Here is a 41,436-nt window from a genome sequence, read left to right as displayed (position 1 = left end):
GTCGGAAAGCCGTGTGAGGGAGAACCTCATGCACGGTTTGATGAGGGGCGGATGAAAATTTCATCCGCCTACTCTACCATTAAGGTACGTGAGAGGAAGGTGGTGTCGGCTAGGAGCGATGCCAAAATGGGCGTTTGACTGCGTCGCCTATTGTCCCTAAGAATTGCAAACTCGCCCTTGCAGGGCTCAGACAGTGCAATTCTTAGGGACGCTATACTCGTCAAACGCCCATTTTGGCAAAGCCCCCAGCCGACACCACCTTCCTCTCACTGTGTACTGGCGAAGGGGAAAACAGGACGGCGGCTGCAGGTGGGAGTAGTTGAAGGAGGGGAGGAAGTGACGCAGCGCCTGGGAAGAGAGGCGGATGGTAATTACGTTTGCTTAGCGTTGTGTACTGGTAGGAAACGTTGGCTGATTCCTTTTGGGGAGATTTTCGTGTTTACTATATTCTATTCTTTTGTATATTTTTAGTCAGCTTTCTTCTTGAGTTCTGTCAAAAATCATTTCTGTTATGTGTATTCTTTGAGTGGAGTATATTTCGACTGAATTTGGTTGTTGCGGCATATTCTTTTGGTGGAGTTCACAGTTTCTTACCAGGTTGACCATGGAATGAACACAGTTTTCCCATTAATTGCACACACTTGGTCTGTATATTATTAGCCATAAGGAACACAAAACAAAATGATCCGGATGGAGAGAATGAGGACTTTGGAAGGGTTGAATGAATACAGAAAGGAAATGAATGGGTATGAAACGTAGATATTTAGCAGTTTTAATGGGAATTATGGTAGCAACAACTTCTGTTCCGGCTATGGTTTATGCGGAGGATAGTAAGACGGAGACGGCTGCGGATGCGGCGAATGATGAAAGTGGTGAGGCAGATGCTTCGGGTGAGAGTAGTGACGAGAGTCAGGAGAATATGGTACTTGGTGAGGTTAAGTCGGTTTCTGATTCGGAGATTACCATTGCAGTTGGGACTATGAAAGAGATGGGTCAGCCTGGTGGAGATGGACAGAATGGCGGAGCACCGGATGGAAATGGCCAGGGCGGTGAGGCGCCTTCTATGTTGGATCTGACTGGCGAGGAGCAGACGATTACAATTACTGCGGATACAGTGATCACAAAGCAGGCAAGCGGTATGCAGCCTGGCGGAGATGGACAGAATGGCGGTGCGTCAGAGAAGCCGGAAGGTGATGGACAGAATTCTGATTCTTCTGATGGAGCAAGTGACAGTCAGGACGCAGCTGACGATAACCAGGAAAGTGAGAATACAGATAGCCAGGACGGAGAAGAGCCGGAAAAACCAGACGGTAACGGACAGTCCGCAGAGGCTGAGGAGATTTCACTTTCTGACATTCAAGAGGGCGATATCGTTTCTATCACTTTAGATGAGGATGGAAATGCTGCTTCCATTACTGTAATGTCCATGGAAATGGGCGGTCAGGGCCAGCCTGGCGGTGATGGACAAGGCGCTTCAGGACAGGGAGGTCCTGATGGCCAGTCTCAGGGTGTGGACAGTTATACTGCGGTAAATGAGTATATAGAAGATACAACTGTATCAAATGAGCCAATTGAGTCAACAGGAACTGACGAGAATGCAGCATTGATTTCTTCCGGAGCAAACGTGATAATGATACCATTACAAGAACTTCTGCAGACAGCCAGGGCGGAGACAATTCCAGCTTCTATGGTGTAGGAGCTGCTGTTCTGGCAACAGATGGTACTGCTTATGTGAAAGATGGCAGCGTGACTACAGATGCAGCAGGTGGAGCAGGGCTTTTTGCATATGGTGATGGAACTGTATATGCTTCTGGTACAATTGTGAAAACGACTCAGGATACCTCTGGTGGTGTTCATGTAGCTGGTGGTGGTACTCTTTACGGATGGGACTTGGATGTAGAAACGAACGGTGAGTCTTCTGCTGCAATCCGAAGTGACAGAGGCGGCGGAACAATGGTGATCGATGGTGGAAATTATGTTTCCAACGGCGTTGGTTCCCCGGCTATTTACAGCACAGCTGATATTGCGGTAAGCAATGCAACTCTGACAGCAAATGGTTCTGAGGCTATTTGTATTGAAGGTCTGAATTCTATTCACCTTTATGATTGTGACTTGACAGGAAATATGAGTGATCTGGATCAGAATGATAATACCTGGACTGTAATCCTTTACCAGAGCATGTCTGGTGATTCTGAGGTCGGCAACAGTACTTTTCAAATGGATGGAGGCAGCCTGACTTCTGAGAACGGCGGTGTATTCTATACAACCAATACAGAGAGTACAATTACTTTAAATAATGTAGATATTAACTATAACGATGAGAATGAGTTTTTCCTGCAGTGTACAGGTAATACCAACCAGAGAGGATGGGGACAGTCTGGAGCAAACGGAGCTGACTGCCACTTTACCGGTATTAGTCAGGATATGCAAGGAAATGTGATCTGGGATTCTATCAGTGATCTGGATTTTTATCTCACAGATGGCAGCAGCCTGACAGGTGCAGTTGTAGATGATGAGAGTTATGCAGGCGAAGGCGGAGAGGGATACTGCAACGTTTATGTAAGCGCAGATTCCACCTGGACTGTAACTGGCGACAGCGAGTACACCATTACAACTGGTTCCTACAGCGACACAGCAGATATGTCTGGAGCAACGGCAATCCAGGATCAGAGTGTTTATACAGTTGAGAAACCGGATCAGCTTTAAAATTGGATAAAGAAACTCTCCAATTTGAAGATTATGGGCTTGATGAGTTATAAGAAAAAACACTGGGCTACACTTTATTGTGGCTCAGTGTTTTTTCGTTAAAAGAAGAGTGAACCTGAATTATAAAAATCCCGGTCAGAAAAGAAATATCAAGACAGTTCTTTTCTAAAGACCGGGATTTTTTATGTTAAATCTAAAATCAAATTCGACTTCTCCGACATAAGCAACTTCTGAAAATCCTCCTAAAAAGAAGGAGGGCCGGACCTTTTGGCCCGGCAAGTATGAAAAAGAAAAAGTATATTTATAATCTATGTAAAAAAGCTTTCGCTTTATTTGTTTATTAATATACGCGGAATTTGTGATGAATCTGTGAGGATAAATTGAAAAATATATGAGGAAAATCTAAAGAACTTATAAACTGGAATGCACCTGAAGTGACCGGCTTAGGAATATACAGTATGAAAAAGCTGTGCATTCAAACTCAACTTCATGGTGATAAAATCTATCTGCGATATATTGAAAATTTTATTCAGCTAAGAAAATTAGTCGTTGTAAAAGTTGTAATACTCATTTATAATGGAAAGAAGATTCAAGGTTATTGTTTACCGGAGATTTTCCAGCGTGAACAGTAACGATTCCAATGAGAATTTATAGGGAAAAACAGGAGGAAAACCTTGAAGAAAGAATTAGTTATTGTAATTGATTTTGGTGGTCAGTACAATCAGCTGGTTGCAAGACGTGTCAGAGAATGTAATGTATATTGTGAAATCTATTCTTACAAGACCGATCTTGAGAAGATCAAAGCCATGAATCCAAAGGGAATCATTCTTACCGGTGGACCGAACAGTTGTTACGAAGCTGATTCACCGACTTACCAGAAAGAATTATTCGAACTTGGTATTCCGGTGCTTGGGCTTTGCTATGGTGCACAGCTTATGATGCATGTTCTCGGCGGTAAAGTTGAGAAAGCAGATGTAAGTGAATACGGCAAAACAGAGCTACTGGTTGACAAAAAAGACTCCAGAATTTTTGAAGGAGTATCAGAGAAAACAATTGTCTGGATGAGTCATACAGACTATATCTCCCAAGCAGCACCAGGATTTGAGATTTCTGCACATACAGCAGACTGTCCAGTGGCTACAGCCGAGAATGCGGAGAAGAAACTGTATGCGATCCAGTTTCATCCGGAAGTTCTCCATACAGTAGAAGGAAAGAAGATGTTATCCAATTTCGTACTTGGTGTATGCGAATGTGCCGGAGACTGGAAGATGGATGCATTTGTTGAGCATACAATTAAAGAAATCCGTGAGAAAGTGGGCGACGGCAAAGTCCTTCTGGCACTGTCTGGCGGTGTTGATTCTTCTGTAGCAGCAGGACTTCTTTCCAGAGCTATTGGCAAGCAGCTGACATGTGTGTTTGTAGATCATGGCCTTCTTCGTAAAGACGAGGGCGATGAGGTTGAGGGTGTATTTGGTCCTAATGGACAGTTTGACCTGAATTTTATCCGTGTGAATGCACAGCAGAGATATTATGATAAACTTGCGGGAGTTACTGAGCCGGAAGCGAAGCGTAAGATCATTGGTGAGGAATTTATCCGTATCTTTGAAGAAGAGGCTAAGAAGATCGGTGCTGTTGATTTTCTTGCACAGGGAACCATCTATCCAGATGTGGTAGAGAGTGGTCTTGGCGGAGAGTCCGCAGTGATCAAGTCTCATCACAATGTAGGCGGACTTCCTGATTTCGTAGACTTCAAGGAGATTATTGAGCCGCTTCGTGACCTCTTCAAAGATGAAGTCCGCAAAGCAGGACTGGAGCTTGGAATTCCAGAGAAGCTGGTATTCCGTCAGCCATTTCCGGGACCGGGACTTGGAATCCGTATTATCGGCGAAGTTACTGAAGAGAAAGTTCGCATTGTGCAGGATGCTGATTTCATTTACCGTGAAGAAATTGATAAGGCAGCAGAAGCTTATAAAGTTGAGAATGGCAAAGAACCATCCTGGATGCCGAACCAGTACTTTGCAGCTCTTACCAATATGCGAAGCGTAGGCGTTATGGGCGATTTCAGAACATACGATTATGCAGTGGCACTGCGAGCAGTGAAGTCGATTGACTTTATGACAGCAGAGTCCGCAGAGATTCCGTATGAAGTACTGAACAGGGTTATGAATCGTGTTATTAATGAAGTTAAGGGAGTTAACCGCGTATTCTACGATCTGACCAGTAAGCCACCGGGAACGATTGAGTTTGAATAATCCACACAATCACGAGAAACCAGTATTCATGCGGGTTACAAACAAATTTGTTTAGTGATTGGCAACAAAATGGCAACATTTTGTGATTATTCAAGAGATAAAAATTTTATTTCATAACGTATATAAAGAAACCTTACTGATTTTCAGAAGTAAAAAACTGAATATCGGTAAGGTTTTTCTTTTCTCTTATTTTTCTTTTTTAGTCAATTCTTTTACGAGGTAATCACTTAGTTCCTGAGATGGTACCTTGGCACGTTTCTGGTAAGTATCCAGTTCCGGGTACTTATATCTCCATTCATCATATTCTTCCTTGCTGATTTCACCGTTTTCCAATTTGTCAGCCTGTTCCATCCATGAACGAAGCATTTCATCAACAGATGAGCCGGGAGCAGATATGGAAGAGTCAAGGCAGATATGAGGCTGCCCATCTACATTTCTTACTTTCAGACCATACATATCTTCCAGTGCAAATAGTGTATGCATCAGACCTATGTGAGTATCAATATCTGGAACTGTTAAAGCATGAGTATTGACATCGAAGATCTGAGACATTTGTTTTACAAGATCGATTTTAGGAACTCTGGCTTCAGATTCATACTGAGCCATGCGGACATCTGAGGTTTTTCCTTTGAATCCCAGTTGCTCTCCGAGTTGCTTTTGTGTCATGCCTTTGCGGTTGCGAAAAAATTTGATACGTTGTCCGATTGCCATTTTTGTTTGCCTCCTTATAGTGGTCATTCGTGTTGCCATAATTAATTGTGAAGAAAATAAAACAATTCTGTTTAGGTTCAGTATAGCATGAGCAATTTTAGATAGCAAGAAGAACTTAAACAAAAAAATTTAATATTCTTATAAAACTGCTTGACTTAAATTAAAATGTTTAGTATCATGCAAATGTAACGACTTAAACAAATTGCGTTAAGATAGAGAGGGGAGATGCGATGTGACGAACAGAACTTTTATGACAGTAGAAGAAGTTGCAGCGGAACTGGGAGTTTCCAAGTCTTATGCTTATAAGATTGTCAAACAATTAAATGATGAATTACAGAAGCTGGGTTATCTTACGGTAGCTGGCAGAGTAAACACCAATTATTTCCGCAAAAAAGTATGTTACAGCGAAGTGTAAGAGAGAGGAGAATTTGTATGAGTATTTACAAAGATAATGTCACTGGGAAGTGGCGAGTGGTTTATCGGTATACCGACTGGACAGGGAAAACGAAACAGACTTCAAAACGAGGATTTCCTACGAAGCGAGAAGCGCAGATGTGGGAACACGAACAAATGTTAAAGCATGATGCAAAACTGGATATGACTTTCGCAAGTTTTTATGAAATCTATGTAGAAGATAAAAAGGAACGAATCCGGGATAACACATGGGGAACTAAGAATAATATTGCCAGAACAAAAATTCTTCCATACTTTGGGGAGAGAAAGATTGCAGAAATTGAACCAAAAGATGTGATTGCATGGCAGAATCATTTGCTTGCATTTAAGAGAGCGAATGGAAAAGGGTATTCTGCTTCATATCTGCGGAAAATCCACAGCCAGTTAAGTGCCATTTTCAATCATGCAGTTGATTTTTATCATTTGCCTTCTAATCCGGCACAGAAAGCTGGAAATATAGCAATAGAGGAATATAAGGAAATGTTGTTCTGGACGAAAGAAGAGTATTTGAAATTTGCAGATGTGATGATGGATAAACCAGTTTCTTACTACGCTTTTGAAATGCTTTACTGGTGTGGTATCCGTGAAGGAGAGTTGCTTGCCCTGACACCAGCGGATTTTGACTTTACAACGCATACACTGCGAATTAACAAATCATATCAAAGATTAAACCGGGAAGATGTGATTACCCCACCAAAGACATTTAAAAGTAACAGATTTATCAAGATGCCACAATTTATATGTGATGAGATGCAGGATTATATGGAAATGCTTTACGGTCTGAAGGAAGATGAAAGAATTTTCACAATTTCCAAATCTTATCTGCATCATGAAATGAACAGAGGATCAAAAGTGTCTGGGGTGAAGCGAATCCGTGTGCATGATTTGAGACATTCCCATGTATCGTTATTGATCAATATGGGATTTACGGTATTGGCAATCGCAGACCGAATGGGACATGAGAGCATTGATATCACTTACCGATATGCGCATCTGTTTCCAAGTGAGCAGACACAGATGGCAGAACAGTTGGATATTGAAAGGATGGAAAAATTAAATGGAGAAAAATCTGGACAGTAAAGGAAGATGGAGAAACAAAATCGTAGCATTCCGGGTATCACCGGAAGAAGCAGAGCAGATTGATGCATGTGTCCGATTGTCAGGACTTAGCAAGCAGGACTATATCACAAAACGATTAACTGATCGGGAAATTGTGGTACAGGGAAATCCAAGAGTGTATAAAGCATTGCGAAATCAGATGGCAGAGATTTATGAAGAATTGAAACATCTGGAAAAATGCAGTGAGGAAAACGAAGAGTTGCTGAGTACCCTGAGATTGGTCGCAGAGACATTGTATGGATTGAAAGGGGAAAATGAATGACAGCAAAAGAAAAAATGACTGCTCCGATTGCATCTGTTGGCGCAGATGTGGAACAGTCATCAAGTAATAAATTAACCAACCAAAGTATAGCAGATTTGCCCGGTAAGGGCAATCTGCAAGCCACAAATAATGCGGAAAATACAGCAAAATCAGCAAATAAAAAGAATCTAGATGATCTGGAAACAGTTTCTATGATGGAATTATACGATACTGCATATCCACCAAAATTGCCGATTGTAGATGGACTTCTGTATAACGGAACTTATCTGTTTGTTGGTTCGCCGAAAATTGGAAAATCATTCTTTATGGCACAGATCGGGTATCACATCAGTAAAGGACTTCCATTGTGGGGCTTTTCAGTCAGACAGGGAACGGTTCTGTATCTGGCATTGGAAGATGATTATGCAAGGTTGCAAAAGCGGTTATCACAGATGTTTGGAATGGAAGGCAGTGAGAATTTTTATTTCGCTACAAAATCAAAATCGCTCAATGACGGACTGGAAAAACAGCTTGTAACGTTTGTAACAGAGCATAAAGACGCAAGATTGATTATCATTGATACTCTTCAGAAGGTTCGAGAGGTCGGTGGAGATAAATTCAGTTATGCCAGCGATTACGAAATTGTAACGAAGCTGAAAGCATTCAGCGATAAATATGGTATCTGTTTTCTGGTTGTGCATCATACAAGGAAAATGGAATCTTCAGATAGTTTTGATATGATTTCTGGCACAAATGGATTGCTTGGAGCTGCGGATGGAGCGTTCGTCATGCAGAAAGAAAAACGGACAGATAATAAGGCAGTTCTGGAAGTGGCAGGACGTGACCAGCAGGATCAGAAACTATGGTTGAACTTTAACCGGGAGAGATGTGTCTGGGAACTTATCAAGACAGAGACAGAACTTTGGAAAGAACCAGAAGATCCAGTGTTGGAAAAAATCAAAGAGCTTGTAACAGAAACTACGCCAGAGTGGGCAGGAACAGCAACAGAGCTTGTGGAAGTATTGCAGGTGGAAATGCAGCCGAACGCATTATCACGAAAATTAAATGTCAGCCTTGAACGATTGATTCTGGAATATGGAATCCAGTATAAAGCGGAACGAGGACATGATGGAAGAAAGATCAGATTAGCCTTTGTTGGAAACCAAGTGTGACGATATGTGACGGTTGTGACGGTATTTTATATAGCGTGTCAGTAGTGAAAATATCGTCACTATCGTCACGACCGTCACGGAAAGGAGAAACATGGAAAGAAAATTACAGGTGCAGATACCAAAAGATTTATTACTGGCATTGTTCCAGTATCATCTTGCCGGGAATGAGGAATATCAACCGGAGATAGAAAAAGCATTGATGGAAAAATTAGACAGTATGGTAAGACGTCAGTTATATACAACATTCAAAACAGCACCAACCGAGGAAGAACGGGAAAAGGCAAGACAAGAGTATTTGGATAAGTGTGGAATGCATGAGAACTTTCGTTGGTAAAGATTCTGCTTGATGACCTTATGACAGGAGCGTGCCACGCACCTGTAAATAGCAGACAAAGAGAAGGTTTGTAAGGTGTAGCCGGTAGTTGATTGGCGAAGAAAAAACTTTTCAAAAGGGGGCCCTGATTCAGGGCGTCCCTGCGGAAATGATAAATGAAGGGAGAATGACACCATGAGAGAAGGAAGATTAGGTTACAACAGTTATAACAAAAGATATGGATTATTGTCCTCAGACTTATGGATTGATCCAGGATTTCACTGCGGAGAATGTCTGGAAGTTCTAGTTGATAATCAGTGGGTAAAGACACGAATGGAAATGAATCTGGCGAGAGAATGGTATTTGGTTGGAACACCATATTGTGGAGATCTGGAGTATGTACGGGCAAGGATACAGGAATAAAGCAGACAGAAAGAGAAATAGCCGCTTGGTTGTTAGTGATAAAAAATAAGCCCGGATACGGGCAGAAAAAAGAGGGCGGATACGCCCAAAATGAAAGGAAAAAGCCAAGTTGTGGTAGATGTAAGAAGCATCTCACAAAGCCCTCGGCGTTTGAGAGCGAAATACACCCATCGCACAAACTTCGTTTATGCTCTGTGTATTTCGCCCTGCCGGGAGCTAATATAGCCGGAAACGGCAGTTAGTTCGTAAACGGATGCCGATTCATCCACTCACAAATGAAATGGCGGAATTTATTTTGCCGAAGACAAGGAGGGAGTGCCTATCGGAAGAAATTCATTTATTCAAATGACAAAACTAAGCAATGTAAAAGGCAGAATCACTTATATATCCAGTCATGCAAAACAGGAAAATCTCTATGCAGTTTATGAAACTACAGAACGGAAATTCTGGCGGGAACTTGCAAAATGTAATCAGGAAGAATTTGTAAAAAGCGGGACAGAAGGAAAATGCATTGAGGCAAGAGAATTGATTATTGCTTTGCCAGAGAGTTTCGCAGAATATCAGCCGGATAGATTGCTACAGCTTTTTACAAATCATTTTAAACAGAATTATGGAACAGAGTGTATTGCTGCTTTGCACCACAATAAAAGAAAGACCAATTATCACATTCATTTGATATTTGCAGAACGGAAACTACTGGATGAACCAATCATTAAGACTGCCAACAGAAATATGTTTTATGATGAAAATGGAAAACATGTCCGAACCAAGAAAGAAATATTAGGAGAAGATGGAGAAATCCGGGAAGGCTGCCACATCGTAAAGAAGGGCGAGATTTATGAGAAGAAGTTGTTTACAGTTAAAGATGAACGGTTTAAAAGCAATTCCTTCCTTGATGAAGTGAAGCGTTCCTATACTGAACTGATTAATCTTTATGTGAAAGATGAAAACCAGAAGTTGCAGGTATTTCAACGTGGCAGCGTTTATCTTGCAACAAAGAAAATCGGGAAGCGTAATCCCAAAGCACTGGAAATCGAAGCGGATAATCGGAAACGCCAGGAATGGAATCGGGCGGTGGATATGGCACTGATTAGCGGCATTCAAGAGCCGCAGATTATGGAAGTGAAACAAAAAAGAATTTCGGAGCCGATCAAGAGTGCAATTTCCCGGAAAGGAAGAAAACCAAACTTATTTGCAAAAGTTGTCGCAATGGCGATTGAGACATTGGAACTGATGATAGAAACTGTACTTGTGAAAAAGTATAAGGAATCATTGGAGCAGAAAGAGCAATTACAGAAAACAGATGCTTCTGATATGGAGTCCGTAATGCCAGAAACAGAACGAACAGAAGTAGAAATAAAAGAGCCAGTGGAAAGACAGCCAGAGCCAAAGCAGCCGGAAATGACAAGGCTAGCATCAAAATATCCGAGATTTTTTAAGATCAACAATGAACTGGAGCAGCAGAATAATGCAATTTACAAGAAAGAGAAACAGCGTGCTACTAAGAAAAAAGAATTGTCTGAGATCAAAGGCTGGTTTAAAGGAAGAAAGAAAAAAGAATTGCAGGAAGAAATCGATGATCTGACAAGCCAGATCCGGAATATGAAAGATTATCTTCCGAAGATTGTACAGAAAGTAGGCTATAGAAGTGTACAGGAATTTCTGAAAGACTTCAAAACAGCAAAGTCCGAGTACAATCAGTATCAGAAGGCAATCGCACAATGGCAACAAGAAACTGGAAAAGAGCCAGAGCCGCAGCCGCATGGTGTCAGGGCAAAGCTGGCAGCAAACAGAAAGAAAATAGAACAGGAACAGAAAAACACACAACGTACCCAAAATCAGAGCAAGGATCGAGGGGCAAGATAGGAGGACAAAATCATGGAGAAACACATTATGGGAGAAAATGGCATCAGCTATACTTTGGGAGAGGATGGTCTGTATTATCCAGACCTGTACCTTCCGGAGGATACGGAGTATCCGATTGGAAAGTATGGAATGTTACGAAAGACGTATTTAAAGGAGCATCGGAAAGGGCTGTATCTGGAGCTGGTACTTGACGGGAAACTGAATGAGCATTTGCACCAGATTGACGAGGAGTGTCATCAGATGATGGATAGGCTGGTGGAGCAGATGAAAGAACAGCAGGGCGTGACAGAAGAATTGAAGATGCAGGATCCGATGGAATGGGTTGGGAGAATGAATAATATCCGGGCTTGTGCGGAGGAGATGATATTGAAAAAAATTGAATGTTAAAAATAGGATTGCGAATAATAAAGATATATCTTTATTATTGAAGATATATATAGTATGATATAAAAAAAAGATTGGAGAATGTATATGTCAGAGCAAACTATTCAAGAGGGATTATATTCAATACCGGTACAACTTGATAAATATATTTGTAGAAGTTTAGGAGCAACTACAATTAAAGATTTAGTAAAAAATAAAGAAGTCACAGGTCTTACAATTAAAGAATGCGACAAAATAAAAGCAAATAGGCCAGATGTATTAATTCTTAATAAAGATAAACAGATTGTAGTTTTTATAGAGATGAAAGAACCAGATAAATTAAAGACGGAAAAGCTTCAGCGATTAGCAAAATACCAAGAATTAGGAGTTGCAAGACAGGTAAAGGCAAAAATATATATGTTGTCGGATGGGGAAACTTTTATATGGATTAATCCTATTACAGGTGCTCGTATTACGGATGAAAATGATAAACCAATAACACGAAAGATTAATCCAAAGAACTTGTCACCTGAGCAGAATAAGGAACTTGCTGAGTTTATAGATGATGTATGCTATTGTATAAATGATTCAAACAATAAAATAATGCCAAAGGAGTATATTGATCCAACGCCTTTGGCACAAAAAGTAGCACGTATCTTGCAGAATATGTCATTATCTTCAGCTAAAAATTCGCTATATACATTTGTAGAATTTTTTACTTTTAAATTTTTATCAGATATAAGCGTTTTAAGGGGGATTTATTCATTTGAAGGGATATATTCTGTTTATGCAGAACAGAGTTCAAAAGATGCATTTATTCAATATCTGACTACAGTAAGAAAAAAATTATTAGAGCTTTTTCCATATAATCCAGAAGATGGAACAACAATAATAAATGGAAGAATTTTTCATACAGAGACAGATGATATCGGTAATCCTGTAATACATGAAAGTTCGGCGGATTGTTTTGGTAAGCTACTCGATTGTTTTAAAGAATATGAAGATGAACATGGAAAGTTCTTATATATAAATAAAGATTTCAAATCAAAGCTTTTCGAAACTTTTATGAAAAATAGTACGGATAAAGATGGAATGGGGCAGTTTTTTACACCGCTAAAAGTAGTGCAAGAGATGGTTCGCATGGTTGATGTAAAGGAAGGAATGAGTATATGTGATCCGGCATGCGGAGTTGGTAAATTTTTGCTTGAAGCAGCATCGAAAATTTCTTCACCATTTTATTTTGAAAATGGAAAGTTAAAAGCCAAAATTGAATTAGTAGGTATGGAAAAGAAAATGGAAGATAACACATACGATTTAACAACAATACTTGCGAAATCAAACATGTTAATCTATTATTCGGACTTGTTTAAAAATAATTGTGATTCTATTGAAAAAATACAAGAATTATCAGAACAACTGTTAAATAAAGTGATTACTTCCAGTCATACTACTTTAGGAACTTTAGAAAATTTATATTTAGACAAATATGATTTAATACTTGCTAATCCACCATATTATCAGAGTGCTGCGATTAGTGAGGCGAGCAAGTCGGTTAAAATATATGGAACAGAGACTAAAGCATATACATCTGGAGGAAGAGGAATAGAGGCTCTTTTTACAGAATGGATTGTTAAGTCCATAAAGAAAGGTGGAATAGCGAATATTATATTGCCAGATGGTATCTTTACTAACATAGGAAATAATAAGTTAAAACAATTGATAATAGAAAATTGCTATATAGATAGTATTATTTCATTACCGGTGGGGACATTCTTCAATACTCCCAAAAAGACATTTATTCTTACAATCCATAAACGTACGGAAGAAGAAATGAATAAGATACAGTCATATCCGGTTTATACATATCTTTGTAGTACAATAGGCGAAACTATGGATACTTATAGATTTGATATTGATGAAAATGATCTTCATGATGCGGTTGATTTATATAATTTGTATCGTGGAAATAAAGAAAATAAAATTGCAATATCTGCGGTAAATGATAATCCAAGAGCAAAATTAATTCCGGTAGATAAATTTGGAATCGAGGAGAATTGGAATATTGAACTGTTTTGGTCGGATGAAGAAAAAATAGAATTAGGTATTAAAAAGAAAGATACAATTATGTCATTAGAAGAATTTCACGGATATATATCAGAATTAATTGATGATATAAAAAATTATCAGGAGGCTATAGAATGCCTGAAGTAAGAAAACAATCTTTTTACATTTATGAAATATGTGATGTGGCTAATAGTGATAAAACCATTACGAAAATAAAGGCCAAAAATAATGTGGGAGAATATCCAGTTTATGCAGCAACAATAAACAAGCCATTTGCATATATTAATTTTTATAATAATGAAAAACCATGCTTGGTTGTAATTAATGATGGAGCGGCAGGATGTACATATTTAGTTAATGATAATAAATATACAATAGGAAAACATGCTACGGGGCTAATTCCACATGATGGAATTGATATAAGATATTTGCAGAAAGTAGTAGAACCAATATTTACCAATATTGCTAAAGGATATGGATTAGGAAACTTGCCAAAAGCAGATATATTAAATACTAAAGTTGAAATTCCTGTTAATAAAGACGGAACTTTTAATTTAAATCTGCAGAAAGAGTTAGCAGAAAAATATTCAGTTATAGAGGAACAGAGAAATGTTCTTTTGCAAAAGAGAATGAAATTACAGAATATGTCTGTTATCCTGCCAGAGGATAAGAATATAAAATGGGCTCATCCGTTAGTTACTGATTTATTTTATCCTAAAGGCGGAAATGCTGACTTTACAAAAACATGGGTGTCAAGAAATAAAGGAGAAATACCACTGTACTCAGGTACAACTACTAGTGAATATGCTAGAGTAAATATTGCTGAATACTCAGGAGAATATTTAACATGGTGTATTGATGGATTGGCTGGTTATATTATGTATCATAATGAGAAGTTCAGTATAACGTGCCATAGAGGCATTTTGTTACCAACAGATAAATGTGTAGATATTGATTTGAGATATATAAAATATGTGTTAGAACCTATTTTTAGAAAACGGAAAAAAGGAAGGGAAGGTGATATGGGTAAGAATGAATACACATCACTAAAACCTATAGCAATAAAAAGAATGACAGATACTATACCTATTCCGGTTTCTGAGGATGGAAAATATGATTTTCAAAAACAAAAAGAATTGGCAGATAAATATGAACAAATTGAAGAAATAAAGAGAAGTATCGCTCAAAAGATCTTAACCTTATCTGAAATAATAGTATTGTAGGAGGAAATATCAAAATGGCACGAGAAAAAAAAGATGGACGACATATAAATTTGTATATTGAACGCGAAATAATAGAATCATTAGAAAAATATTGTGAAAGAATGGGACAAACGAAAACAGTTGCTATAGAGAGAGCTTTAAAGCAATATTTATCGGAATATCAAAATAACCAAGAAAAATAATGTATTGAATAATATACTGTGTTTTCTGAAAATAAAGAGAAATACGGTTTATAGTGTTATTAGATTTAAGATAAATGAATGGCATTGAAAATAATTGAAATCTCGCACCATTGGTGCGAGAAATGGAGACCAGAATATGGAAAAGAATGAAATTCGAGGGTATGAACCATTAGTTGAGGAATTAAAACAATTAATACATAAAAAACAATATCATGTGTTAAAAGTAATAAATGCAGAAACTATCAATCTTTACTGGGAAATTGGAGAAGAGATTTATAAACAGCAGCAAGAAAAAGGATGGGGGAAATCTATTGTTCAGGTTTTATCAAGAGAATTACAAAAAGAATTCCCTGGAGCAAAGGGATATTCAGCAGCAAATTTGTGGAGAATGCGGAACTTCTATTTAACATATCGTCATTCAGAAAAACTCGCACCAATGGTGCGAGAAATTAGCTGGAGCAATAATATTATTATTATGGAGAAATGCAAAGACGATTTAGAACGAGAATTTTATATACAGATGGCAAAGCGTTATGGTTGGACAAAACGGGTTTTGACAAATTTTGTTGAGGCAAGGACTTATGAAAAGTATTTGCTAAACCAGACGAATTTTGATTTAACGATTCCAGAGGATAGAAGAATACAGGCGAAATTGGCTGTAAAAGACGAATATACTTTTGATTTTGCGGAATTATCTCCAGAATATTCGGAGCATGAACTGGAATTGCAATTGGTCAATAATATCAGGGATTTTTTGATCGAGATGGGTGGAGATTTTACTTTTATAGGAAATCAATATCACTTAATGGCGGGGAATAGAGATTTATATATAGATCTTTTATTGTTTCATAGACGTTTGAGAAGTTTAGTTGCCATAGAACTAAAAATAGGAGAGTTTGAGGCAGAATATGCAGGAAAAATGCAATTATATTTGACAGCGTTGGATGAACAGATAAAGTTACCGGATGAAAATCCATCTATTGGAATTATTATATGCAAAAGCAAGGACAAGACATATGTAGAGTATGCTTTGAAAAATATTAATATGCCAATTGGTGTAGCTACATATCAGTTGAGAAATACATTGCCTGAAGAGATGAAGGAAATGTTACCAGAACCGGAAGAAATTGTAAAGAGATTAAAAGTATTTGAGAAATTGTAATGATGGATTGATGGGGAACTAAATGAACAATGACGGATTAACGATGGATTAACACAAGTGAGAAGGAGCGAGCATATGGCTTTAGCAAAGTGGTATAAGATAGATTTTCATACGCATACACCGGAAAGTAAATGTTTTCCAGATAAGAAAGTGACACCAAAAGAATGGTTAAAATCGGCTAAAGAATCGGGCATTAATGCAGTTGTAGTAAGTGATCATAATTCTGTTGGATGGATTAGTAAAATAGAGGAGGTGAAATCGGAGTTCGAGGACGAAAATTTTAAGGTATTTTATGGAATTGAACTTTGTGTATCTTCGGATTTTACACATTTTCTCATTATTTTTGATGATAAGATGTCCGTAACAGAAATTGAAGATGCAGTTGTTAGCAATTTGGGATTATTAAGAAAAGACTGGGCTGACACAACGATTAACGTATCTGAAGATAGGTTAAAAACATTATGTACGGAATTAAGGGAAAAAATATTTGTAATTCCTGCTCATTTTGCATCTAATAAAGGGCTTGGAAAAAGTGCAGAAAATGCCATAAAAAAATATCAAGAGTTTCTTTTGTTTTCGGCTGTTGAAGTAAGAAATGAAGAGGATGTTAGGGAATATAATAACAAATTAAAAAATAAGGCTATTAATAAAGCAGTATTAATAACAGGATCAGATAATCCGTCGAATAGAGATGAAGCACAGCATTCAATCGAAGGGTTCGGGAAAATGTTTACATGGATTAAGCTTTCAACATTATCTTTTGAAGGACTTCGCCAAGTATTTATTGATCCGGAACATAGATGCATTAATTGGTTATCACTTCAAAAAATAGGTGTGCAGTTTGATCCTAATGAAACTACTTATAATTACATAAGTGGCATTGCGTTTGAAGGAATCTCTCATATGACAAAAATGAATATGAGATTTTCGCCTAATTTAAATTGTATTGTAGGAGGGAGAGGAACAGGAAAATCTACTATTGTTGATGCAATAAACTATGGCGTATGTAATGAACATGATCTTTCGAAATGTAGATTGTTGGAAAAAACATTAACAAAAGATGCAAAAATTTCAACATATTTTAATTTTGGTAGCAATAAACCATATGTGATAAAAGCCTCAAGAAAAGGAAAACAAATTGTAACGGATGTTGAAGATAATAATGGTAGTGTTGAGAATCCTCCAGAATTTAAGATAGATTTTTATGGACAAAAAGAAATCTTTAATTTAATAGATGAAGATGATAATATTGCAAATCAAACAATGAGTCCATTAGTAAAGATGATTGATGATAAAGTATCGGCTGATATGTATTCATATTCTGATGAAATTGATAGTGCAATATTAAATATGCAAAAATATTCAGATGAATTCAAGAGCAATAGAAAGAAAATTAAGGAATTGCCTACAATAAAAGCGGAAATTGAAAAGGCAGATACTATCTTAAAAAAATTTAAAGCAAGTGGAATAGAAGAATCGAGAAAAGATTTTGAAAATATAGACAATAAGATAAAAAATGTGGAAAAATCGTTTGCTTCAGAATTGAACGCTGTAACTGTAGCTGTTGCTAGCTTCGAGGAACAGAATAGAGGATTGGATAATCAGATGGAAGCACTTGATATATCTGTAGAAAATGCAATTGAACTCGAAGTAATTGAAAAGTTAAAAAGCATCAATCAAAGTCTCATTGAAATTTTAAATCATAAAAAGGAATCTGTTGAAACGTTGAAGAGAGAATATGAAATATCCACTACTTATGAAAAACGTGAGGAAATCCATAGAAAATATTTAAATGCGTTAGATGAAGTGAAAAATACTGGTGGAGAAGATATTAATGCAATTCAGGATCAATTACAAAAAAATAAAAAAAGGTATGACGATTTGATGTCATTACAAAATGAACAAGGTAATATCGAAAAGAAAATTGAAGAGAGTATAGACAATTTTATTGATAAGCGGATTGAACTATCAAAAAAAAGACAGGCTGTAATTGATAACTTGAAGTTGGAAAACATATCAATTAAAGTTATTCCATTAGGTCATTTGGCACGATGGAAGGCAAATTTACAGAAGGAATTTGGAAAAGAAGGAACATTTGATAATGATTTTCAAAATTTGGCTGATAAAGTACTATCTAAAGATAATAGCTGGGAACAGTATAGAGCATTTTTGAAGTTCATGTTGATTACAGATTCTGGAAATGTTGAAAAGTTTTTGAATTGTTCTACAGATACAAGATTTGCTAAGCTTTGGACAGATAAATATAATAATGACACATTGAGTTCAATGATAAAAGTTCTTCCAGAGGACAAATTGCAAATTAAAATTATTGATGAAAATGGTGAAATTGATATTAATGAAGGATCGCCAGGACAAAAGAGTGCAGCGATTCTTGCCTTCATATTAAATAGTGGTGAGAATCCATTGATTATTGATCAGCCAGAAGATGACCTTGATAATAGTCTTATCTATTCGCTTGTTGTAAAATCTATAAGAAAGATGAAAAGTAAACGTCAAATTATTATCGTTACGCATAATCCCAATATTCCGGTATTGGGTGACGCAGAGGGGATTATTGTTTTAGAACGTAATAATCAGGGAAAAGTTACTTTCAGAAAAGGGAAAAAGGCAGGCTGCATTGAGGAAAAGCTTATTAGAGAGGGAATTTGCGAAATTATGGAAGGTGGAGAAGATGCTTTTCGTAAAAGAGAACGGAAATATCAATATAATTAAAAAATAAATGGTATGGAACTTGCAGAAGATAAGGATGAAGGTGGATTTGTGGTTTTTATCAGATCTGCCAGGCTGTATTACCTGGGCGAGAGCATAGAGAGTGCAGCAGTAAATGCATTAGATGCGAAAAAGGCATGGCTTGAAGCATATTATCAAAATAATGATTGCGAAGTAATCTTAACGTAGTTATAATGAAATGGCAACAAATTGGCAACAGAAAATCAGCGAGCCAAAATAATATATGTAACAGAGATAAAATAACGGCAGAAAAGAAATAAAAACTAAACAAATATGTTTAAAACCATCATCGGACTTGCCGAGTTTGAATAGTTGGAGCTAAGCTGTAAAGCCTTTGTTTACAAGGGTTTTACAGCTTTTCCTTTATAGGATTGCATTTTCATTGCATTATTTTTCTTCAACTGTTCTGTGATAGATTGCTGTATGTTGATTGCTGGTATAATTAGCAATGCTTTCAGTAGCAGATTGTACTTGTAATATTCCAGTCAGTTTTTTAGCAACTTCAAGATTCGTATTTGGATACAGATGACCATAAGTGCCGAGTGTTGTCTGTATTTTTTCATGTCCTAAACGTTCCTTGATAAGTAAAGGATTTTCGCCCATGCTGATAAGCAATGAAGCGTGTGAATGTCGCAAGGCATGAATTTTAATACGATGAACACCTGCTAAATTTGACAACTTTTCCAAAGCTCTGGGAAGCGTTGTTTTACTGGTTGGAGTTCCGTTATAACTTAGTACAAGTGGACAATCGGGAAGAACCTGTTGTTGAACACTTTGCCAAGCCTTTAGCTCATTGAGTGTATCTGAATCAATATAAATAGTACGGATACTTGCCTGTGTTTTCGGCTCAACGAATTTATAGTCCATCATTGTTCGGTAATATAATGTTTTGGTAATGCTAAGCAAGCCTGTTTCAAAATCTATGTCTGACCAATGTAATGCTGACGCTTCGCCAATTCGCATACCAGTCATAAATAATAACCAGAACGATATAAACAGATAATGTTCATAATAGTCTTTCTTACAGAGTAAGGAAATAACCTTTTGAAATTCTTCTAATGTCCAGAAATCAACTTTGGTTTTCTTGCTTTTGATATTGCCTATCATACGAGAAGGATTTTTCTTCGCAATTCCAAGAACAATAGCTCTGTCGAATGCGATAGAAAGCATTCCCTGTACGATACGAATGTAATTAGGGCTAAAATCTTTTGCAAGTTTCAACTGCCAGTTTTGAACATGGATAGGTTCGATTTCGTCTGTTTCCATTTTGTAGAAATAGGAAAAATGTTTCTTGATGGTAGTAGCACGATTAAGATAAGTGCTTTCTTTTACCTGTGTTTTATACCATGGCAGGTAGGTTTCTTCTATAAATTGCTGAAAAGAAACGCCATCTTTTTTTGTTGTTAATTCTTCGGTAGAAGCTAACACCAGTTTTGAATATTCTTCCTTTGCTTCTTTTTTCGTTCTGAATCCACTTCGGTATTTCTGTATCTGTTTTCCGGTAATGGGATTGTAGCCTAAATTAGCTCTGAAATAATAAGTTCCGTTATCTGCTTTCTTAATAGGGTCTTTTGCCATGATTTCACTCCTTACATGATATGCAAGAAGTACAATCAATCGTTTGTGTCTGATAATGTAATCCCTAATAATTCTTCCACGGCTTCTTTGGGTACTCTGTCCAATTTACGGGATTGGTAATAAGTATGCCCTTTTTCAATCATAAGTTTTTTTGCTTTTCTTATGATGTCTGCCGAGAAAGAAGTCCCATAACCTAGTGCTATGAGGTCTTTTTTTGTTACGGTAATCATAATCCTCCTTTCCATAGACCAGATAAGGAAATCTCAATATCTTGTCTATCAGTATATCAAATGATGAGTAAAAAAGCTCTATTAAGATGATTTTTTCTTGCAAAATCGTTGTTAGATAGTTTTACAAGCAATCAGACGGCTTCGGCAAGCTCCGCTGGTATCTCAACCATTCCCATTCCTGTGGGCTGAACCGTGTCATACGGGTGTATCATTATCCTGTGTTGCAGGTCATGGCAGAACGACTTTTCCAACGGTCGCTCCCAGATCATTGCATGAATCGCTATCTTCCGATTGGAAAAGTCACGGCGTACAACCTCTGATGGCTCACTGCAAGCACAAACGTATCTGACTGCTTTATTCACTTGTCAAAGAACTGTTAGGCTCTTGTCAGCCTGTATCAATTCATTTTTGCAAATGGACTGATACAGAATGATAAGAAAAAGCGGAACAGGAAAGAGGGGAGTCTGTTAAATCATGCTCCGCTCAAATATTACTTAATGTTCGTCTATTTCAAATTCACATATCATTTTCAAAAGGGCTTCTCTGATACGTCCCTTTAATTCCATATCAACCACAATGTATACGTTGCCGTATTCATCGTAAAACGGGCGTAAACAGCATTTTGATATGTAGGCTTCATAGAATAACAACAGCTTTTCTATGGCGTTTTCATTACCGTCCACGGCTGATGATATGAGAAAAAATGATGGAAGTGTGTGTTGCTTATTCTTCATTTGTTTTCTTCTCCTTTAACTGCTTTCTGATTTCTTCAAGTGAATTTCTTCTGTGCCTGTATGATGTGCTTCGGTTGATGTTCAGCTTTTCGCCTATCTCCGAATCGCTCATATCCAAGAAGAAAAACATCAATACAATGTTCCGACTCTGCTCCGGCAACTGTTTCAGTGCTTCTGCAAGTTCTTCATCAAGTACACGGATTTCTGTACCGCACACATCGAATGTTGTATATTCACTTTCGTAATCGTCCCATACAATCAATTTCTCAACAACAATCTCTGGAAGCTCACAAAAGGATACTTCCTTTGCCTGTCGTCTGGCTAATTCCTTGCGGTAGTTACGGACAATGCCTTTCACAACCTTTTTGAGCTTACAGTCAAACTGACACTGTATTGTCTTTTGGAAGTCTGATGGTTTCAAAATCACACCCCCTTTCGCTATGAAGTGAAAAGTATGTATCCCTCTTTCCGCACCATATCTGTACGGCAAGGTGTGATTTGTTGCAGGATTGAAAAAATTTTTTGTAAATATGAAAACAGCCTATTTGCACCAATAACAAATAGACCGTTTTTAAAACATCTGATATATGAGTTTTTAATTCATGTTCAAGGACTGATGATGTACTAAGAAAAAGACGGAATACATTCGGTTGTCGGTATAGACTGCCTGTTTTACTTAGAATCACAAATTGCTCCTTGACCAGAGCAAGCCTGTGAAAATAGAAAAAGGACAGCTCTGGTTATACCAAAACCGTCCCTATATTTTTGGACATTATAAAAGAGATTACCCACAGAACGGTTTTTTTATTTACCGAACGAGGTAATATTTTTATCGAATTTATAGTACATATAATATGAGTTTTTAACACATTCTAATCACATAACATGAAGTATAAACTCATGCTAGGTGATTAAAAATGAGAAAAAAGAAAGATACGCACAGCTTTGATTTTCGTCCTTTAGGACTGGCAATTAGAGAAGCCAGAGAGAAAGCAGGGCTTTCCAGAAATGATTTAGGCGATAAAGTCTTTTACGGAGAACGTCATATCGCAGATATTGAAAATATCGGGAAACACCCTAGCTTTCAGTTATTCCATGATTTAGTTACCATGTTCAATATATCTGTTGACGAGTATTTCTATCCAGCGAAGAATGTTGAAAAAAATACAGCCCGCCGTCAGATAGATTCGTTACTTGATTTATTGAGTGATAACGAATTAAAAATCATTCAAGGTACGATTAACGGTATCTTGAACAGCAGAGAGAATAAGAAGTGATTTGCTTCTTATTTTCTCTGTTTTTCTATACAGGTACTTTAACACCTATGAACATGAAAGGAAAAACTTACCTATTTCAAATCAAAGAGAAAAGTTTCATAGTCCTTTACATAGTACCGTATATTTTTTCGCCCTTTTTGAATAATAGTGTGTCCCTCTGATTCTAATTTTTCTTTTTGTGCCTCAATACCATTTGGATATTTAGCATTCAGTTCTCCGTTCGCTTTTAATGTTCTCCAATAAGGCGTTTCATCTTCGGAACGCTGATAACTAGCCCATGCTACAATAGAAACAAAAATTCCTGCTGTAATCGGTTCTGTAAAATCTGCACCACTCAACTCCGCAAAGTATTCTCGTATTGTCCCAACAGTAATCACTTTACCATAAGGGACTTTTTTCATTACTCTGTCATAGTCAATTGGCGGAGCAAAATACATTTTACTTCCACCATATTTTTCAATGCTTTTCTGGTCTGTAATGATTTGAAATTTTGGCATATCCTTGTTATCGTGCAACATAGCATTAAAATCTTTTTTATCTTCGTTTGCCATTTCTGCCACCTCCTGCTTTAAGAATAATCTGTTTGTCATTCCTATGCAATGAGACTGTTTGAAAAATTTGTTGATTTTCGATTTGTATATTTCTTAATTCATGCTATATCATAACTAAACACAGAATCATGGAATTAAAAAATGAGCCGACAATCTGTTAAGGAAACAATCGGAGTTGGTGTAAACGAAAAAGCAGCCTTGAGTTCTGATAAAAACTGCCCTTTCGTTTACATCAATTTCGATTTTACCTTGGTGAACAAAGTCGCGTCCCTTTAGCCGATAGCTATGGGGATTCAATCGTTGCTCTTTTCCTTAAGTTTATCATACTGGGTGTTTTGGTAAAAGTTTTTTTATTCAAGAAATCAATTTCAGGCATGACAAACAAACCTCCTATGCGGAAGCCATTTATTCTATGCAATTGTAGATTTTAACATCTCATATGTGCATGAAAAGAAGAACTGTATTTATCTTTGCGGGGTGATACCATATTCCCTCCGCAAGAAGAACATTTGCATACATCAATGTGATACAAAACCTTTATCATTTCTACTGCATTTAGATTTTTTAATGTAGAAATGTATTTCTTGCATCCAAGCAGGTTTCTGCAGAGAGTTATCTTTTTTCTCTTGTTTCTACATGATAGCAGACCATAGTGCCGGATTCTGACAAATCGTTTGGGTGGAACATGCATCATGAATCGACGGATGAATTCTTCTCCTGAAATTGTTTTCTCTTTCCAGTGGCCTTCGTTTTTATAGTCTTTTACTGCATATGTAACTGTCGTATCCGTCATGGATTTGATTCGATGATTACTGATTGCTATCCTGTGGGTATATTTTCCAAGATAATTGATAACCGACTGTGCACCATTGAAAGTTTCTTTACAGTAAGTGACCCAGTTCTTTTCATAACACTTATCAAGAAGTTCTTTAAAACGATAGCTGTTCTGATATTTCTCTGCTGTACCATGAAATTTAAGCTTAGAATCATTCCACAGGCTTTTTAACTCATCCAGATATTTTCCACGGAACACTTTTGAGATGACACCATATGGGAGAAAAAAATTTCCACCTGTGTCTTTCCATTTATTTTCATCATCAAGCCCACCTCCAAGAACAATGGTATGAATATGAGGATGATAATTCATTGCAGAGCCCCAGGTATGAAGAATGCAGATATACCCTATATCAGCTCCCAGATACTTTGCATCTTTTGACAATTCATTCAATGTGGCTGAAGCAGCATGATACAGTGCATCATATAACAGCTTCTGGTTGCTGTAAATAATGGAATTCAATTCCTCAGGAACTGTGAATACTACATGATAACAGGGTGCATCCAATACGTTCTCTTTTTGTGCATCAATCCATTTCTCTTTCGGAAACTCCTGGCACATGGGACAGCATCTGCTTCTGCAGGAGTTGTTGTGAACACTGATACATCCGCAGTCCTCACAAACACTGATGTTTACACCAAAAACTCCTGTTTTACAGTTTCTGATGTGATAAGCCGTTTTTCTGTGATGAGCAGGAGGGTTACTCCTCTTTTCATAGGAAGGATAGAACCGTTCAAATACATCCTGTATCGTACATGATTTATCCATAATCATTCACCACCCATCTCATCAAATGGGCTTTTAATACCAAGCAGAGTTTTATTGCTTACATGCAGATAAATCTCTGTTGATTTTGGATCACGATGTCCCAAAAGAGCCTGAATATATTTTATATCGCAGCCTGACTCAAACAAATGACTTGCAAAACTATGACGCAAACAATGTGTGGAGACGTGTTTTTGAATGCCTGCTCTTTCGGCGCTTTCACGAAAAAATTGAATGACACTATCTTTTGTAAGATAATCCCCTGTCCATGAACTTGGGAACAGAATCCCTCTTGGCCTGCCACATTGAAACCAGTATTCTGTCAATATTTCAAGCGTCCGGTCTGCAAGCAAAGTATAACGGTCAGATCGGCTTTTTCCATCGCGGATGTGTATGGTTTTGTTCGTGCGTGAAATATCATCATAATGAAGGTGTGTGACTTCTGAAACACGAAGTCCACCTGAATACATAGTAGCGATCATAGCTTTATGCTTCAGATTTGGTGTAGCATCAAGAATAGCTGATATTTCTGCTTTTGTAAGCACCGCTGGTAACTTTCTGTCCCTTTTCATACGAGGTATGTCATCATCATCCCAATTCATCTTCAATACTTTTTTGTAAAAGAAGCGGATTCCTGAATGGTAGTGATTGTATGTTTCTGGTGAAATCCCGGAAAGTTTCTTTTCAGTTAGGAATGTATCAACATCGTCAGTTGTTAATGCATCTATATCCTTGGCTGTGTGGTTCAAAAAATGAGCAACACTGGTACAGTATGCATGAATTGTGGAATCCTTGAGATTCCGTTTATTCGCAGCAGATCTAATCTGATTAAAAATTTCTTCGTACATAATAAAATCCTCCATGTAAAGTAAATCGTAAATGTATAAACACTGCTTACATGGAGGAGCATTAGCATAATAAAACTGCTTGCCAGAAAGGCAGCTCAATGGTATTCTTATCATAGGCAGTGGGGATGTCGATCCTGTTTGATTGTTGGTTGTGGTGACTTAACAATACTACTTGTAGGACTTGGTTTCCACTGCTTTTTATTAAAGTGTAAAGAAAAACTGCGCCATAGCCTTGGCAGGCCATCGCGCAGCGATTTTGTTCAACTATAAGTTATAATAACTTACAAATTATCGGCTCTGCGTCTTAGCGTCTGGCTCTTTGATAATTATACTTCCATGTTTCATATTGATTAAAGTTTCCTGCTTGCACTTCGGACAGAATAACGGGAAATTTATCAATTCTGTATCGCCCCGTATTTTGGTTCGTGTCTTGTTATTACAAATAGGACATAACACCCATGATTGATTACTCATAGAAGCACCACCTTTTACGATAATAGATTTTTAAAATCTATTCTTTATATTTTTGTGTGTATGACGCATTAGTTTTTTCCAAACTACTCAAATAGAATTGATATAACAAATACCCTATAGAAAATATACCAATTAACAAATATGCCACATTTTCTTTTAAAGATATTAGATATAATGAGAATACAACAAAGCTAATGGTCTTGATTATCGCTTTAATTTTTCGGTTTTCAATCTTATCAATTTTACAACAGATAAAACGTACACCAATAACAATAGGAGAAAATAAAATTGCTATCAAAACTAATATAATATTTTGTTTATTAAAAATAAGCTTTGATAATTGTTTTTTCTCATTATCATTGATATCCAAACACTGGTATAGCAATACTAGAGAGGCTTGATCAGGAACACTTTTTCCCAATTCCCATTTCGAAATTGTCTGTCGCGTAACAAAGACTGCATCAGCCAGTTGTTGTTGGGTTAATCCCTTTTCAATTCTGGCTGATTTAATCAAATCTGATATTTCCATAGTCGTACTCCATTTATTATCTTCTTTTATATATAACATCGCATAATTTCATTGCTAAATAAGTTACTATTGCAAGAAAAATAATCTGATGTTTAATAACTAAATAAAATAGGCTGATTGCCAATAACATAATGATAAAAGCAATCATACTATATTTGTATATTCTAGGATACTTTTGGGATAATGTACCTAATATTTTTACAATTCCCGCTATTATAGGAATAATTAACACCCCCATAACACCAAATAAAATCCCAGTTACAACAACACTCATTTTGTTTTTCCTTAATTCCTTCAGCATAAAAAGAACCTCCTTTATTTTTGATACTAAAATAATAAAATAGAATTCTTTTTATGTCACGCAACGCTTGTGAAAACAGACGCAACGGTAACAATTTGCATTTTAGTCATCAAAAGCAAAATAGGAATTTACAAATTCTATAAACACTGATTGGTATATTTCTTAATTCATACTATATCATAATGAAACGCAGAACAGTATAGATAAAGCAATAAAACACTATACTATTCTGCTGTAATATTCATCCTACAATCTTCCAGTTATCGTCCTTATGAAGCACAAGCTCATACTGTGAGATTTGTGTCATTTTCGACTTGTTATCCAAATACTTTACGGATACGCTGACTTTGAGGTTGTCGCCGTCTTTGGTAAAGACTGGGTTTACCAATTCTGAAAATACATAGTCGCCGGACACAGGAGCAAGCACGCCGTCCTTGACATAATAGGCAAGTTCCTTTTCCGTAGCTGTCGGGTACAGCTTAAAGAATGTTTCCAAGAAAGCGGTAGCGTCCTTGACTGTGTCGGAACTGACACTGACATCTGCTTCCTGTACTTTCGGTTCATACTTTGATTTCTGTACCGCCGGAGCAAGGGTTGGATTCTGGGTGATGACCATTGCACCGTCCTTATCCACATGAACGGTCACGGTGTAGTTTTCTGTGACTGCCTGTGTCTGTTCTCCCTCTTTTACCTGCTGATCTACTTCGTAGGCAACGGTAAAATCGTCCATTCCAGACTGTTCCACATTCCAGACCAGCACATTTGTAACCGTAACACTGGTTGGTATGTCCGTTCTGATGGTATCAGCGTTCAAGTCCTGTAATTCTTTGGTAAGGTATTTACTGATTTCTGTTGTCCTTGCTTCAATGGCTTCCTTGCTTGTATCCCATGAGTAGTAGGCTTTCGCAAAGTTCTTGACGAAATTCTCAATACCGTTGGTATCGTTCAATCTTAACTGAATGATTTCTTTTTCATGTACCGTGTGGGTGTCAATGGCGGTAAAGTTCTTATACACACCAAAGCTGGTGCTTGCCAGAAGCACCGCCCACAAAAGCAGAACAGATTTCTTATGTGTCCCGACTTTCATGGCACGCACTTTCTTATTCTTAGGTGCTTTCTCTGTTTTTTCTTTTTTCTTAAACATATTTCAAGTCCTTTCTATTGTTTGATTCTTCCGGCACAAATGATGTGCTGTTGCCAGTAGGCAGAGGTCAAATCGGTATAGCCGATTGGATTTCCGGCATGATACATCTGATGGTTTCTCACATAGATTCCTACATGGGTAACATAGTCGCTGGTATTGTAAGTGGAATGGAAAAAGACCAAATCGCCAGCCTGTGCCTGTGACAACGGGATATGCTGGGTTGCGTCATACTGTGCCTGTGCGGTTCGTGGCAGGCTGATTCCGGCTTTTCCGTAGCACCATTGAGTAAGACCAGAACAGTCAAAAGAAGTGTTTGGATTACTGCCACCATAGACATATTTCCAGCCTTGATACTTCAACGCTTCATTCATAACCGCCTGTACCGTTTTGTTGCTAAACTGCTTCACAATCAGATATTGGTTGACCAGCTCCACATAGAACATATTCCCGTAGTTATAACGCCAGCCACCATTTTTACTGACTGCTATTGGGTTCGTATAGGTCACTTTTGTACCGCCGGATTTATTCTTTGCGAAATTCTCTGCAATGTTGAAGCTGTGCTTTTTCCCATTCTTTGCTACATAGTTAGCATAGCCACCGCCATAGTTATAAGATTGAATGACCACGTTAATGTCATTTATGCCTTTGGCTTTACAGGAAGAAAGCAGGGACGCAAAATATTTACACCCCTGCTTAATGGATTCTTCTGTACTTAATGAGTTTGGCGGTAATCCCAGACTTTCGCTGGACTGCATGACATCGGTAGCTGTACCGCCACTTTCCACCTGTATGATGGAAAGCAGGACGTTCACATACTCCGAGATACCGTTTTCTCTGGCGTATTTTTCCACCATCGGCTGATGTTTGAGGACATCGGCTGCCAGGTTCATGCCGGAATAGACAGGCGAATAGCTGTTTGAACTGTCGTCATCTTCGCCGGAAGTCAATATCCCGAAAAAGAGGATGATGGAGAAAAGGACTGGAAATATCGTACCTATGATAAGGATACGTTTTAATCTCATTTCTTCCGTCCTTTCTCTGGTTGCTTCGTAACAGTCTTACGATTCTGTTTTTGGTTGACCTGTTTCTGTATGGTTGTTTTCTTTTGATTACTTCTGGATTTCGCTACATTCGGCTGGTTCGTTCTGGTAACACCTTTGACCTGTTGTTCCTGTCTGATATTGGTTCGGATAGTTTCTTTTCCAGCCTTGACTTCTGCATTTTTTATCACAGGAGAAGTAGCAGGACGCTTCATATCCGGCTTTGTGCCCATATCGGTCTGTGCAGGTTTTGGAACAGGTGTGGCAACAGGGCGTTCATGGCTTCTGGTAGCTCCGGCTGTCGCTGATCCATTCGCATGAACTGTCTGCCTTGCTTCCTGTGCTTTCTGTAATTCCTGCTTTTTCTGTGAGATATTTTCCCTGTGCAGGTTGCGTTTCTGTGTACGCTGTTCCTGTCGGTTTTCCCGTTCTTCCACAACGCCACGCTTAAAGTCCGATGCAGAACTTGCAGGATACTATCAGCAAGTGCAAGACGCTCTTGAAGGAACAGGCACAGGTGATAGAGCAGAAGGAATCGAGGATTTCACAGCTAGAGAAGTCGCTTCTGGAGAAAGACGCAGCATACGCGAGGCTCTTGCAACAAAAGGAAGAACAAAAGGCACGCCTGGAACGGAAGATAGAAAGCGAGAGGAGCAGTTACCGATACCTGAACAGCAGTCTAAGAGAAACAGAAGAAGAGCTCGCTGATGTTAAGGAACAGCTTCCTTGGTGGAAGAAGAAAAGGAAGAAAAAGTTAAAACTATATTATTACAAGAAGCACTGGTGGAAGAGTGATAAGTTTAAAGAGAATGTTGTGATGGGGATAATGCTGGCAGGATATATCTGTGTGGTATGGTGGTTGTTTAAGTGGAGTCTGGGATAATAGGTATGTAAATGGGAAACCGCGTCTCCCTTATGTAGGAAGACGTGGTTTTGGACAAATAGCAATTTAATAGATTTACTTCCCTGTAAAGTGATGTTCGAAAGGTGCGTTATTTGTTAAGAAGTTCGGAATCACAAGCGGAAAGTAGTGCAAAGGCATATTTTTTTGCACAGTTTTTTACTAACTTCTTGTTGATAACACCAAACCATATTATCAGATATAGCAGGGTGAAGATAATGCAAAATAAAACAAGTGTAATATCTACTGTTAGATCTTTACAATGAGACGCAATCATTACTAAAGCATCGAATACAATTAGAATGATGCATATTACTATTCCCAAGGGTTTCATACCCAATAGATTGTATGCAAATCCAAGATTTGTATTTTCCTCTGTGATAAGCGGAAATTCCGTACTATTTCTGGTTTGGGAAATCAACCATTTAATAGCGCTTTCAGAGTGTGCTTTCATATCTGTGGCATTGTCTGTTATTTCAAAACCGTTTAGGCGAGATTTGAAAAAGGCATAATAGCGTGCTTTGGTGTACTTATCAATGGTATTGTCTTCGGGAAGAAGATATTGCTGTGCAGGTAAACTGTGGGGAAAGCACTTATGCAAGGCCTTACTTCCGTTTGTACGTGCAACTATTATCATTAAGTTTGAAAGTGCAAATGTAATAATTGTAATAACAAAGGTACTTGAGATATTGCGCACCTCTGGAATAAGCATGTAAGCTTGAATCAGTAGCGGTGCTAATACGACAAGCCCTACACTTATGCGAGAGCGTATATTGTATACTCCAAAAATGTCCGTCATATTGAACCTCCGAGATATGAATATTAATTGATTTTAGTGAACGCGTTATTCAAGCGAGTGATGATATCACCAAGATGTATATTGTTGTAAAAAATAAGCTCGGATTTGGTTAAATCGAAGGTAAATCCGAATTTAGTTCCAAGTAGGAGTTCTGCAGTGTTATTATCCTCTTGGCGAGTAAGGTATATATTTTTACGCGATTTTTTGACTGCATAAAGATTGGTACAAGCACTACAAGTGATAATTACTATATTGGCTTCATGAATAGACGCAAGATGGGTTGCTAAATAATGTTCTACTTCGGAATTGTGACCTAAAATAAATAATACATCTAGAGAGCATGTGGGAATGCTCTCTAGTGTAATGAACCCGTTTTCAGCTTGACTTCTCTTGGTCCACAGCTGCATCGAATCAAAAATATAATCTTGACGTGCGGAAACAGTTGAAGCAAAACTTGTAGATATCAGATATCTCATTTTGTACCCAGGCTCCTTCCGGTATATGGTGATTCGCATGAAAAGAAAAGGCTATTCAGTTTGATGTTACCATAGTGCTTTGTGTTATACACCCTATGTCCGGTAGTCTTTAGGTCATCAGATCCTCCGTTAGAATTGCCGGTATTATCAGACACAATGTATATAGTGCTAATCTGATCACATTTCTTGGCAAATATTTTATCCGCTTGCTTTGATTTGCCATGATGGGGTAATTGGACAATGTCATAGTCGCGCACTTTATCTTCAATAGCGGCATACGATGCGTCGCCAGAGAGAAGTAGTGTATGACTGCAGATATCTACTGCCAATTGTATGCTGGTAGCATTGTATGCAGTTTCGCCATCTACAGTATCTCCTTCACGACCGTCTAAATGCTTAGCGACGGTGTCAAGCATATAATCGAAATCTGGTCCGACTATCGAAATTTCATCTGTCAAAGAAAAGCCACATTCGTAAATATCCTCTAAATTGCAACCGGACAAGGTGGCTATGTTATCGTACTTTTCTAAGATTTCTTGTTTTACAGTGTCGCGATTCCTACGTTTGTCATCAATACGTTCTAGTATCTCGTCTACATATTTAAGTAGTAGTGTAGTTCGTATGGATGATATTCGATCATTTGCAATTAATGTCGGAATGCCATCAAAGTGGTCGGAATCGTTATGAGATAAAATCAGAGTGGCTTTTTCATAGCCGTTTTTATCCATGTATTGAATTACCTCTTCCGCGTGTTTGGAAGAACCACAATCATAGATGTACAATTCAGTGCCGGTGTTGATAAGTATACAATCACCATAGTTAGTAGTTTCAGCGTTTTCGTAGTGCTTTGCACTTAGGGTGATAATTTCATTCATTATCAGATTTTTCTCCTTTAATTATTATATCTATGTGAACAATAATCAAAGAATTGAACAAACGTTCCGCTTGCAACGATGTAAATCCCATGGTATCATAACTTATAACTTAGTTTTATTATGTACTTTTGGGAACCGGCAGTTGGTAGCTGCTGGTTTCTTTAATTATTGGGATTGTTAGCAATCGAGGTTGCTGAATGCTAATTCAATGATAAGGTATCATATGTTTTGGAATAAGTCAATGGTAAAAATAAAAAAATGTAACAAAATATTACAAAAAGAGATGAAAATAGAATATATCAATTGACAAAAGTTAAAAAAAGTGATATTTTGGAGAAAAATAGGAGGTGGAGTATGTTTACCTATCTGAAAATGAAGAATTTTAAATCTTTTAAGGAAATTAGTATTGATTTACAAAATAAAAAAGATGAGTTTAAACATATAATTGCAATTTATGGTGCAAATGGGAGCGGCAAGTCCACAATTGTGGAGGCTTTTTTAACATTGGAAAAAACATTAGGAACAATGCGTGTTAAAGATATGCTATTGGATTTGCTGAATAATAAAATAACGCCACCGGATGATATTCCAATAAAGCAAGAAATGATGTTGGAGTTTATTAAAACGAGGTTGGCAAGTAGTACAGTTGAAAAGATTATAGATGAATACAAAATGATTAACACAACTGAGCCAATGATGTTAGAGTTTGAATTTATTATAAATGGCTCAACAGGTTCGTATTTGATGGAATTTGATAACAGTGATTTGATTAGGGAAAGATTAGAATATAAGATATTAAAAAATAGGGGCTGCTGTTTTGATATTGAAGAGGATAAAGTAGAAATAAATTCAAATATATTTGAATCTGCAGAGTTTTTGGAAGAAATTAAAAGACAAATTCAAATGTATTGGGGAAAGCATACTTTTCTGTCGATTTTGCAACATGAAATGGATGATAAATCTGCAACATATGTGAATTCGAATATATCCCCAAACCTGATGAATATATTAACAGAGTTTAATAGTATAAGTTATAAAACAGCTAGTAATAGAGAAGATAATAGTATTTATGCTAGTCCAGTGTTTGCAAATCTAGAAGGTGGAACCATAGAGAAGTCAGAAGAAAAAAATCTTGATAAAATAGAACAGTTTATAAACGAGTTTTTTATCTCTCTTTTTGATGATGTAAATAAAGCTTTTTATCATAGAGAAGAAAAGAATGGAAAAATCAGGTATTCTCTTTTCCTAAATAAAAGGATAGATGCGCTTGATTTTGATATAGACTTTCGTTATGAGTCGAGTGGAACACAAGAGATATTGAATCTGCTACCGTATCTTATGGTAGCTATTACAGGAAAATGTGTCATTATTGATGAGTTTGGTAATGGTATACATGATTTGATGGCAGCGAAATTAATGAAAGCAGTTTCTCAGAATATCAAAGGGCAATTGATTATAACAACACATAATACATTAATTATGGATCATTCTAATATTAAGCCAGATGCTCTATATTTCATATTTAATGGATTGGAAGGTAAAAAGGTAAAATGTGTAACGGATGTAGAGGAGAGATTGCATCCAAATTATAATTATAGAAATCGTTATTTTAATAATGAGTTATATGCGGATGGGCTGCCTAAGAATGCAGATTTTGACTTTAGTGAGTTTGCTAAATTGTATGGTTGATAAATTGTAAAATATATAGGTGGAAGGGAGTAATTAAATGGCAATACCTACAAACATCAAAACATTATTATCCGGTGATGTAGTCGAATGGGCGAGAATTGAATTTAAAGAAACATGGGACCCAGCAACTTCATTAAAGACGGTTTGTGCGTTTGCCAATGACCTTGATAACTGGGGTGGTGGCTATATTGTTATAGGTGTGAAAGAGGATAACGGTCGTCCGATGTATCCTTTACTTGGTGTGCCGCTGGATAAGCTGGACGCATATCAAAAGGATATTTATGCGAAATGTAAGCTCATTAGACCGGCATATACACCAATTATTGGTATAGAAACTTATCAAGATAAGACGTTCATTATTCTGTGGTGTCCGGGTGGAGACAGTAGACCATATTCATCACCTAAAACGATGGCAAAGGATAATAAAGAGCGAATTCATTATATCCGTAAAGCGTCTAATTCTGTGGAACCATCAGACGATGAGGAGAAGGATTTATTCAATTTGGCAAATCGAGTACCCTTTGATGATCGTGTGAATCATGAGGCTGAGATGTCAGATTTAAATATAACACTGATTCAAAATTATCTAAAGGAAGTTAAAAGTTCGCTGTATGAGAAGTCTAAGGCAGGGGATTTTGTTGAGGTGTGCAGAGATATGAATATTATTTGTACACTTCCCGAATATACTAAGCCTAAAAATGTAGGGTTAATGTTTTTTAGTATGGAGCCGGACAAGTTCTTTCCGTACACGCAGATAGATGTCGTACAGTTTCCGAGTGGTTTAGGCGGTAATGACATTATTGAAAAAACTTTCAGAGGCCCTATTCAACAGCAATTGCGTGAAGCGTTGCAGTATATTAGAAATGTAGTGATTACGGAGAAAGTTGTAAAACATCCGGACAGAGCAGAGGCAGATAGATTTTTCAATTATCCGTATGCGGCTATTGAAGAAGCTTTATCAAATGCAGTATATCATCGTGCATATGATGAGAGGGAGCCGATTGAAGTTCGTATTGAAGCTGATAGAATTGAAATTGTGAGTTTTCCTGGCCCAGATCGCTCTGTGACAATTGAGGGACTAAAGAGCTATCGTGTTTCAAACAGGAGATATAGAAATCGTAGAATAGGCGATTTCTTGAAAGAATTGCATTTGACAGAAGGTAGAAATACGGGGTTCAAGAAAATTTTAGATGCTTTGGAGGCGAATGGTTCGCCAAAACCGGAATTTGAAACTGATGATGCAAGAACTTACTTTATCACAAGGCTGTTTATACATGAGAAGTTTTTAAATGAGGAGCTGAAAGAGAGCCAAAAAGGAGCCGAAAAGGAGCCGAAAAAAGGAGCCGAAAGAAAAAAGGCGATATTGGAATTATTAGCGAAAAATCCCACAATGACACAGGCGCAACTTATGGAGCAAATGGAATTGACCAGAAAACAGGTTCAGAAAGATGTGAAGGAGTTGCAGGAAGAAGGAATGCTTAAACGAGAAGGTTCTAATAGGAATGGTCGTTGGGTAGTAAATAGGGGATTATTATAGTGACGTAAAGGCAAAGTTTCAAGATGCCTGATAGAGCGTGTATGATGGAAACGTTAGATACGCGATAGTATCAACAGATGTATGGAGGGAAAAAATATGGCATTACCACAGCCAAAAGGGAAACAATTAGAGGTATTAGATTTAAAACCAGAAGGGCACAATGTTGTTTTGGGTACAGCTGGTAGTGGAAAAACAACTTTGGCTATTTATAGAGCAATTTATCTTGCCACTTTGGATGATAAGGAAAAAGTGATGTTAGTTACCTTTAATACGACACTTGTTAAGTATTTAGAGGCTATAGTTGGTTCTGAAATTCCTAGAAATATTGAGGTTAGAAATTATCACAAGTTTGCAAGAGGATATTTAGCACATAGGAACAAGATGCCGAGATGGAATGGTATAGTTTCGGGAATAGAAGATGGCGATAATAAAAAACAACTATTTGTAAGAAGAGCATTGGAAAATGTGAAAGCAGCGAATGGGACAAATAGTACATTAAAAAGAGCAGAAGAAGTTTTTCTTGAAGAAATAAATTGGATAGAAAAAATGGGAATAAAAACGCTTGATGAATATGAGAAAGTTGAACGTGTTGGACGATTTGATACGCGAATAATAAGGGAAAATAGAAAATATTTTTTCCAAGTATATAAAGCTTATCTTGAAGTAAGAAAAGAGGAAGGTTATTTATACGACTGGGAAGATATAGCACAAACAGTGTGCGAAGAATTAGAGAATGATACAGAGAAAAGAATGTATAAGCATATTATAGTGGATGAAGGACAAGATTTATCTCCTATAATGCTTAAGTCACTTGTTAAAGCTATTCCAGAGGATGGAACATTTACTTTTTTTGGTGATGTGGCACAACAAATTTATGGATCGCGTTTGTCGTGGAGAGAAGCTGGATTAAAAATAGCAAAAAATAAGATATGGTATTTTGATCGTAACTATAGAAATAGTAAAGAAATAGCCCAATTTGCAGTAGCTATTTCAAAATCGAAATATTTTGAAGATAAGCAGGATTTGGTAGAACCGGTATTACCAACAGCATCATCTCCGTTACCAGCAATTGTAAAATGCAAAGATGAAGAGGCAGAGTTAGATTGGATAGTAGAGGCTGCAATAAGAATGTCTGGAAATCAAAGTATTGCAATTTTGGTGAGAAATCGTGAACTGGTTGATTTAGTAGAGGAAAAGCTTCGAGCAAAAAAGATTATCCCACAGATTTTGAAAAATCGAATGGGGGTATTGGATTTAAATGCAAAAATCTCTATAGGCACATATCATTCAGCTAAGGGATTAGAGTTTGACATGGTATTTTTGCCTTTTTGCTCTATGAAATATCTGCCCTCAGAAGAAAGGGTTTTAGCGAATGAGAGCAGAGATGAGGCTTTAAAGGAAGAAACAAAATTATTATATGTAGCCATAACGCGAGCAAAAAGAGGATTAATATTATCATATACTGAGGAAAAAACAGAACTATTGTTAGAAGTGGATACATCATTGTATGATGAGAGGGAACTAAAATGATAGATGAGATATATGAGGAAATTAAAAAGAGAAATATAACTAGGTTATGCCATTTTGTCCATACAAATATACTTTTACATATATTGAATAATAACGAGGGTGTTAAAGCTGTTGATTTTATAAAGCAAGATGTTCTGATTCAAAATGATAAACAACGTTTGGATGGCAAAACGGATTATATTAATTGTTCTGTTCAATATCCTAATTGGTGGTACTTGCGTAGAGTAAAAGATAATAACCCTATATTTTCTGATTGGGCAATTTTATTTATTGATCCTATAGTTGCGACTATCGAAACGACACAATTTTGTAAAGTTAATGCAGCCACTCGTTATGGCGCATATATTTGTAAAGGAGCAGAAGCATTTCGAGAATTGTTTTCAGCAAATGTAGGGAGACAAAACAGGACAAAAGACATGTTACAGAATGCACCTACGGATGATCAAGCAGAAGTGTTAGTTTATGAGAATATTCCAGTATCAATGATTAAAGGAATTGCATTTGAAAATGAGGAAATTGCAAGACAAAAAATAGTTGAATGGAAAGTAATGGGATTCCCTAAAATCGATGTGTTTATTTCACCGGAATTGTTTGATGTGCCAACAAGTGGAAAAATAAGACGCGGAGAAGAACCATTAGTAAAACCGTATAGGGAGGAAGAAAATGAGTTATTCTAAAAAAGAAAAATATACAGGGGCGTTAATTGGAGCAGCAATAGGTGACGCATTGGGATGGCCGAATGAACAAAACAGTAAAAATATTAGCAAGAATAAAAATAGCATAAGGACCTATGTGGAGTGGAATCGTCGTGCGGGCGGAAGATACTGGCCGCATGAGGAAAAAATTTGTGTGGGTGAATATAGTGATGATACACAATTAATTATTGCTACAGCTAGAAGTTTGTTGAGAGGTCGACAGTGGAGCAATTTTTTTCGCCAAGCAGAATTGCCGGCATGGTTGAAGTATGAGAGGGGCGGAGGCGGAGCGACCAAGAGGGCTGCGCAAAAGTGGGCTGACAATATATCTCCATGGGATGAGAAAAGCAATTCGCCGTTAGAAATAAAGGATTATTTTATGGCTGGTGGAAATGGAGTTGCAATGAGAATCATTCCCCATATATTTAAAAATGAAGAAAATATTGAAAAAATCATGGCGCAAGTTGTTTTAAATGGAATGTACACTCATGGACATCCGCGAGCACTGATAGGAGCTATGTTATATGCAATGGCAGTGAGAACATTGATACAACAGGATGCCGTGTTAAGTTATGGAGAATTAATAGATGTATTAATAGAAGAAGAGAAACAGTGGAGTGAGCTACCAGAAGTGAGTAATATCGCTATATGGAAATGTGAAGCTGAAAGATATGCACAATACGATTATGATCAAATATGGAATGAATGTGTATTAGAGACGATAGATTATTTAAAAATAGCAAAAGAAGCGTTAAATCAAGGCATTTTGGATTTAGGACATGATACTCTTCAAAAATTGGGGTGTTATAACTCGAGAATCAATGGTGCGGGGAATGTCTCGGCGGTGATTTCGATCTATTTGTTTTCTAAGTATGCAGATGATCCTGTAATGGCAGTATACGAGACTGCCAATTTAAATAATGCAGATACGGATACCTTGGCATCCATGGTTGGTGGATTAGTGGGGGCTCTAAACGGTAAAGATTGGATTCCGATAGAGTTAAGAGGAGTACAAGATTATTCACTATTTGAATACCTTATAGAGCAAATGATGGACGAAAAGTGTGATTTCCTCAATAGTGATAAACAATATCAGCTGTTCAATAATGAGAAAATGGCGACATTGGAAATAGGAGATAGTATCGAATGTCTTCCGTTTGGGGAGATAACATTAAAGGAGATTAGAGAAGATAAACCGAAGCGAGCGGGCATGTATGTAAAGGTATATGTATGGAAAACGGCATACGGACAAACCATTTTCTCGAAGAAGATAGGGAAAAAAACGTTAAATATGGAACAGACCATACCGCATACGGTAGAGAAAAAACATAGTCCAGAAATCCAGTTTACGGTACAAAAGCTAAAGGATATTAAAAAACTTTTGATTAAGGTGTCCGATGCTGCTGATTTTGTTGAAATTTTATCGGAGATTGTGCAAATGAAAATAGATGATGATATTTCAAAAGAAAAAATTGATGAGATGAAAGTAAAGTGGAAACCATATAAGATTACAAAGAAGCAGATTGTAAGTATATACGAGCTGTTGTGATTTCTCTTAAAGAATTAATGTAATAGTGTGATTGTGTGGATTTATCCCCACCTTCTATGTGGTATATAAAGTGGGGGATAACGGTTGCACCTTGGTTGCAAAAATCCTCAAAAAACCAAATAATCCATGGAATAATTGAAATTACTGCACAACATATAGTACCAAAAGAAAATCTGTCTCACTAAATACAGTACTCATTATAGAGTTCGAATAGGGACGCTATCACAGGGCACACCCCATTATCCTGTAAAAGGCAAAAATGATTATCCTATCAGCAACAGAGAGTAATACCGCAGCGTAGCTCTGTTGCTGTTCTTTTTTGTCATTTATGCCCCGGTCACACAGGATTCTGACTCAGATAAAATGAGGCGTAAATAAGCAACGTGATATCGGAAAAAGCTGTAAAAATCCACGTGGAATTTTACAGCTTGAATATTCCGGATGGTTTTATATCAGCTGTCCGGTGATATGGAAATCACTTTTTATATCCGCTTTTTGTGCATACCGAATCATAATTTCTGTTGAAACATTGGTAAAGACTGCTACGCACCGCAGATGCGGCAAGGTCTTGACCAATATCCCAACAGAAATGGATAAGTCATCAAGCACAAAAGAGGCGATTTCCGAGTACCGGAACTCTGATTTCCAATTTTCCGGAAGTGCGATTTCATCGCGCAAGAATATTCAACAGCTTTCTGTATAGAATAGAAGTAGACGAAACATCACTGCGTGAGTGTGCTGCGAAACTACAGGGCATGGGTAACACTGCGAAACGTTGATATTTCCTGGTGTTGCAGGGTGTGAGGGATGCTTTGGATGATGCTGCGAAAGTGACATTGCGATAGTGCTGCTGTGTAAGAGGATACTGTTATATGGGACGCGATAGAAGTTGGGTTGTCAGGATTACCACTGCGGAATGTGCTGTGGAATTGCGCTGCAGTGCCGGAGGGTTTTGCAGTGTGGCTTTGCTGTGGGATGTGAGGATAGTGAGGATACTGGATTTTGCCCTTTGAGGATAATGTGGTGTGCCCCGGAACATAGTATATTTTCAATATGCCGTTTTTGGGAAAAGCGGCAACTGCCCGCAAACCCAGTAAAAATCAAGGGTTACAGCGATTTTATGATTTTTCCCCAAAATAAAAAATTTCCCATAAATCTTGTTTTTGGGAACATTTTTGGGAAATCGGCGGGGGCGGTGTCTCCCTTCCCCAGCGGGGAGGAATGGCGAAAATAAATATTCATTTACAGAAATTGGGAAATTGGTTTTTTACTCAAATCTATTTCCTGATTTTTTTTAATAGCATAAAAATAGATTTTCTAAAAATCCTAATTTCCCAATACTTCGTCTTTATTTCTTCCAGCATTTTTATATATTTTCTAACTGTACCTCTGTTTAGTCCGGTTATCCGTGCAAGCTCCGACTGGTTGATTTTGTGCTTCTCGTAAAGTGGATAACTTTTCATGAAACGCTGGGGGATATCGGCAACGGTCGTGTGGAGACGTCCGATGACTTTCCCCTTGGCGGCGGCATTTCGCATTCCTGAGGTGACACGTTCGGAAATCATGTTGCGTTCCAGTTCGCAAATACGCCCATCATCTTGACCATGCCTTCAACCATCGGATCTAAGGTATCACCTGTACAGTCCACCTCAAAGGTGCCAAGGATGAGTTTTAAATGTTTCTCCTTGGCAATGTCGATAATCTCAATCAAGTCCTTTGTAGAGGAAAATCGAATTATCAAGAAGCAGAATGCAATATTGAAAAAGTTGCAGGAAGTGTTTGGACAGGTTGGAATTTTATTAAAGCAATAGAAGGATCGATTGAATGACATTAGAAGAAATCAGAGAAGTTATTCCGCTGATGGAGAATATGATAAACCAGATCGAGGAACAACAGGAACTTATAAAGGGGACGTTTTTGCGTTCCCTTTTAATATTCTACCTTCGAGGGGTGTGTTTTTTCTCTAAAATAGAGTATGATCAATAAAAAAGGAGGTAGATGTGTTGATTGTCAAGTAAAATTGACCCACTTTTACGTTTAATTTTGACCCACCTGAATTCAGAAATCACCTGATTTTC

At 37.4% G+C, this 41,436-nt stretch carries 43 protein-coding genes; 24 read left to right on the top strand and 19 right to left on the bottom strand.

Annotated elements, in window-relative coordinates; all coding sequences use genetic code 11:
• Window positions 1–748: 748 nt before the first annotated feature.
• From I2D69_RS15265 to guaA, 3 genes are all read left to right on the top strand, one after another.
• Complete coding sequence (locus I2D69_RS15265) at window positions 749–1,696, top strand: hypothetical protein (protein WP_195380179.1); 948 nt, start codon at window positions 749–751, stop codon at window positions 1,694–1,696.
• Window positions 1,697–1,731: 35 nt separating this feature from the next.
• Entirely contained in the window at window positions 1,732–2,706 is a 975-nt protein-coding gene (locus tag I2D69_RS15260; protein WP_195380178.1) for a hypothetical protein, read from the top strand.
• A 674-nt stretch (window positions 2,707–3,380) separates the two neighbouring features.
• On the top strand, window positions 3,381–4,958 hold the full coding sequence (gene guaA / locus I2D69_RS15255; RefSeq protein ID WP_195380177.1) for a glutamine-hydrolyzing GMP synthase: 1,578 nt from the start codon (window positions 3,381–3,383) through the stop codon (window positions 4,956–4,958).
• A 186-nt stretch (window positions 4,959–5,144) separates the two neighbouring features.
• Here guaA and I2D69_RS15250 read toward each other — a convergent pair whose 3' ends face one another.
• Window positions 5,145–5,669: a helix-turn-helix transcriptional regulator gene (locus I2D69_RS15250; RefSeq protein ID WP_118576621.1), complete on the bottom strand. Its 525-nt coding sequence runs from the start codon at window positions 5,667–5,669 to the stop codon at window positions 5,145–5,147.
• Window positions 5,670–5,901: 232 nt separating this feature from the next.
• Between I2D69_RS15250 and I2D69_RS15245 the strand changes: the two genes are divergently transcribed.
• From I2D69_RS15245 to I2D69_RS15180, 14 genes are all read left to right on the top strand, one after another.
• Window positions 5,902–6,084, top strand: coding sequence for a transcriptional regulator (locus tag I2D69_RS15245; RefSeq protein ID WP_026650251.1), 183 nt, complete (start codon window positions 5,902–5,904; stop codon window positions 6,082–6,084).
• 17 nt (window positions 6,085–6,101) lie between these two features.
• Window positions 6,102–7,202, top strand: a complete 1,101-nt coding sequence (locus tag I2D69_RS15240) for a site-specific integrase (protein WP_156723366.1) — start codon at window positions 6,102–6,104, stop codon at window positions 7,200–7,202.
• A complete protein-coding gene (locus tag I2D69_RS15235) occupies window positions 7,180–7,503 on the top strand; it encodes a hypothetical protein (protein WP_022250154.1) in 324 nt (107 codons plus the stop codon). The genes I2D69_RS15240 and I2D69_RS15235 overlap by 23 nt, the downstream gene beginning before the upstream one ends.
• A complete protein-coding gene (locus I2D69_RS15230; protein ID WP_129900154.1) occupies window positions 7,500–8,654 on the top strand; it encodes an AAA family ATPase in 1,155 nt (384 codons plus the stop codon). The genes I2D69_RS15235 and I2D69_RS15230 overlap by 4 nt, the downstream gene beginning before the upstream one ends.
• A gap of 91 nt (window positions 8,655–8,745) precedes the next feature.
• Window positions 8,746–8,988, top strand: a complete 243-nt coding sequence (locus tag I2D69_RS15225; protein ID WP_055155751.1) for a hypothetical protein — start codon at window positions 8,746–8,748, stop codon at window positions 8,986–8,988.
• Window positions 8,989–9,162: 174 nt separating this feature from the next.
• A complete protein-coding gene (locus I2D69_RS15220; RefSeq protein WP_129900153.1) occupies window positions 9,163–9,390 on the top strand; it encodes a DUF5348 domain-containing protein in 228 nt (75 codons plus the stop codon).
• Between the two features lie 315 nt (window positions 9,391–9,705).
• Window positions 9,706–11,256: a MobA/MobL family protein gene (locus tag I2D69_RS15215; protein ID WP_227199138.1), complete on the top strand. Its 1,551-nt coding sequence runs from the start codon at window positions 9,706–9,708 to the stop codon at window positions 11,254–11,256.
• 12 nt (window positions 11,257–11,268) lie between these two features.
• A complete protein-coding gene (locus I2D69_RS15210; RefSeq protein ID WP_129900152.1) occupies window positions 11,269–11,643 on the top strand; it encodes a TnpV protein in 375 nt (124 codons plus the stop codon).
• A gap of 84 nt (window positions 11,644–11,727) precedes the next feature.
• Window positions 11,728–13,830: an N-6 DNA methylase gene (locus tag I2D69_RS15205; RefSeq protein WP_129900151.1), complete on the top strand. Its 2,103-nt coding sequence runs from the start codon at window positions 11,728–11,730 to the stop codon at window positions 13,828–13,830.
• The gene (locus I2D69_RS15200) at window positions 13,818–14,906 is read left to right on the top strand and encodes a restriction endonuclease subunit S (protein ID WP_022250147.1); all 1,089 of its coding nucleotides are present in this window, start codon (window positions 13,818–13,820) and stop codon (window positions 14,904–14,906) included. Before I2D69_RS15205 ends, I2D69_RS15200 begins: the two co-directional genes overlap by 13 nt.
• A 14-nt stretch (window positions 14,907–14,920) precedes the next feature.
• Window positions 14,921–15,088, top strand: a complete 168-nt coding sequence (locus I2D69_RS15195; protein WP_022250146.1) for a ribbon-helix-helix domain-containing protein — start codon at window positions 14,921–14,923, stop codon at window positions 15,086–15,088.
• 136 nt (window positions 15,089–15,224) lie between these two features.
• On the top strand, window positions 15,225–16,250 hold the full coding sequence (locus I2D69_RS15190; RefSeq protein ID WP_022250145.1) for a PDDEXK nuclease domain-containing protein: 1,026 nt from the start codon (window positions 15,225–15,227) through the stop codon (window positions 16,248–16,250).
• Window positions 16,251–16,325: 75 nt separating this feature from the next.
• Window positions 16,326–18,983: a TrlF family AAA-like ATPase gene (locus I2D69_RS15185; protein ID WP_129900150.1), complete on the top strand. Its 2,658-nt coding sequence runs from the start codon at window positions 16,326–16,328 to the stop codon at window positions 18,981–18,983.
• Window positions 18,984–18,995: 12 nt separating this feature from the next.
• A complete protein-coding gene (locus I2D69_RS15180) occupies window positions 18,996–19,169 on the top strand; it encodes a hypothetical protein (RefSeq protein ID WP_022250143.1) in 174 nt (57 codons plus the stop codon).
• Window positions 19,170–19,388: 219 nt separating this feature from the next.
• Here I2D69_RS15180 and I2D69_RS15175 read toward each other — a convergent pair whose 3' ends face one another.
• From I2D69_RS15175 to I2D69_RS15160, 4 genes are all read right to left on the bottom strand, one after another.
• Window positions 19,389–20,579: a site-specific integrase gene (locus I2D69_RS15175; RefSeq protein WP_187566416.1), complete on the bottom strand. Its 1,191-nt coding sequence runs from the start codon at window positions 20,577–20,579 to the stop codon at window positions 19,389–19,391.
• A 35-nt stretch (window positions 20,580–20,614) separates the two neighbouring features.
• Entirely contained in the window at window positions 20,615–20,809 is a 195-nt protein-coding gene (locus tag I2D69_RS15170; RefSeq protein ID WP_009265203.1) for a DUF3173 domain-containing protein, read from the bottom strand.
• A 494-nt stretch (window positions 20,810–21,303) separates the two neighbouring features.
• Window positions 21,304–21,543 (bottom strand): helix-turn-helix domain-containing protein, encoded by a 240-nt coding sequence (locus I2D69_RS15165; RefSeq protein ID WP_005423216.1) that lies wholly within the window; start codon window positions 21,541–21,543, stop codon window positions 21,304–21,306.
• Window positions 21,533–21,964 carry a sigma-70 family RNA polymerase sigma factor gene (locus I2D69_RS15160; RefSeq protein WP_044925118.1) on the bottom strand — a complete coding sequence of 144 codons (432 nt, stop codon included), beginning with the start codon at window positions 21,962–21,964 and terminating at the stop codon, window positions 21,533–21,535. Before I2D69_RS15160 ends, I2D69_RS15165 begins: the two co-directional genes overlap by 11 nt.
• A gap of 496 nt (window positions 21,965–22,460) precedes the next feature.
• On the opposite strand from I2D69_RS15160, the gene I2D69_RS15155 reads away from it, so the two are divergent.
• Entirely contained in the window at window positions 22,461–22,820 is a 360-nt protein-coding gene (locus I2D69_RS15155) for a helix-turn-helix transcriptional regulator (protein WP_195380176.1), read from the top strand.
• Between the two features lie 71 nt (window positions 22,821–22,891).
• On the opposite strand, the gene I2D69_RS15150 is transcribed toward I2D69_RS15155, so the two are convergent.
• From I2D69_RS15150 to I2D69_RS15110, 9 genes are all read right to left on the bottom strand, one after another.
• Window positions 22,892–23,371 (bottom strand): MGMT family protein, encoded by a 480-nt coding sequence (locus I2D69_RS15150; RefSeq protein ID WP_055158669.1) that lies wholly within the window; start codon window positions 23,369–23,371, stop codon window positions 22,892–22,894.
• A gap of 427 nt (window positions 23,372–23,798) precedes the next feature.
• Window positions 23,799–24,980, bottom strand: coding sequence for an IS91 family transposase (locus I2D69_RS15145; protein WP_118584329.1), 1,182 nt, complete (start codon window positions 24,978–24,980; stop codon window positions 23,799–23,801).
• On the bottom strand, window positions 24,977–25,819 hold the full coding sequence (locus I2D69_RS15140) for a tyrosine-type recombinase/integrase (RefSeq protein ID WP_015514772.1): 843 nt from the start codon (window positions 25,817–25,819) through the stop codon (window positions 24,977–24,979). The genes I2D69_RS15145 and I2D69_RS15140 overlap by 4 nt, the downstream gene beginning before the upstream one ends.
• Before the next feature lie 288 nt (window positions 25,820–26,107).
• Window positions 26,108–26,293, bottom strand: coding sequence for a cysteine-rich KTR domain-containing protein (locus tag I2D69_RS15135; RefSeq protein ID WP_195380175.1), 186 nt, complete (start codon window positions 26,291–26,293; stop codon window positions 26,108–26,110).
• A 37-nt stretch (window positions 26,294–26,330) separates the two neighbouring features.
• Window positions 26,331–26,822, bottom strand: a complete 492-nt coding sequence (locus tag I2D69_RS15130; protein WP_195380174.1) for a helix-turn-helix transcriptional regulator — start codon at window positions 26,820–26,822, stop codon at window positions 26,331–26,333.
• Between the two features lie 16 nt (window positions 26,823–26,838).
• Window positions 26,839–27,123, bottom strand: a complete 285-nt coding sequence (locus tag I2D69_RS15125) for a hypothetical protein (RefSeq protein ID WP_195380173.1) — start codon at window positions 27,121–27,123, stop codon at window positions 26,839–26,841.
• Between the two features lie 241 nt (window positions 27,124–27,364).
• Window positions 27,365–28,267 (bottom strand): conjugal transfer protein, encoded by a 903-nt coding sequence (locus I2D69_RS15120; RefSeq protein WP_195380172.1) that lies wholly within the window; start codon window positions 28,265–28,267, stop codon window positions 27,365–27,367.
• A gap of 14 nt (window positions 28,268–28,281) precedes the next feature.
• A complete protein-coding gene (locus I2D69_RS15115) occupies window positions 28,282–29,289 on the bottom strand; it encodes a bifunctional lysozyme/C40 family peptidase (RefSeq protein WP_195380171.1) in 1,008 nt (335 codons plus the stop codon).
• Complete coding sequence (locus I2D69_RS15110) at window positions 29,286–29,744, bottom strand: hypothetical protein (RefSeq protein WP_227199250.1); 459 nt, start codon at window positions 29,742–29,744, stop codon at window positions 29,286–29,288. Before I2D69_RS15110 ends, I2D69_RS15115 begins: the two co-directional genes overlap by 4 nt.
• An 80-nt stretch (window positions 29,745–29,824) precedes the next feature.
• Between I2D69_RS15110 and I2D69_RS15105 the strand changes: the two genes are divergently transcribed.
• Complete coding sequence (locus tag I2D69_RS15105) at window positions 29,825–30,190, top strand: hypothetical protein (RefSeq protein ID WP_187566408.1); 366 nt, start codon at window positions 29,825–29,827, stop codon at window positions 30,188–30,190.
• A gap of 109 nt (window positions 30,191–30,299) precedes the next feature.
• Here I2D69_RS15105 and I2D69_RS15100 read toward each other — a convergent pair whose 3' ends face one another.
• Genes I2D69_RS15100 through I2D69_RS15090 form a run of 3 tightly spaced genes read right to left on the bottom strand, consistent with a single transcriptional unit; the run spans window position 30,300 to window position 32,358 of the window.
• Window positions 30,300–31,007, bottom strand: coding sequence for a hypothetical protein (locus tag I2D69_RS15100; protein WP_187566407.1), 708 nt, complete (start codon window positions 31,005–31,007; stop codon window positions 30,300–30,302).
• Between the two features lie 23 nt (window positions 31,008–31,030).
• Window positions 31,031–31,483 (bottom strand): hypothetical protein, encoded by a 453-nt coding sequence (locus I2D69_RS15095; RefSeq protein WP_187566406.1) that lies wholly within the window; start codon window positions 31,481–31,483, stop codon window positions 31,031–31,033.
• On the bottom strand, window positions 31,480–32,358 hold the full coding sequence (locus tag I2D69_RS15090) for an MBL fold metallo-hydrolase (RefSeq protein WP_187566405.1): 879 nt from the start codon (window positions 32,356–32,358) through the stop codon (window positions 31,480–31,482). Before I2D69_RS15090 ends, I2D69_RS15095 begins: the two co-directional genes overlap by 4 nt.
• A 354-nt stretch (window positions 32,359–32,712) precedes the next feature.
• Between I2D69_RS15090 and I2D69_RS15085 the strand changes: the two genes are divergently transcribed.
• The 5 genes from I2D69_RS15085 (at window position 32,713) to I2D69_RS15065 (ending at window position 39,358) form a co-directional block, all read left to right on the top strand.
• A complete protein-coding gene (locus tag I2D69_RS15085; RefSeq protein WP_187566404.1) occupies window positions 32,713–34,047 on the top strand; it encodes an AAA family ATPase in 1,335 nt (444 codons plus the stop codon).
• A 37-nt stretch (window positions 34,048–34,084) separates the two neighbouring features.
• Complete coding sequence (locus tag I2D69_RS15080; RefSeq protein ID WP_187566403.1) at window positions 34,085–35,584, top strand: ATP-binding protein; 1,500 nt, start codon at window positions 34,085–34,087, stop codon at window positions 35,582–35,584.
• Between the two features lie 96 nt (window positions 35,585–35,680).
• On the top strand, window positions 35,681–37,114 hold the full coding sequence (locus tag I2D69_RS15075; protein WP_187566402.1) for a 3'-5' exonuclease: 1,434 nt from the start codon (window positions 35,681–35,683) through the stop codon (window positions 37,112–37,114).
• Window positions 37,111–37,791 (top strand): DarT ssDNA thymidine ADP-ribosyltransferase family protein, encoded by a 681-nt coding sequence (locus tag I2D69_RS15070; protein ID WP_187566401.1) that lies wholly within the window; start codon window positions 37,111–37,113, stop codon window positions 37,789–37,791. Before I2D69_RS15075 ends, I2D69_RS15070 begins: the two co-directional genes overlap by 4 nt.
• On the top strand, window positions 37,778–39,358 hold the full coding sequence (locus I2D69_RS15065) for an ADP-ribosylglycohydrolase family protein (protein ID WP_187566400.1): 1,581 nt from the start codon (window positions 37,778–37,780) through the stop codon (window positions 39,356–39,358). Before I2D69_RS15070 ends, I2D69_RS15065 begins: the two co-directional genes overlap by 14 nt.
• 1,277 nt (window positions 39,359–40,635) lie before the next feature.
• Here the strand turns inward: I2D69_RS15065 and I2D69_RS20255 are convergent.
• Complete coding sequence (locus I2D69_RS20255; RefSeq protein ID WP_227199251.1) at window positions 40,636–40,923, bottom strand: winged helix-turn-helix transcriptional regulator; 288 nt, start codon at window positions 40,921–40,923, stop codon at window positions 40,636–40,638.
• On the bottom strand, window positions 40,920–41,099 hold the full coding sequence (locus tag I2D69_RS20250) for a recombinase family protein (RefSeq protein ID WP_227199252.1): 180 nt from the start codon (window positions 41,097–41,099) through the stop codon (window positions 40,920–40,922). Before I2D69_RS20250 ends, I2D69_RS20255 begins: the two co-directional genes overlap by 4 nt.
• Between the last annotated feature and the right edge of the window lie 337 nt (window positions 41,100–41,436).

Source organism: Ruminococcus sp. D54t1_190329_F1 (assembly GCF_015551645.1).
Lineage (GTDB): Bacteria > Bacillota > Clostridia > Lachnospirales > Lachnospiraceae > Blautia_A > Blautia_A faecis.
This window is presented reverse-complemented; position numbering and strand designations above follow the sequence as displayed.

Excerpts from the sequence above, each read along its gene's own strand:
- I2D69_RS15265 (WP_195380179.1), top strand. The coding sequence starts at position 749 with ATGAAACGTAGATATTTAGCAGTTTTAATGGGAATTATGGTAGCAACA.
- I2D69_RS15250 (WP_118576621.1), bottom strand. The coding sequence starts at position 5,669 with ATGGCAATCGGACAACGTATCAAATTTTTTCGCAACCGCAAAGGCATG.
- I2D69_RS15240 (WP_156723366.1), top strand. The coding sequence starts at position 6,102 with ATGAGTATTTACAAAGATAATGTCACTGGGAAGTGGCGAGTGGTTTAT.
- I2D69_RS15235 (WP_022250154.1), top strand. The coding sequence starts at position 7,180 with ATGGAGAAAAATCTGGACAGTAAAGGAAGATGGAGAAACAAAATCGTA.
- I2D69_RS15230 (WP_129900154.1), top strand. The coding sequence starts at position 7,500 with ATGACAGCAAAAGAAAAAATGACTGCTCCGATTGCATCTGTTGGCGCA.
- I2D69_RS15225 (WP_055155751.1), top strand. The coding sequence starts at position 8,746 with ATGGAAAGAAAATTACAGGTGCAGATACCAAAAGATTTATTACTGGCA.
- I2D69_RS15220 (WP_129900153.1), top strand. The coding sequence starts at position 9,163 with ATGAGAGAAGGAAGATTAGGTTACAACAGTTATAACAAAAGATATGGA.
- I2D69_RS15210 (WP_129900152.1), top strand. The coding sequence starts at position 11,269 with ATGGAGAAACACATTATGGGAGAAAATGGCATCAGCTATACTTTGGGA.
- I2D69_RS15205 (WP_129900151.1), top strand. The coding sequence starts at position 11,728 with ATGTCAGAGCAAACTATTCAAGAGGGATTATATTCAATACCGGTACAA.
- I2D69_RS15200 (WP_022250147.1), top strand. The coding sequence starts at position 13,818 with ATGCCTGAAGTAAGAAAACAATCTTTTTACATTTATGAAATATGTGAT.
- I2D69_RS15195 (WP_022250146.1), top strand. The coding sequence starts at position 14,921 with ATGGCACGAGAAAAAAAAGATGGACGACATATAAATTTGTATATTGAA.
- I2D69_RS15190 (WP_022250145.1), top strand. The coding sequence starts at position 15,225 with ATGGAAAAGAATGAAATTCGAGGGTATGAACCATTAGTTGAGGAATTA.
- I2D69_RS15185 (WP_129900150.1), top strand. The coding sequence starts at position 16,326 with ATGGCTTTAGCAAAGTGGTATAAGATAGATTTTCATACGCATACACCG.
- I2D69_RS15180 (WP_022250143.1), top strand. The coding sequence starts at position 18,996 with ATGGAACTTGCAGAAGATAAGGATGAAGGTGGATTTGTGGTTTTTATC.
- I2D69_RS15175 (WP_187566416.1), bottom strand. The coding sequence starts at position 20,579 with ATGGCAAAAGACCCTATTAAGAAAGCAGATAACGGAACTTATTATTTC.
- I2D69_RS15170 (WP_009265203.1), bottom strand. The coding sequence starts at position 20,809 with ATGATTACCGTAACAAAAAAAGACCTCATAGCACTAGGTTATGGGACT.
- I2D69_RS15165 (WP_005423216.1), bottom strand. The coding sequence starts at position 21,543 with ATGAAGAATAAGCAACACACACTTCCATCATTTTTTCTCATATCATCA.
- I2D69_RS15155 (WP_195380176.1), top strand. The coding sequence starts at position 22,461 with ATGAGAAAAAAGAAAGATACGCACAGCTTTGATTTTCGTCCTTTAGGA.
- I2D69_RS15150 (WP_055158669.1), bottom strand. The coding sequence starts at position 23,371 with ATGGCAAACGAAGATAAAAAAGATTTTAATGCTATGTTGCACGATAAC.
- I2D69_RS15145 (WP_118584329.1), bottom strand. The coding sequence starts at position 24,980 with ATGATTATGGATAAATCATGTACGATACAGGATGTATTTGAACGGTTC.
- I2D69_RS15140 (WP_015514772.1), bottom strand. The coding sequence starts at position 25,819 with ATGTACGAAGAAATTTTTAATCAGATTAGATCTGCTGCGAATAAACGG.
- I2D69_RS15135 (WP_195380175.1), bottom strand. The coding sequence starts at position 26,293 with ATGAGTAATCAATCATGGGTGTTATGTCCTATTTGTAATAACAAGACA.
- I2D69_RS15130 (WP_195380174.1), bottom strand. The coding sequence starts at position 26,822 with ATGGAAATATCAGATTTGATTAAATCAGCCAGAATTGAAAAGGGATTA.
- I2D69_RS15125 (WP_195380173.1), bottom strand. The coding sequence starts at position 27,123 with ATGCTGAAGGAATTAAGGAAAAACAAAATGAGTGTTGTTGTAACTGGG.
- I2D69_RS15120 (WP_195380172.1), bottom strand. The coding sequence starts at position 28,267 with ATGTTTAAGAAAAAAGAAAAAACAGAGAAAGCACCTAAGAATAAGAAA.
- I2D69_RS15115 (WP_195380171.1), bottom strand. The coding sequence starts at position 29,289 with ATGAGATTAAAACGTATCCTTATCATAGGTACGATATTTCCAGTCCTT.
- I2D69_RS15100 (WP_187566407.1), bottom strand. The coding sequence starts at position 31,007 with ATGACGGACATTTTTGGAGTATACAATATACGCTCTCGCATAAGTGTA.
- I2D69_RS15095 (WP_187566406.1), bottom strand. The coding sequence starts at position 31,483 with ATGAGATATCTGATATCTACAAGTTTTGCTTCAACTGTTTCCGCACGT.
- I2D69_RS15090 (WP_187566405.1), bottom strand. The coding sequence starts at position 32,358 with ATGAATGAAATTATCACCCTAAGTGCAAAGCACTACGAAAACGCTGAA.
- I2D69_RS15085 (WP_187566404.1), top strand. The coding sequence starts at position 32,713 with ATGTTTACCTATCTGAAAATGAAGAATTTTAAATCTTTTAAGGAAATT.
- I2D69_RS15080 (WP_187566403.1), top strand. The coding sequence starts at position 34,085 with ATGGCAATACCTACAAACATCAAAACATTATTATCCGGTGATGTAGTC.
- I2D69_RS15075 (WP_187566402.1), top strand. The coding sequence starts at position 35,681 with ATGGCATTACCACAGCCAAAAGGGAAACAATTAGAGGTATTAGATTTA.
- I2D69_RS15070 (WP_187566401.1), top strand. The coding sequence starts at position 37,111 with ATGATAGATGAGATATATGAGGAAATTAAAAAGAGAAATATAACTAGG.
- I2D69_RS15065 (WP_187566400.1), top strand. The coding sequence starts at position 37,778 with ATGAGTTATTCTAAAAAAGAAAAATATACAGGGGCGTTAATTGGAGCA.
- I2D69_RS20255 (WP_227199251.1), bottom strand. The coding sequence starts at position 40,923 with ATGATTTCCGAACGTGTCACCTCAGGAATGCGAAATGCCGCCGCCAAG.